The following is a 57185-nucleotide window of genomic DNA, read 5'->3' as shown; positions in this document are numbered from 1 at the left end:
GCCGGTGACGTCGATCCGGCCATGCTCGAATTCTACGTGCGCAAATGGTTCGGCGATTGGTCCGCATCGGGACCCAAGGCTCCCGTGCCCAGCTTCGGCGATCCCGTCGCGCCCAAGCACGCGGATCCCAAAAATCCCGTTGGCGAAACCCGTGTACTGGTGGAATCGGACCTGCCACCCTCGCTGATGTACGCCATCCTGCGGCCCTGGCGGCAGGTCAATGACACGATCGTCTACAACCAGGGCCTGATGACCGACTCGATCGCCCAGGCCATCATCAACCGCCGACTGGAAACAAAGGCGCGGGCCGGTGGCAGCTACTTGTCGGCGTCGGTCAACCAGGACGATGTCTCGCGCTCCGCCGATGCCACGTTCGTTTCCGTCACTCCGCTTGGCGAGGATTGGCAGGCGGCGCTGCGCGATGTGCGCGCGGTGATCGCCGATGCCCTGAGCCGGCCCCCCACGCAGCAGGAGATCGATCGCGAGGTGGCCGAACTCGATGTCGCTTTCCAGGTCCCGGTCGAACAGCAGCGCATCCTGCCCGGCGCCAAGCTGGCTGATGATCTCGTGAATGCACTGGACATTCGCGAAACGGTTGCCGCGCCCGACGACGTGCTGCGCATATTCCGTAGTTCCAAGTCGCTGTTCACGCCTAAAAAGGTGCTCGAACACACGCGCCAGCTGTTCACCGGCACGGTCACGCGCGCACTGTTCACCGTCCAGAAACCAGGCCAGGTGAGCGACAAGGCGCTGCACGAGGCACTGCTTGAACCGGTCAAGCCAGATCAGAGCATTCGCCTGGCCGCCGAAGCGGCGCCGGTCTCGTTCGAAAAGCTGCCCGCGATCGGCGCGCCGGAAAAGCCGGTCGCGGAATTGCCGACGGGCCTGCTCGATATCGAGCAGCTGGCTTTCGCGAACGGCGTCAAGGTCCTGCTCTGGCCGGTCACCGAGGAGCCTGGCCGGGTCATGGTCAAGGTCCGTTTCGGCGGCGGCTATCGTTCGATCAACCCGAAGGATGCGCCTTATATCACGCTGGGCCAGTACGCGCTGGTGGGCTCGGGCCTGGCGACGCTGGGCCAGGAGGAGCTGGACCGCATCGCGACCGGGCGCAAGATGGGCTTCGACTTCGACGTGCAGGACGCCAGTTTCGAGCTTTCCGCCGAAACGCGCCCGCAGGATCTTGCCGATCAGCTCTATCTCTTCGCCGCCAAGCTGGACTTGCCCATGTGGGATGTGAACCCGTTCCTGCGGGCCAAGGCGGCTGCGAAGATCCAGTACGATACTTACGCCACCTCGCCGCAGGGCGTACTTGAACGCGACTTGCAGTTCTACCAGCGCGGAGAAGATCCGCGCTTCGCGACCCCGACGCCGGCCGCGATCGAGACGACCACCGCGGAGGGATTCAAGCAGGTCTGGAGCAATGCGCTGTCGCAGGGGCCCGTGGAAGTGCAGATCTTCGGCGATTTCGACAAGGCCGCCGCGATCGCCGCACTGGAAAAGACCTTCGGCGCGCTCAAGTCACGCACGCCCGCGATTTCCCCGGCCCAGGAGGCGGCAACGCCGGTGCCGCATCCTTCGGATACGCCGATCGTGCTGGTCCATCATGGCGATCCGGACCAGGCGGCAGCCGTGATTTCCTGGCCGACAGGCGGCGGCTCCATGGGGATCCGCGAATCGCGCCAACTGGAGATACTCACGCAGCTGTTCACCAATCGGCTGCTGGACGCCGTGCGTGAGAAGCTGGGCGTCTCTTATGCGCCCTATGTCTTCTCGAGCTGGCCGGTGGACATGCAGGCGGGCGGTTCGATCACGGCGATGGCGCAGCTCGATCCCAAGTCGGTGCCGGTGTTCTTCCACACCGCCGACGAGATCGCGCAGGACCTGATCGCCAATCCGCCGACCGCCGACGAACTCGAACGCGTTACCGAGCCGCTGCGCCAGCAGGTGACCCGCGCGGCTTCGAGCACATCGTTCTTCATGAGCCAGCTCGAAGGGGCGACCAGCGATCCCTTGCGGATCGGCACGGTGCGCACGGTGCTCGATGACTACACCATCACGACGCCGCAGAAGATGCAGGAGCTCGCCGCGCGCTATCTGGGCAAGGACAGTTCCTGGCGGCTGGAAGTAATGCCGGAGGAGAGCAAGACCAGCGTCGCCACGCGGTGACCGCCCGGCCCCGGGGATCAGGCGCCTGATTCAGCGACAGAACTCCGCCCCGTCAGCCTCAAGGTGGAGGTGATTCGCGTGCGCCGCGTTGTAGTCCGGGCCAAGCGTGGTGCCGAAACGCTTGCAGGCGCTGGCGTGGACCACGCGCAGGAAGCGGCGTTCGGCGGGGGTGCCGCCGTTCCAGTCGTCAAGCACGGTCACGCGGTGGCCGTTTTCCAGCACGAAGGCGGAAACATCGATGGCGTTGGCGGTGGCATGGCCGGAGCGGCGGTTGCTGCCCGCGACGTTGCGGCAGCTGTAACTGCCGAACGTCTCGATTCGCACCACCCGGCTGCCCAGGATCTGTTCGGCGGCGCGGTCCGCCCCGAAGCGGGCCCAGGCGGCGAAAGTCGTCGCCATGTTGCAGGTCACCGGGCCAAGGTTGGTCAGGCCGAGCGAAGTCGAATCGCTTCGCAGGCCGGATAGCTTCACGGTCGCCACGTTCGAGCAGCCGGTGCCGAAATACTGGTCGGCCAGCGGCATGAAAGTCGCCTTTTGCGCGCCGAGTTCGGAGAGGCATTGCCGGTATTCGGGGCGAGGATTGAAAGTACCTGTCGACTGGCGCACGGTTTGCCGGCGGGGGGCCTGGGCCTGCGGGATGTCGATGCAGGCGCTCAAGGCTGATACCAGAGGCAGGACGAGCAGAAATCTGCGCATGACGGTCAGTTATGCCGTAAATGGTTAACAAGGCCTTTCGGCTATTCCTTAATCCGGTCCAATTCCGGTCAGTTGAGCGCGCGGGCCGGCAGGGCATGCCGGGATGCATCGGGCGCAAACGGATTGACAAACGCGCGCATGGTTCTAGACGCGGCGCCGGGCCACGCGGTCCCAACGCCGCGCGTGCTCTCTGCAAGGAGAGTCTTAAATGACTGACATCACGATACCGGCGCGCAAGCCTGCGCGTCCGCATTTCTCTTCCGGTCCCTGCGCCAAGCCGCCCGGATACTCCCCCGACAAGCTCGCCACCGAATCGCTGGGCCGCTCGCACCGTGCCAAGATCGGCAAGTCGCGCCTCCAGTACTGCATCGACCTGATGCGCGAAGTGCTCGGGCTGCCCGAGACGCACCGCATCGGCATCGTGCCCGGATCGGACACTGGCGCGTTCGAGATGGCGATGTGGACCATGCTGGGGCAGCGCGGCGTGACGACGCTGGCCTGGGAAAGCTTCGGAGAAGGTTGGGTCACCGATGCCGTCAAGCAGCTCAAGCTCGATCCCACGGTCCTGCGCGCCGACTACGGCCAGCTGCCGGACCTGAGCCGGGTCGACTGGTCGAACGACGTGCTCTTCACCTGGAACGGCACCACGTCGGGCGTGCGCGTCCCCGATGGCGACTGGATCGCCGACGACCGCGAGGGCCTGTCCTTCGCCGACGCCACCAGCGCCGTGTTCGCTTACGACATTCCGTGGGACAAGATCGATGTCGCCACGTTCTCCTGGCAGAAAGTGCTGGGCGGCGAAGGCGGCCACGGCGTGCTGATCCTCGGTCCCCGCGCGGTCGAGCGCCTGGAAGGCTACACTCCGTCCTGGCCGCTGCCCAAGGTCTTCCGCCTCGTTTCCAAGGGCAAGCTGGCCGAAGGCGTGTTCAAGGGCGAGACCATCAACACGCCTTCGATGCTCGCCGTCGAAGACGCGATCTTCGCGCTCGAATGGGCCAGGTCGCTCGGCGGCCTCGAAGGCTTGCGGGCGCGCTGCGACGCCAATGCCGCCGCGCTCGACAGGATCGTGAGCGAGCGTGACTGGCTCGGCCATCTCGCCACCGATCCGGCCAGCCGTTCGAAGACCTCGGTCTGCCTCACTGTCGAGGGCGCCGATGCCGACTTCATCAAGAAGTTCGCCGCCGTGCTCGAAAAGCAGGATGCGGCCTATGATATCGCCGGCTACCGCGACGCCCCGGCGGGTCTGCGCATCTGGTGCGGCGCCACTGTCGAGACGGCCGACATCGAGGCGCTCGGACCCTGGCTCGACTACGCCTGGGCCGTGACCAAGGCTTCCTGAGGCCCGCTCGCCCCGAGCTTGTCGAAGGGCACCGTGCTACCTCCGCCGAACGGACTTCGACAAGCCCAGGGCGCGCGGACGCGTTATGAGAGAATTGACATGACCACCAAACCCAAAGTCCTCATTTCCGACAAGATGGATCCCAACGCCGCCACGATCTTCCGCATCCGCGGCTGCGAAGTGGACGAGATCACCGGCCTCAAGCCGGAAGAACTCAAGGCGATCATCGGCAAGTACGATGGCCTCGCCATCCGTTCGTCGACCAAGGTGACAAAGGACATCCTTGACGCCGCGACCAATCTCAAGGTCGTCGGCCGCGCCGGCATCGGCGTCGACAACGTCGATATCCCGGCCGCTTCGGCCAAGGGCGTGGTCGTGATGAACACGCCGTTCGGCAATTCGATCACGACTGCCGAGCATGCGATCGCCCTGATGTTCGCGCTTGCCCGCCAGCTCCCCGAAGCCGACGCATCGACGCAGGCCGGCAAGTGGGAAAAGAACCGCTTCATGGGCGTCGAGGTGACCGGCAAGACGCTGGGCCTGATCGGCGCGGGCAATATCGGCTCGATCGTCGCCAGCCGCGCGCTGGGCCTTCGGATGAAAGTCGTCGCCTATGACCCGTTCCTCACGCCAGAGCGCGCGGTGGAGATGGGCGTGGAGAAGGCGGATCTCGACACTTTGCTGGAGAAGGCCGATTTCATCACGCTGCACACGCCGCTGACCGACCAGACCCGCAATATCCTGAGCCGGGAGAACCTGGCCAAGACCAAGCAGGGCGTGCGCATCGTCAACTGCGCGCGCGGCGGCCTGGTCGATGAGGCAGCGCTGAAGGACATGCTCGATTCCGGCCATGTCGCCGGCGCGGCGCTCGATGTGTTCCAGACCGAGCCGGCGAAGGAATCGCCGCTGTTCGGCACGCCGAACTTCATCTGCACCCCGCACCTGGGCGCTTCCACCACCGAGGCGCAAGTCAACGTGGCGCTACAGGTGGCCGAGCAGATGGCCGACTATCTCGTCACCGGCGGTGTCATCAACGCGCTCAACGTGCCGTCGCTCTCGGCCGAGGAAGCCCCCAAGCTCAAGCCCTACATGAAGCTGGCGGAGCAGCTTGGCTCGATGGTGGGCCAGCTCACGCGCGATTCGGTTCCACGCATCTCGATCCACACCGAGGGCGCGGCGGCCGAGCTCAACATGAAACCGATCGTCGCCGCGGTGCTGGCCGGATTCCTGCGCGTGCAGTCGGACACCGTGAACATGGTCAACGCCCCCTATCTGGCCAAGGAACGCGGCCTTGAAGTGCGCGAGGTCAAGACCGAGCGCGAGGGCGACTATCACACGCTGGTCCGCGTCTCGGTGAAGACCGAGGCGGGAGAGCGTTCGGTCGCCGGCACGCTGTTCAACAACGTGGAGCCACGCCTGGTCGAGATGTTCGGCATCAAGGTGGAAGCCGAGCTTGCCGGCTACATGATGTATATCGTCAACGAGGACGCCCCGGGCTTCATCGGCCGCATCGGCACCCTGCTGGGCGAGAACCAGATCAACATCGGCACTTTCAACCTCGGCCGCCGCAATGCCGGCGGTGAGGCGGTGCTGTTGCTCTCGGTCGACAGCCCGGTGCCCGATGCCGTGCTCAAGCAGGCCTGCGAACTGCCGGGCGTGAAGATGGTGAAGGCGCTGGCGTTCTGATGAGAGATCACCCGTCGTCCCGGTGTTCCCCGGGACGACGGGGCCATATCCTCACGTCCGCCGCGGTTTCTTCGCTCGCACCAGGACACCGCCCTTGAACAGCGCCAGCACGCGGCCCTGGACGGGTTGCTTGTCGAAAGGGGTATTGCCCGCGCTGGCGGCCATCTTGTCCGAATCGACGATCCATGGCCGCTCCGGGTCGATCACCGCGATGTCGGCCTCGGTGCCCACGGCCAGGCGGCCGGCATTGACACCGAGCAGCCTGGCGGGATTGGCGGCCAGCAGGTCGAAAGCGCGGCCTATCGGGATCACGCCGTCGCGCACCAGATTGAGGGTGAGCGGCAGCAGCGTTTCCGCGCCGGCCATGCCGGGCGCAGAATCGGCGAAGGGCAGGCGCTTGTCCTCCGGGCCGCGCGGATCGTGGCAAGAGGCGATGACGTCGATGGTGCCGTCGGCGATCGCGGCGATCACCGCCTTGCGATCCACCTCGCTCCGCAAGGGCGGGGAGAGGTGGGCGAATGTGCGAAACTCGGCCATGGCGAGGTCGGAAAGCATGAAATAGGCGGGCGAGACCCCCGCCGTCACCTTCAGCCCGCGATCCTTGGCCCGGCGCACCAGGTCGAGCCCGGCGGCGGTGGTGACCTTGCGGAAGTGGATCGCGGCGCCGGCCAGTTCGGCCAGGACGATGTCGCGGGCCAGGGCCAGCGCTTCCGCCTCTGCCGGGGCGTTCGGCAGGCCCAGGCGTGTCGCCATTTCGCCCGCAGTCGCCACCGCGTTGCCGACCAGCCCGGCATCCTCGGCATGGGCGATCACCACCAGGCCGAGCATGCCGGCATATTGCAGCAGCCGCAGCATCGTACCCGAATCGCCGATCCACCGTCGCCCGGTGGCGACGGCGCGGGCGCCGGCATCGCGCATGAGGGCGATCTCGGCCAGGGATCGGCCTTCCAGTTCCTTGGTCGCGGCGGCGAGCGGGTGGACCCAGAAGTCCGGCTTGCCCGACTGGGCGGCGAAGCGCACGCGTGCCGGCACGTCCAGCGGCGGGTTCTGATCGGGCATCAGCGCGGCGCGGGTCACGCCGCCGAAGTGGAACGCCGGCTTGTCGATCTCGAACACGCCGATGTCGACGAGGCCGGGGGTGACGAGCTTGCCGGCGGCGTCGTGTACCTCGTCGCCGGGCTGGGGGGAAACCCCGCCGCCCAGCGCGACGATGAACCCGCCCTCGCAGCGGATCGCGCCCGGAATGATGGTGCCGTCGGGCAGCAGCAGGCGTCCGCCGGTGACGGTGAGCGGTGCGTGCAGGCTCATGACCAGCCCTCCAGCTTGCGTGCCCTGCGCGTGAGCACGTCGAGGCAGGCCATGCGGATGGCGACGCCCATCTCCACTTGGGTGGTGATCTGCGAGCGGCCGACCAGATCGGCGACGTTGCTGTCGATCTCGACGCCGCGGTTCATCGGGCCCGGGTGCATGACGAGCGCGTCCGGCTCGGCCTTTTCCAGCCGATCGAGCGAGAGGCCGTAAAGGTGGCGGTATTCGCGCGGGGACGGAATGAACTGGCCCTGCATCCGCTCCATCTGCAGCCGCAGCATCATCACCACGTCCGCGCCTTTCAGCGCCGCGTCGAAATCGTGGAAGACCGCAACGTTCATCCGTTCGATATCGGCGGGCATCAGCGCCGGCGGCGCGCAGACGCGCACGTCGGCGCCCAGCGAGGTGAGGCACAGGATGTTGGAACGGGCGACGCGGCTGTGCAGGATGTCTCCGCAGATCGTCACCCGCAGGCCATTGAAGGCGCGCTTGGCGTGGCGGATCGTCAGCGCGTCGAGCAGAGCCTGGGTGGGATGCTCGTGCTGGCCGTCGCCGGCGTTGAGCACCGGGCAGTCCACCTTGCCGGCGATGAGCCGCACCGCGCCGGAACTGGCATGGCGGATGACGATGGCATCGGCGTGCATGGCGTTGAGCGTCATCGCCGTGTCGATCAGCGTTTCGCCCTTCTTCACGCTGGAGGTCGCCACCGCCATGTTGACGACGTCGGCGCCCAGGCGCTTGCCAGCGATCTCGAAGCTGAGCAGGGTTCGCGTCGAATTCTCGAAGAAGGCGTTGATGATGGTGAGGCCGGAAAGCACCTCGCGGTGCTTTTGCGCGTTCCGGTTGAGCTGGACCCACTGTTCCGCCTCGTCCAGCAGGAACCATATCTCGTGCGGGGCAAGTCCGGCGATGCTCACCAGGCCGCGGTGCGGGAAGGCCGCGGCGCCTTCCGGATAGGTATATTCTGGCGATGTCATTGAAGATGATGCCTTAGGCCCGCCGGCCCGCCGGCTCAAGCCAATTCGCCGGTCTTTCCCCGCTTCCCTTTCAAGCGCGCGCATGTGCGGGTAAGGACTTGCCGTGAAAGGCAGGTGAATCCATGAAATTCGCGAGCAAGGTCTGGAAGCTGCTGGTCGGTGTCAAGGATGCCCTGGCGCTCCTGTTCCTGGTCATGTTCTTCGGCCTCATCTATGCCGCGCTGTCGGCGCGGCCGGCGGCGGGCAGCGTGGAGAAGGGTGCTCTCCTGCTCGACCTGAACGGCGTGATCGTCGAGGAGAAGAGCAAGGTCGATCCCTTCGACCTGCTGCTTTCGGGCGAGGCGCCGACTCGCGAATTCCAGGCGCGCGATATCGAGCGCGCGCTGCGTCTGGCGGCGAAGGACGACCGCGTGAAAGTCGTGGTGCTCGATCTCTCGCGCTTCATGGGGGGCCGCTTCGTCCACTTGCGCGGGATCGGCGCGGCGATGGACGAGGTGCGCAAGGCCGGCAAGCCGGTGCTGACTTTCGCCAATGCCTATCTCGACGACGGGGTGCAGCTCGCGGCGCATTCCAGCGAGGCCTGGCTCGATCCCATGGGCGAGGCCCTGATTGCCGGACCAGGCGGAAACATGAACTATTACAAGGGGTTGATCGACCGTTTCAAGGTCAATGCCCATGTCTACCGCGTCGGCACGTACAAGAGCTACGTCGAGCCCTATCTGCGCTCGGACATGTCGCCGGAGGCGCGTCAGGCTTATGAGGACGTCTACGGCACGCTGTGGGAGGCCTGGAAGGCCGACGTCAGGAAAGCCCGGCCCAAGGCGCGGACCGACGAGCTGGCCGCGAACCCGGCAGGCATGATGAAGGCGGCCGGCGGCGATTTCGCCCAAGGCGCCAAGGCCGCCGGCATCGTCGACCGGCTTGGCGACAAGACCGAGTTCGAGCGACGGGTGGCCGAACTGGCGGGCAAGTCCGACGATGACGATCTGCCTTATGCGCATACGCGCCTCGCCACCTGGCTCGCCGCCAATCCCGAGAAGAAGCCGGGCGAGGCGATCGCGGTCGTCACCATTGCCGGCGATATCGTCGATGGCGATGCCGGCCCGGGACAGGCGGGCGGAGATCGCATCGCCGAACTGCTCGACGACAATATCGACGAGGATTTCAAGGCGCTCGTGGTCAGGATCGATTCGCCCGGTGGCTCGGCAACGGCGGCCGAACGCATCCGCCGCGCGATCCAGCGCTGGCGCGACGCCAAGATCCCCGTCGTCGTCTCGATGAGCAATCTTGCCGCCAGCGGTGGTTACTGGGTCTCCACCCCCGCGCAGAAGATCTACGCGGAGCCTGGCACCATCACCGGTTCGATCGGTGTCTTCGCGGTCATTCCCAGCTTCGAGAAGACCCTGGCCGATTTCGGCGTCACCAGCGACGGCGTGCGCACGACTCCGCTGTCCGGTCAACCGGACCTGCTCGGCGGGTTCACGCCCGAGCTGAACGAACTGCTGCAAGCCTCGGTCGAAAACGCCTACGGCAAGTTCCTGGCTATCGTGGCCAAGGCCCGGGGCCGCACGCCGCAGCAGATCGACGCCGTGGCGCAGGGCCGCGTCTGGCCGGGCGCCGAGGCGCGCCGGCTGGGCCTGGTGGACGAGATGGGCAATCTCGACGCCGCGCTCGGTCATGCCGCGAAACTGGGCGGCGTAGGCAACGGCAAGTGGCACGCCGAGTTCCTGGGCGAGAAGCCGGATGCCTTCACCAGCTTCATCGAACAGCTCGAGGCCAAGCCGCAAGACGATACCGCCGCCTACGACTTCGCCGGTCTCGTCGCCGCGCGCCAGCAGGCGCAGGCGGGCAGGGCGCTCGGCCAGCTTGAAGGGCTGCTCGGAATGCGGGGCGTACAGGCCTATTGCCTGGAATGCCCACCGCTGCCGGGTGCAGGCGTCAAGGCGAAGAACCTGCCGCTGGTACGGGGCCTCGCGAAAGTGGCCGGCTGGAACTGAATATCAGGCCGGCCGCATGCCGGTTAGCCCGGAGGCGGCAGTTCCACTGGAAGGGTGTCCGGCTGGTCGAAATCGGGACCGGACGGGGGCGCTTCCTGCGGCTGGTCCGGTTCGCCGGGTTCGCTGGGCGGAACGGGAACTTCGGCGGGCGTATCGCCGGGCCGGTCTGCGGGAATTTCGCCGGGCTGGGTGGCCATGGGGGTGCCTCTCTTCAAGCGGGTTTCGCCTTACGTGGGCACCGCCGGGTCGTCCCGCAAGGGCAAGCCGGCATGCCTCGCGAGTTGCGGCGCTTGCCCTTTTGCGCGGGCTCTTATAAGGGCCCGTCCCTTGAGTTTCAGGCTTCATCCGAGCGGGCGTGGCGGAACTGGTAGACGCGCTGGATTTAGGTTCCAGTATCGAAAGATGTGGGGGTTCGAGTCCCTTCGCCCGCACCAGTATCGCCGCCTGAGGGAGGGTGAGCCAAGAAAATCGGCCGCGAAGGCCCCGTGAACTGCACAGGAAGGCATCGAAATGCAGATTGTCGAAACCACCAACGAGGGACTGAAGCGCGCCTATACGGTGACCATCCCCGCCCAGACCATCACCGCCAAGATCGAGGGTGAGGTCAAGAAGATCGCCCCGCAGGTGCGCATGCCCGGCTTCCGCCCCGGCAAGGTGCCCGCCAATCTCGTGAAGAAGATGCACGGGGCCGCGATCCACCAGGAAGCGCTCAGCACCACCATCCGCGAGGCGATGGACAAGCTGGTCGCCGACAACGCGCTGCGCCCGGCGATGAACCCGGACGTCTCGCTTGGCGAGGGCTATGAGGAAGGCAAGGATGCCGAACTGACCGTCAGCCTTGAAGTGCTGCCGGTGATCGAGGCGCCGTCGCTTGACGGGCTCAAGCTTGACAAGCTGGTGGTGCCGGTCGCCGAGGAGCAGGTCGACGAGGCGGTTGCCCGCATCGCCGGCCAGCAGCAGCGTTTCGAGACCAAGGACGGCGCGGCCGAGGATGGCGACCAGGTGATCTGCGACTTCACCGGCAAGCTCGATGGTGTCGAGTTCGAGGGCGGCAAGGCCGAGAAGCAGCCGATCGTGATCGGCTCAGGCCGCCTGATCCCGGGCTTCGAGGAGCAGCTTATCGGCCTCAAGGCCGGCGAGGAGCGCGTCATCACCGTGACCTTCCCCGAGGACTACCCCGCCGAGGAGCTCAAGGGCAAGGAAGTGACCTTCGACATCGCCGCTCATGAGATCAAGGCTCCGGCCGAGGCCAGCATCGACGACGATTTCGCCAAGGAATTGGGACTTGAAAGCCTGGAACAGCTCAAGAACCTGCTTCGGGGGCAGCTTGAGCAGGAAACGGCGGGCCTAACCCGTACCGCGATGAAGCGTTCGCTGCTCGATCAGCTTGCCGCCGGCCACGACTTCGAGGTTCCGCCGACGATGGTCGAAGCCGAATTCGCGCAGATCTGGCAGCAGCTCACCCATGAGGCGAAGCACGAAGAGGATCCCGAGGCCGCGCTCAAGGAGATCGAGGACGAAAAGGACGATTACCGCAAGATCGCCGAGCGTCGCGTGCGTCTGGGCCTGCTGCTCTCGGAAATCGGCCAGGCCAATGGAGTCGAAGTCTCGGCGCAGGAAATGTCGATGCTGGTGACGCAGGCGGCGCAGCAGTACCGTCCGGAAGACCGTCAGCGCTTCATGGAATATGTGCGCAACGATCCGATGATGGCCGCCCAGCTGCGCGCGCCGCTCTATGAGGACAAGGTCGTCGACTTCCTGATCGAGAAGGCCGAAGTCACCACTCGCGAAGTGACCCGTGAGGAACTGCAGGCCGCCATCGAGGCCGACGCCGACGCTGACAGCGAGGCCAAGGCGGCTCCGGCGAAGAAGGCCACTGCAAAGAAGGCCGCTGCCAAGAAGACGGAAAGCGTGGAGGAAGCTCCCGCCGAAGAGGCCGCGGAGGACGAGAAGCCGAAGAAGGCGCCAGCCAAGAAAGTCGAGGCCGCGGATGATACCGTCGAGGCTCCGGCAAAGAAGGCACCTGCCAAGAAGGCTCCGGCGAAGAAGAAGGCCGCGGCCAAGGAAGGCTGAGACTCTCTTCGCAAGAATACCGAAGCCCGTCCGGAGCGATCCGGGCGGGCTTTTGCTTGGTCCCGTACCAAGTCTCTTGAAGCGAGACTCATCTCCCCCCCTCGTCGCCCGCGAGCCCGCGAAGCGGGTGAAGCAATCCAGGGCGGCGCGAACCGCCCCTGGATTGCCGCGCCGCCGTCGGCGGCTCGCAAGGACGAAAGCAAAGTTCGGATCAATGAGATTGGGTATCAACCGGTGACGAGCGGACGATCCGAGGCGACCCAGCCATCGCCGACGCGGGTCAGGTAGATGTGCTCGAGGTCGAAACCGGTCGCGCGCAGGCGCGCGAGAATCGTGGTTTCGTCGAAGCGGCGCCGGGTGTCGTGCTCGGCCCAGAACAGCGTCGGGCAGCTTCCACCGAGGCGATGCGAACCCTGGGGCTCGATGCGGAACCCGAATTCGGAAGCCACGTAGCGATAGGCCCAGGGGGTGACCGCGCGGTTGTCGTCCGGCGACATCGCCATGACGTCCGAGTTCCAGAAATCGTCGGTGTGGATCACCGTCCCCGGACACCGCGCGACCTGGCGGGCGATCAACTCGCCGGTGCCGAACCAGCTGTTGCGGGCGGTGACCAGCGCGACGTTCTGGCCGAGTGCGAATGTCGTGACGAGAAACGCGAGCGCCAGCGCCGCCGTGGCGGCCCGCCGGCCGAGCACCGCGACCAACCGGGCGCAGGCCAGCGCGAGGCCGAAGCTTACCGCCCCGACCATGGCGGTCAGGTATTTCTCGATCAGCATCGGGTGCAGGAGATGGAGACCGACCAGGATCGCGATGGCGAGCATCGCCCCCACCGTGAGCTGTGCCAGCACCGTGGCCTGGGGCGAAAACGCTTTGGCGTGCAGGATATCGCGCAGGAACAGCGCGCCGCCGACCAGTGCGCCGAGCGTGATCGCCGGGTTCGCCTCGAGCGTGCGCAGCAGCGCGTACTCGATCGACCAGCGTGCCTGTTCGAACCCAGCGGCTATCCAGAACACTTGCGTGTTGGCTCGCCAGTGCGGGTACTGGATGGCCGTAACCGCCAGGAAAAGCCCGCCCGAGGCCAGTGCGGGCGGCAGCAGCGCGCGCAGCCGCCGCCAGTCGCGGCGGGCCAGGGCGAGCAGCACGAAAGGGGCGTAGAACGCGCCGGCAATCACCGTTGTGATGATATGGGTGTTGAAAGCGAGCAGCGTGACCATTGCGGTAGCCGCTCTCCGCGCGGGCGATCCCGCCTCGCCGCTGATCCAGATCGCCGCCAGCGAAAGCGCCAGTACGGCGCCCGCGCAGAGCGACAGGAAATAGGAGCGCAGTTCGGCCGCGGACAGCATCGTCCAGCTGTTTGCCGCCAGAAGCAGCGCCAGCAGAGCGGCCGCCATGCGCAGGCCGGGCACCTCGCGCACCACGGCCATGCCCGCGACCAGCGCGGCGGCGGCAATTCCCAGGTTGAGCAGGCGATGCGTCTCGATCCCGCCCAGACCATCGGTCGCGCGGGCGAGCGCATAGTACAGGGGCGGGTGGTTGTCCGCCAGCCAGCTGCCGCGCAGTGCCTCGCCCCAGCCGATCGAGTTCCTGGTGACGTACTGGGTATAGAACTCATCGTACCAGGGGCCGTGGTGGAAACTGGCCCAGGTGATCGCCATGCCCGTCAACACTACGCAGAGCAGCGTGAGGAGGTCGGCCGCCAGCGTGGACGGCCCCGTGGAATTCCGGGCAGGATTTCGGAACGCCTGCGATCTCCGGGAAAATACCTGTATCGGCATGGGTGCTCCAGTTACCCGCGGCTGCAATCGGGTGTAGATCGTGCCCGAAATCGGCACATTGATGCGACAGGGTAATCACGCGTGGCCATTTTGTCTCAAACTGTCGAGCCGATCGATGGGTTAAAGCCCTTGAACATCCGGCCTCGGCACGCGACATAGGCCATCCAAATCAGATGAGGACTCCCATGCTCGACTTGTTCGGCGCTTCGAACGCAAGCGCTTTTGGAAATCAGGGAAAGTTCACCACCGATCCCTTGACCGGCGCCTTGGTGCCGATGGTTGTCGAGCAGACCAGCCGCGGCGAGCGCAGCTTCGACATCTATTCGCGGCTGCTGCGCGAACGCATCGTCTTCGTGACCGGCCAGGTGGAAGACCACATGGCGTCGCTGATCGTGGCGCAACTGCTGTTCCTCGAATCGGAAAATCCCTCGAAGGACATTTCGATGTACATCAATTCGCCGGGCGGTGTCGTCACGGCGGGCATGGCGATCCATGACACCATGCAGTACATCAAGCCGCGCGTATCGACCGTGTGCATCGGGCAGGCGGCTTCCATGGGCAGCTTCCTGCTTGCCGCCGGCGAACCGGGCATGCGCATCGCGCTGCCGAACGCGCGGATCATGGTCCACCAGCCATCGGGCGGGGCGCAGGGCATGGCCAGCGACATCGAGATCCAGGCGCGCGAAATCCTGCGCATGCGCAAGCGCCTGAACGACCTCTATGTGAAATATACCGGCAAAATGCTTGACGAAATCGAAAAGGCGATGGATCGCGATACTTTCCTCGAGGCCGAGGAAGCGCTGACCTTCGGCCTTGTCGACAAGGTTTTCGAAACGCGCCCTGAAGCCGACAAGTCGGCCGAGGGCTGAAGACGCGGCACGGATCAGTATTTTCAGTCCATGGCAAGGATATTGGCCTAGGATTGCTAAACTGTCCCCCGCCAGAGTAGACTGAGCGAGTCGCCTCAACGGGGGGCCTAAGACGGAAAATGACGAAATTGAGTGGATCTGACGCGAAGAGCACCCTCTACTGCAGCTTCTGTGGCAAGTCGCAGCATGAGGTGCGCAAGCTGATCGCGGGACCAACGGTCTTCATTTGCGACGAATGCGTCGAGCTTTGCAACGACATCATTCGCGAGGAAACCAAGGCCGGGATCGCGGGCAAGAAGGACGGCGGCGTGCCATCCCCCCGTGACATCTGCGAGACGCTGAACGATTACGTGATCGGCCAGCAGCGCGCCAAGCGCGTGCTCTCGGTGGCGGTGCACAACCACTACAAGCGGCTGAAGCACAGCGGCAAGCAGGGCGATGTCGAGCTTTCGAAATCGAACATCCTGCTCGTGGGCCCCACTGGCTGCGGCAAGACGCTGCTGGCGCAGACGCTGGCCAAGACCTTCGACGTGCCGTTCACCATGGCGGATGCGACCACGCTGACCGAGGCCGGCTATGTGGGCGAGGATGTGGAGAACATCATCCTCAAGCTGCTCCAGGCCAGCGACTACAACGTCGAGAAGGCACAGCACGGCATCGTCTACATCGATGAGATCGACAAGATCAGCCGCAAGGCGGAGAATCCGTCGATCACCCGCGATGTGAGCGGCGAGGGCGTGCAGCAGGCGCTGCTGAAGCTGATGGAAGGCACCACCGCCAGCGTGCCTCCGCAGGGCGGCCGCAAGCATCCGCAGCAGGAATTCCTGCAGGTGGACACGACCAACATCCTGTTCATCTGCGGCGGCGCGTTCGCCGGCCTGGAAAAGATCATCGCGGATCGCCTGCAGAAGCGCTCGATCGGCTTCGGCGCGCATGTCGCCGATCCCGACAAGCGCCGCGTGGGCGAACTGCTCCAGAAGGCGGAGCCGGAGGATCTCCTCAAGTTCGGCCTGATTCCCGAATTCGTCGGTCGCCTGCCGGTGATCGCGACGCTGGAGGATCTCGACATCGCCGCGCTCGTCAAGATCCTGCGCGAGCCCAAGAACGCGCTCATCAAGCAGTACGCCAGGCTCTTCGAGCTTGAGGACGTGGACCTGACTTTCACGGAAGATGCGCTTGAGGCGATCGCGCAGAAGGCGATCGAGCGCAAGACCGGCGCGCGCGGCCTCCGTTCGATCGTCGAAGGGCTGCTGCTTGATACCATGTTCGACCTGCCGACCGAAAGCGACATCGCGGAAGTGGTGGTCGACAAGGACGTGGTCGATGGCCGCAAGGAACCGGTTCGCGTTCACAAGGGCGACAAGACCGAAGCGGCGGCCTGACCGGCTTTCGCATCCAGGCACGCGGAAAGGCCGTCCATCGCAAGATGGGCGGCCTTTCCGCGTGTGCATCATGGGGCGGCGGATCACACCACCGCTTCGCTCTCCAGCGCGCAGGACGTGTCGGCGTCGGTCTCGATCTGGATGGTGGGATGGCCGATGCGGAACACGTGATCGAGATCATGCGCAAGGTCGTGCAGGAAGCCGTCGCCGGGCTGGCCGCCGGGCATCACGAGGTGCGCGGTCAGCGCCGTCTCGGTGGTGCTCATCGGCCAAATGTGCAGGTCGTGCACCCTGGCGACGCCGGGGAGGGCTTCCAGGTAGGCCCGCACCCTGGCGCCGTCGATGCCCGCGGGCACGCCGAGCATGCCCATGCGCAGCGAATCGCGCAGGAGGCCCCAGCTCGACCAGGCGATGACCCCGGTGATGACCAGCGAGACGATCGGATCGATCAAGGCCCGGCCGGTGACGAGGATGGCAAGCCCGGCGATGACGACGCCGGCCGAAACCGCCGCGTCGGCCATCAGGTGGACGAAAGCGGCGCGCAAGTTGAGATCCGATTTCGAGCCCCGCGCGAAAAGCAGCGCGGAAAGCGCGTTGATCGCGATGCCCATGCCGGCAACCACCATCATCGTCGCCCCCGCCACCGGGGCGGGATCGGCAACGCGGCGGATCGTCTCGACCAGGATCGCGCCCACCGCCACCAGCAGCAGCGCGGCATTGGCGATGGCCGCCAGAATCGATGAACTCTTCAGGCCGTAGGTGAACCGCTCGCAGGGCGGCCTGGCGGCCAGTACGCTGGCGGCCCAGGCGAGCAGCAGCGAGAGCACGTCGGACAGATTGTGCCCGGCATCGGCAAGCAGCGCCATCGATCCGCTGACGAACCCGGCGGCCACTTCGACCGCGACGAAGGTGATATTGAGCGTGACCGCCAATGCGAAGGCCTTGCCCGTGCCGCCGGGCGGGGCGTGATGGTGGTGCCCGTGCGGATGCCCGTGATGATGCTGGTGATCGGCGCTCATCCGCAAGCTTTCGCACGCGCCGCATGCCCCCATCAAGCTATGACGTAACATCACATGAACCGGCCGGTGTGACCGTGTGCGGACGCAGCGAAGGATTTATTTCCCCGTGATATTTTTGCCGCACTGCAATATCGTGTGTATTGCATAATATATTGAATTGCATGTATTATTTTTTCGCCTGTGGGGGTATGTGACGGTACTGTCACGAAATTTCGCATCTGCGCGGCCGATCTGAATCCCAAATGTCAGAAAGCTGTCATATGCCGCTGCTCATAGCAGCCGCAGCAATTTTGTGGCGAAGCATCTCGTCGCAAATGTCCGTCCACCCAGTCTGAAGAGCTCAGGGGGCTTAGATGAAATTCCAATCCATCCTCAAAACCGCGACCAGCACGCTGGCCGTCGGTGCCACTTTCCTTGCCGTTCCGGCCTTCGCCCAGTCGACCGGTTCGACCGAGTTTGATGATGCCATCATTGTTACGGGTGAGCGGGAAACCACCATTGCCGGCGTTAAGACACCCGATTCCCCCAAGGCCAAAGTCGAAATCACCAAGGAATTGATCCAGACACAGCGCGCCGGTCAGAGCATCAACGAGATCATCAACCTGGTGCCTGGCGTCAGCTTCACCAATAATGACCCTTGGGGTTCGAGCGGCGGATCGTTCACTATTCGTGGCTTCGACTCGTCTCGCATCTCGCAAACCTTTGATGGTATTCCACTCAACGATTCGGGCAACTATGCGATCTACACGAACCAGCAGGTCGACCCCGAACTGATCGAAACCGTCAACGTCAACCTCGGTTCGACCGATGTCGATAGCCCGACGGCAGCCGCCGTGGGCGGCACCGTCAACATCAACACCAAAGTACCGGACGACCAGTTTGGTGTGATGACGAGCTTGTCTTACGGCGACATCGTTGCGAAGGGGACAGGCGACGAAGACCGCTCATATCAGCGCTTCTTCGGCAAGATCGAAACCGGCGAGTTTACCTCGATGGGCACCAAGGCATGGGCTTCGGCCTCTTATGCCCGCAACGGCGCTACCTTCGCCAATTACGGCAAGGTCGAGAAGCAGCAGTACAATGCCAAGATCTACCAGCCGCTGGGTGGTGATGACTTCATTTCGATTGCTGCCCATTACAATGAGAACCGCAATAACTTCGGCGGATCGCCGCTGCGGGCAAGCGCTTTCACCGGCGACAAGGATGGCCGTTTCTACGACATTGCCGGCGGTTATCCCTGCACGCTCAGCACGACCAGCACGCCCAACAGTTGCGGCACCGACTTCGAGCGTCGTTATAATCCTTCGAACACGGGCAACGTCCGCTTGGCTTCGCTGTTTTCGCTGACCGACAAGCTGACGCTGTCGATTGACGCGGCTTACCAGTATGTGAAAGCAAACGGTGGCGGCACCACGTCCGCGAACGAGGGGTTCTTCACGAAGGCCGCCACTGCCACGACTCCGGCTTTCACCGGCACCGGCAACTACGGCGGTGCATTCTACTTCGGCCGTGATCTCAATGGAGACGGGGTCCTTGGCAAGGTCACGCTGCTCCAACCGAGCCAGACCAAGACCAACCGCTGGGTTGCGATCGCCAACTTGGCCTACGAAATAAATGATACTAACCGGGTACGTTTGTCGTATTCGTTCGATCGGGCTCGCCACCGCCAGACTGGTGCCGCCGGTTTCCTGTTCCCGAACGGTGAGCCGATTGATGTGTTCCCGGTCAACGATCCCCTGACTGATGCCGCTGGAAACGTCCTACAAAAGCGTGACCGCCTGTCTTACGCGACGCTGCACCAGATCGCCGGCGAGTACAGGGGCGATTTCTTCGATGACAAGCTTTCCGTCCTGATCGGTGTACGCGCACCGTTCTTCAGTCGCGATTTGAATCAGCATTGCTTCACCACCAGCACCGGTGGATCGTCCGGTGCTTTCGTGAACTGCGTTCCCGCGGATCAGGTTGCCGCTTACATGGCGGCCAATCCTTACTCGTTCAATGCAACCACTGGCCTGCCAACGGGTGCGGCGGTTCCGCAGTCGCGCAAGCTCAAGTATGACAAGCTGCTTCCCAACGTCGGCTTGGTCTACAAGTTGACGCCGGAATTGAGCCTAGCCGCCAGCTATACAAAAAATCTTTCGGTTCCGAGCACCGACACGCTTTACAATGCGTTTTACTTTCCGGCCAATGACCCCTCCTCGTATCGTAGACCTGAGACCTCGGACAGCTTCGACCTGAGCCTGCGATACAGTTCGCCGGTCGTCCAGGCCGCAGTCACCGGATGGTATTCGTCTTACAACAACCGCCTTGTCACCGCCTACGACATCGATGGCAATCCCACTGATACGAACCTTGGCAAGGTCAAGAAGTACGGCGTTGACGCGAGCGTCTCGGTGCGTCCCGTCCAGCCGCTGTCGCTTTATGCCTTTGCGTCCTACATCAATTCGGAGATCGAGGATGACGTGGTCACCTCGGCCAGCAATTGCACGGCGGCGAAGGTCACGGCGGGTGTCTGCTATAGCACTACCGCCAGTGGCACGACGACCTACTACCTCAACACTTCCGGTAACCGCGAGCGAGCGGCTCCGAAGTGGCTGGTCGGTGGCCGGGCCCAACTTACGCTGGGCGACTTCGGCTTCGGTGCGCAGGCCAAGTATACCGGTTCGCGTTACCTGAACGACTTGAACTACTCCGATCTTGTCTATGGGGCCAAGTTCAAGGGTTACACGGTCGTCGATCTTGATATGCGTTACTCGCTGGAAACGCTTGGCCTCGCCAAGAGCCAGATCCAACTCAATGTGACGAACCTGTTCGACAAGTTCTACGTTGGTTCGTTCAGCGGCGGTCTTGATACGTCACCGACTTCCACGTCGGCTTTCGTTAACTTCGGTTCGCCGCGTGCTGTCAGCGCCACCTTCATCATGGGCTTCTGATCCTCTGATCTGAACGAAACTGGAAAAGGTGAGGAACCGCGCGGTTCCTCACCTTTTCATTGCCCGTTATCCGGGGCGTGCCAATGTTGTGGCTGTTCCGTTCTCGGTATCACATCCCTGACATTTCAATCTGGAAGGGCCTCGGCGGACGTCCCGGTGGTGGCCTGTATCCTCGGGCCCAGCTGCGTCGTACCAAGTCTCTTGGAGCGACATCCATCTTCTCCCTTCGTCGGTGCGAGCCGGCGCAGCCGGCGAAGCAATTCAGGGCGGTTAGCGTCGCCATGGATTGCCGCACCGTCTTGGGCGGCTTGACATCAGCTCCCCAGGCCAAGCGGCGCCAGGGTGCTGGCTGCGCAGAGTTCCTCGAAGCTTTGCTCTACCAGGGTGACGTGTTGCAGCATGGCCGCGTGCGCGCCCTGGGCGTCGGCCTGGATGATCGCGCGGACCACGGTTCCGTGCTCGGCGTGCGACCTGGGCAGGCGGCCTTCGACGCGGAACTGGGCCCGGCGGAACGGAGAGAGCCGCCGCCGCATCGCCGCGGCCATGTCGGCAAGTACCGCGTTGTGGGCGCCGGCATAGATCATCGTGTGCAGGTAGTGGTTCGCATCGGTGAAGGCGGGCACGTCGCCGTCCTTCGCCATTTTCTCCATGCGCTCGTGCAGGTCCTGCAGGCGGCGGCGCTCGGTGGGCGCCATGGAAAGCGCCGCCAGCCGCGCGCAGGTCGCTTCCAGTTCGGCCATGGCGACGAACAGTTCCTCCAGCTGCGTCGGCGTCACTTGCGTGACCACCGCGCCGCGTCGCGGGCGGATTTCGATCAGGCCCGAGGTCGCGAGCTGGCGCAGCGCTTCGCGCACCGGGGTGCGCGAAACCGAATAGCGCTGCGCTAGCTGCTGTTCGTCAAGCCTTGACCCGGGGGCGAATTCGCCCGCGATGATTGCCTTGGTGAGATCGTCGGCAAGCTTGTCGACTGCCGTGCTGCTCAACTCGTAGTCTCCGTCGTCATGGCGCGTAGCTAGCCAAATTCCCATGCTGGCGCAAATCCTTGCATACAAAAATGACAGTATGTCCACAATTAGCATTGCCGAATCATAGATTGCATGCAATTCTTCAAATTCGCATACAAAATGCAGTATCGCGACACCGTGATCGCGGAAAATCGGGGGGATGTCTGGGCGCTGATCTTTTGAGGGAGCGACCAGATATGAGGAAGTCCATCTTCGGAATTGCAGCAATCGCGCTATGCGGCTGGAGCGGCACCGCCCTTGCCGACGAGGGCGGAGACTGGAGCCTGCACGGCTTCGGCGACGTCTCGGTGAAGAACGACTATATCACGCCGCGCGGGCTGGTCGTCACCTCGAAAGGGACGACGGTGCAAGTCCTTGACGGCCTGGTTTTCGTATCGCCGGGCGGCATCGCGATCACCGCCGGAACGTGGACCGATCTCAACCCCGGCTACGGCGACGGGAACATCACCGCGGTCAACGAATTCGACTTTTTCGTCGGCGTCAGCGGCAATGTCGCGCCCAGGCTGGAGGCGGGCGTGCAGTATGTGCAGTTCGTCAGCGGCCAGCCTTCGGTCGCCTTTCATGACGAGCGCAACATCGAGTTCAGCCTGAAGTATCATGACGGCGCGAAGGACTCGCCCGTCTCGATCAAGCCCTATGCCAAGTTCTTCTGGGCGGTAGACGGCGATTCCACCGTCGTCCTGGGCAAGAAGGGCGGCACGTTCGATATCGAACTGGGCGCGGAGCCGACTTACGCCGGCGAGGGTTTCAAGCTTTCCGCACCCACCTGGATCACGGTCGGGCCGAAGACCTATTGGGGGGCGAAGGACAACGGTCTGGCGGTCGAAGGCCAGAATTTCGGCGTCGTCTCCACCGGCCTCAAGGCCAGCACGCCGCTGAGCTTCATCAAGGGCGGGGCGGGGGCGTCGGTCTATGCCCAGGCGCAATACTACCACCTTATCAACGACAATCTGGTCATAGCGCAGGCGCTGCTCAACGGCGGCACCAGCAGCCGCGACAAGCTGGTCGTCGCCGTCGGGCTCAACTTCGGGTTCTGACCGGCCGGCCCGGCGGCGGCGCCAGCAGGCGGCCCGCCGATGGCATGGCTCACGAAACGCAGGGAGCAATCGTCATGGTCCAGATACCCGCACAGCCCTACGAATTCGCGCTCGATCCGGACAAGGCGGCGCTGCTCATCATCGACATGCAGCGCGATTTCGTCGAGCCGGGAGGGTTCGGCGCGGCGCTCGGCAACGACGTTTCGCTGCTGCGCTCGGCCATCGCGCCGCTCGAAGCCCTGCTTGCCGCGGCCCGGCAGGCGGGGCTTTTCATCATGCACACCCGCGAAGGGCACAAGCCGGACCTGTCCGACCTGCACGAGACCAAGCGCATACGCGGGCGCGGCGCGATGACGATCGGCGACAGGGGGCCGATGGGCCGGATTCTCGTCATCGGCGAACCGGGCCACGACATCATTCCCGAACTCTATCCGGTCGCGGGCGAGCCGGTGATCGACAAGCCCGGCAAGGGCGCGTTCTACAACACCGAACTTTCCGACATCATCGCCGAACGGGGGCTGACGCAGCTCATCGTTTGCGGCGTCACCACCGAAGTCTGCGTCCACACCACCGTGCGCGAAGCCAACGACCGGGGCATCGAGTGCCTGGTCCTGTCCGATTGCACGGCAAGCTACTTTCCCGATTTCCACGTCGCGGCGCTCAGGATGATCGCCGCGCAAGGCGGGATCTTCGGGTGGGTCAGCGATTCCCAGAGCGCCATCGCGGCGCTTGCCGAACCGGCGGAACCGGCGGATTCCTGAAGCCTAGGAGGGCCATGAGATGACTGCGACGACACAGAGCGCCGCCACGCCGGCGGTCACCGTTCCCAAGTGGACCCCGGGCGATTGGAACGCCTTCTTCGGGTTCGGCACCAACATCCTCGTCAACGTGCTGGTGCTCACCGGGCTCCTGCGCTTCGTGCTGAAGATGCCCGACGAGATCGTCTTCGGGCGCATCCTGCCCGCGCTTGGGCTGATGATGTTCCTCAGCACCGGCTACTACGCCTGGCTCGCGCGCAAGCTCGCGATCAAGGAGGGTCGCACCGATGTCTGCGCGCTGCCTTCGGGCATCAGCGTGCCGCACATGTTCGTGGTCACTTTCGTCGTGATGCTGCCCATCCTGATCGAGACCGGCAATCCGGTCGACGCCTGGAGCGCCGGCCTCACCTGGGTCTTCGTGCAGAGCTTCGTGCTGATGATCGGCGGCTTCATCGCCCCGGTGATCCGCAAGATCACGCCGCGCGCGGCGCTGCTCGGCTCGCTTGCGGGGATCTCGCTCACGTTCATTTCGCTCAGCCCTGCCGCGCAGCTCTATATGACGCCGGTGATCGGCGTCGTCTGCCTGGCGGTGATCCTGGCAAGCTGGCTGGGCGGCTATCGCTATCCGGGCGGCATACCGGGCGGATTGGCGGCGATGCTGGTGGGCTCGCTGATCGCCTGGGGCGGCCAGGCCGCGGGGTTCGATATCGGCGGCATCGGCCCCGAAAAAGTCGGCGGCGCGCTGGCCGACTTCGGGTTTCACGTGCCCCTGCCGGCCTTCGCCGAGGTATTCGGCGGCTTCAAGTACATCGGCGTGATCCTTGTCACCGCCATTCCCTTCGGCATCTATGACCTCGTCGAGGCGATGGACAATGTCGAGAGCGCCGAAGCGGCGGGCGATCACTTCCCGACCACCCGCGTGCTGACGGCGGACGGGGTGGTCAGCCTGATCGGCTGCATGATGGGCAACCCCTTCATCAACGCCGTCTACATCGGCCATCCCGGCTGGAAGGCGATGGGCGGGCGCATGGGCTATTCGGCGGCGACCGGGGTGATGATGCTGACCCTGACCTGGTGCGGCGTGGTCGCGCTGATGATGGCGGTGATCCCATCGGTCGCGCTGCTGCCGATCCTGCTCTACATCGGCATGCTGATCGGCGCGCAGGCCTTTCAGGAAAGCCCGCACCGGCACGCCCCGGCAGTCGTGCTCGCGCTGATCCCGAACATCGCCGCCTGGGGCACCACCCAGATCAACAACGCCCTGGGCGCCGCGGGAACCAACGCCGGCAAGGTCGGGATGGAAGCGCTCGCCAGCAACGGCGTGCTCTATGATGGCCTCGTCACGCTGGGCAGCGGCGCGACGCTGGCGGGCATCATCCTCGGTTCGATCGCGGTGATGATTATCGACAACAAGCTGATGCGGGCATCCGGCTTCGCGCTGGCCGGCGCGGTGCTGACGTTCTTCGGGTTGATCCATTCCGAAGCGATCGGCGTGATGAAGACGCCCGCCGTCGCCGCCGCTTACCTGATCGTCGCGGTGTTTCTGGCGGTGCTTTCGCGCAAGGACCAGATCCTGGCGGAGATCGACGAAGTGGTGCATCATCACGATCACGTGGCCACGCAACCGGCGGAATGAAGGCGCAGATGCGGATTACCGAGGATCTGGTGCGGCGGCTTGCCGAAGCGAATGGAATGGCGATCGCGCCCGAGCACCTGCCGGGCGTGATCCGCAACCTCGAAGTGCTGGAAGTGCAGATCGCGCTGCTGTTTGCCCGGCCGCTCGATCCGCTCGTCGAACCCGCGCCGGTCTACCGGCCGTGATCGCCACGGTTTCGCAGGCCGCAGCCGAAACGGCCGGGGCGGCCAGCATCGCCGCGCGGGTGCGGGAGGGCGGGCTTTCCGCGATCGCGCTTGTCGAGGGCCTGCTGGCGCGCATCGCCGAGCGCGACCGCGCGCTCAACTGCTTCACCCAGGTCATGGCGGACCGGGCGTTGGGAGAGGCGGCGGCGATCGATGCGATAGTGGCCGCCGGGCGCGATCCCGGGCCGCTGGCGGGCGTGCCGTTCGGGGTCAAGGACAACTACGACGTTGCCGGGCGAGTCACCACCGCCGGTTCGATCATCAACCGAAGTCTGGCGCCCGCCGCCGCCGACGCGGTGCTGATCCGCCGCCTCAACGCGGCCGGGGCGGTGCTGGTCGGCACCCAGAACATGGACGAGTTCGCCTATGGCTTCACGACCGAGAACGCGCACTACGGCGCCACCCGCAATCCGCTCGATCCGGCGCGCAGCGCGGGCGGCTCCTCGGGCGGTTCGGCGGCGGCGGTGGCGGCGGGGCTGGTCCAGTTCGCGCTGGGAACGGACACCAACGGGTCGATCCGGGTGCCGGCCTCGTTCTGTGGGCTGTTCGGATTGAAGCCCACGTTCGGGCGGCTGCCGCGCACCGGCACTTTCCCATTCGTCCATGACCTGGACCATCTTGGCCCCTTCGCCCGGAGCGCCGCCGACCTGGCGTTGATCTACGACGTGCTGCAAGGCCACGACGCGGGCGATCTCGCCTGCGCCGACTTGCCGCCGAGCCCGGTCTCGCCGTTTCTCGCGGAGCCGCTCGGCGGCAGCGTCGCAGTGCTGGACGGCTGGTTCGACGACCTGGCCGACGCCCAGGGGCGCGAGGCGGTGGCGCGCGTCGCCGGGGCCCTGGGCGCCCGTGCCCGCGTTACGCTGCCCGGCGCCGCCGAGGCGCGCGCGGCGGCTTTCGTGCTCACGTGCGCGTCGGGCGGGAATCTTCACTTCGAGAAGCTGAGGACCCATGCCGCCGATTTCGACCCGGCGACTCGCGACCGGCTGCTGGCGGGCACCCTGGTTCCGGCGAACGCGGTGCTGCAGGCGCAGCGCTGCCGCACGGTGTTCCGCGACCAGCTGCTGGAGGCGTTTCGCCACCACGCGCTGCTGATCGCGCCGGCCACGCCGTGCAGCGCGCCCCTGCTGGGGCAGGCGACCATCCAGGTGGCCGGAGCGGATATTCCCACGCGTGCCAATATCGGCCTGCTGACGCAGCCGCTCAGCTTCGTCGGCGTGCCGATCGTCGCCGTGCCGGTGCGGAGCGGGGCGCTGCCGATCGCGGTGCAACTGATCGCGCCGCCATGGCGTGAGGATCTGGCCATGCGGGCCGCCGCCGCGCTGGAACGCGCGGGGGTGGCGGGCACCTGCGCCGCGACGCCGGGGGAAGCGCTTTAGCATGGAATTGCCGGCAGTCCTGGACCTTGCCGGAGTGCGCGCTCTTTATGCCGATGGTGCATGGACTCCCCATGCCCTGGTCGCGGCGGTCGACAGGCGGATCGACATGGGCGATCCCGCCGCCTTCATCAGCCGGACCTCGCCCGCGCAATCGACCGCCGCGATCGAGGCCCTGTTGGCGCGCGCGCCGATGCCGAACAGCCTGCCGCTGTGGGGCGTGCCCTTCGCGGTCAAGGACAATATCGACGTGGCGGGGCTGCCGACCACTTGTGCCTGCCCGCAATTCGCCCATGTCGCGCGGCATGACGCGGCGGTGGTGGCGAGGCTGCTGGCCGCCGGCGCCATCGTCATGGGCAAGACCAACCTCGATCAGTTCGCCACCGGGCTGAACGGCACGCGTTCCCCCTATGGCGCGCCGCGCTCGGTATTCGACGCGGAGCACATCTCCGGCGGATCGAGTTCCGGCTCGGCGGTGGCGGTGGCCTCCGGCCTGGTCAGCTTCGCGCTGGGGACCGACACGGCGGGCTCGGGCCGGGTGCCCGCCGCGCTCAACAACATCGTCGGGATCAAGCCTACGCCGGGGCTGCTGAGCAACAGCGGCCTGGTGCCGGCCTGCGCCAGCCTGGATTGCATCAGCATCTTCGCGCTTTCGACCGCCGATGGCCTGGAACTGCGCCGGATCGCCGAAGGCTTCGATCCCGCCGATCCCTGGTCACGCCGGGCGCGGCTGCCGGGTCAAGGCCTGCCCGGTCAAGGCCTACCGGGTCAGGGCCTGCGCGTGGGCGTGCTGCGGCAGGACGATTGCGAGTTCTTTGGCCGCCCCGAAAACGAAAGCCTCTACGCCGCCGCCATCGCGCGCCTCGGCGAAGCGGTGGTCGAGATCGACTACGCTCCGTTCCGCGAAGTCGCGGCACTGCTTTACGAAGGGCCCTGGGTGGCCGAGCGCCAGATCGCATTCGAGGATCTGGGGCTGCCGGAACACGTGCTGGACCCCGCGGTGCGCAGGATCCTGGCGAGCGGCAGGCACTATACGGCCGTGGATGCGTTCCGGGGCCGATACCGGCTGGAGGCGCTGAGGCGCCGGTGCGAGGCCGAGTGGGCCCGGGCCGACGTGCTGCTGCTGCCGACCACGCCGCGCAGCTTCACGGTCGCCGAAATGCACGGCGATCCCATCGGCCGCAATGCCGCGCTCGGGCTCTACACCAATTTCTGCAACCTGCTGGGGCTTTCGGCGATCGCGGTGCCGGCGGGCTTCGGGCCGGACGGATTGCCGTTCGGCGTAACGCTGGTCGGCCCCGCCTTCGCCGACGAGGCGCTGGCCCCGCTGGCCGATCGCCTGCATCGCCTGGCCGGTTGCGGCGCCGGCATCGACCGGGAGAAACCGATCGCGCCTCTGCCCTCGCCTTGCGCGGAGAATGGGCTGGGCGCGGAGAGTGGACTGGAAAAGGCGCGGCCGGATCTTGTGCCGGCCGTCCCTTGGCACGACCCATCGTCCCGGCGAACGCAGGGGGCTTGACGAAGGGGGCACACGCGTTCGCGCAATCCGCCCCACGGCCTCGGGGGCGCGTACTTGCCAAGCGTGCCGTGCCGCACTATCGGCCGGGCACGTCATGGGTTGTCCGCGTGCCTTGCAAGGGCGCGGGCCGAAGAGGGAAGCCGGTTCGACTCCGGCGCTGCCCCCGCAACTGTGACCGGGGAGTGCGCCTCCGACATGCCACTGGCCCCGCAACGGGCTGGGAAGGCGGGGGCGGGCATCGATCCGGGAGTCAGGAGACCTGCCCAGGATGGTCGTTCCGCGCCGGGCGGGGTGCACCGGAAAGCAGCGAGACGCGCGCATGAGGCCTGCGCGCCCTCCGCCATGAACGGCATTTCGTTCAAGGTTCGGAGGAATGCATATGAAATATCCGTTTTTGCTGGGCACGGCGCTTGCCGTGAGCGTGCCCGCGATGGCCGACGAGGCTGACGATACCATCGTCGTCACCGCCACCCGCACCGAAACCCCGCGTAGCCAGATCGGCCAGTCGGTCAGCGTCGTCACCCGCGCGGATATCGAGCGCACCCAGGCGGCCGCCGCGACCGAAGTGCTGGCGCGCTTGCCCGGCATTTCGACCGTCCAGTCCGGCGGCTTCGGCCAGCCCTCCAGCGTCTTCATCCGCGGGGCCGAGAACGCGCAGTCGCTGGTCCTGATCGATGGCGTGCGCATCAACGATCCGGGCGATGTCGGCGGCGGGTTCGATTTCGGCGCGCTCACCATCGGCCAGTTCGACCGGGTCGAAGTGGTGCGCGGTTCCTCGGGCGTGCTGTGGGGCAGCCGCGCGATCGGCGGCGTCGTCAACTTCATCACCGCGCGCCCGACCGACCAGTGGACCGCGCGCGGGCAGGCCGAATACGGCTGGCGCGACCGCAGGCAGGTGGGCGCGTCGGCGGCCGGCAAGCTGGGTCCCGTCGGCCTGACGCTGGGCGGCCAGTGGCTGAAGGGCGACGGCTATTCGGCCTTCGACGAGCGCCGCGGCGCCGCCGAAAAGGACGGCTTCGAAAGCAGGAGCGCCAATGCCCGCGCCGAAGCGGAACTGACGCAGGGCCTTTCGGTCGATGCCGGCGGCTTTTGGACCAGGGCGAACTACGATTACGACGACACCGGCGCCGACGCGCTCAACCTGGGGCTCAAGCGCGATGTGCTGGGCTATGCCAACTTGCGCTATTCCGGCCTTGACGATCGCCTGTCGGCCCGCGTCGGCTATGGGCTGAACGACACCCGGCGCGTATCGGATCACGCGGTGTTCGGCCCCTACGAAACCAACGGACGCACCGAGCGGGTGGAGGGCCAGGTCTCGTTCGCGCCGGTGGAGATGGCATCGATCCTGCTCGGCGCCGAGACCGAGCGGCAGAAGTTCGACGACAACTTCGGATCGAAGGATTCGACCTCGATCGACAGCTACTTCGGCAACCTGACGCTGCACCCGCTGGAGGGGCTGACGCTCAACGGCGGCCTGCGCTACGACGATCACGAGGATTTCGGCCACAGGACCACTTTCGCCGCCAACGGCGCCTGGGTGATCGGATCGGGCGAAGACGCGCCGGTGCTGCGGGCCAGCTATGGCGAGGGTTTCAAGGCGCCTTCGCTGTACCAGCTCTATACCAACGGCGGTTTCCGCGCGCTCGATCCCGAGACGTCGAAGGGCTGGGACGCGGGCGTTGAACAGCCCTTCGCCGAAGGCACCGGGCGCTTCACGATCACCTACTTCGATCGCAGGACCAGGAACCTGATCGACTATGACCTGGCCAGCTACAACTACTACAACGTCGGCCGCGCGCGGGCGCAGGGCGTGGAGCTGGGCATGCAGGTGACGAACTGGAACGGGTTCGACGTGAACCTGGCCTATACTTACCTCGACGCCGTCAACCAGCGGACCGGCACCCGGCTGGCCCGGCGGCCGAAGAGCAACCTCCACGCCAGCCTCGACAAAGCTTGGGACATCGGCCTGAAGCTCGGCGCGGACTTGCGCGTGGGGGGTGGGCGCTATGACGACACGGCCAATGGCAACTACGTCGACGGCCACCTCGTCGTGGGCCTGCGCGGTGCTTTCGCGGTGACCGGCAACGTGGAAGTCTATGGCCGGGTCGAGAACCTGTTCGACGAGCACTACGAAGTGGTGCGCACTTACGGCACTCCCGGCCGTTCGGCCTATGCCGGGGTGCGGGTGAAGATGTGAGGCGAGGGGCTCCGCCATCGGCCCCTCCCCTGAAAGGGAGGGGAGGCCTTGTCGCCTGCCTGCTGCTGGCTTCGTGCTCGCCGGGGGCGGCGGCTGGGCCGGCCGCCGGACATGCCCAGCCCACGGTGGTCTCGCTCAACCCCTGCACCGACGCGATCCTCGCCGAAGTCGCGGTGCCGGGGCAGTTGCTGGCGATCTCGCACTACAGCCGCGATCCGGCCTCGAGTTCGATGGACCTTGGCCTGGCGCGGCGCTTTCCGGCGACTTCGGGCTCGGTCGAGGAAGTGGCGGCGCTCGCTCCGGACGTGGTGGTGGCGGGTTCCTTCCTGGCCCCGACGACCCGGCAGGCGCTGCGGGACCTTGGCATCCGGGTCGTGACCCTGCCCATCCCCGCCGACGTCGCCGCGTCCGAAGCGCAAGTGCGCGAGCTGAGCGCGCTGGCGGGGAACCCCGCTGCGGGAGAGGCGCTGGTCGGGCGCATCGAAGCCGCGGTCAAGGATGCCGCGCCGCCCGCCGGCGCCGCGCTGGTGCCGGCGCTGGTCTGGCAATCGGGCGGCATCGTCGCGGGTGACGGCACCCTGATCGCCGACTTGCTCCGCCGTGCCGGCTTCGTCAACGCCGCCGCCGCGCGCGGGCTTTCGCAGGCCGATTACCTTCCGCTCGAACGCATCCTGGCCGATCCGCCGGAAGTGATCTTCGCGGTGGGCAATCCGCGATCGGAGGAAGACCGGATGCTGCGCCACCCGGCGCTGCGAGCGATCCCGGGCACCACCCGCGCGCCGCTTGACAGCGCGCTGCTGTGGTGCGGCGGCCCCACCATCCCGCGCGCACTGGCGCGGCTGGGGCAAGTGAGGCGGGGGCTGGAGCAGCGAACATCGAATCCGGGGCAGCGTCGAATCGCTCGATCTCCGGCGGGTTTCCATCGCGATGCTGTCCTCCGCGGCACGGGGAGGGGGACCGCCGAAGGCGGTGGAGGGGATACTCGTCCGGGCACGGCGCCTCGATGGGAAATCCCCGCCGTCAGCGCTTCGCGCCGCCACCTCCCCGTGCCGGGGAGGACAGTGGGCCTCAAGGTGCGATCGTGAACCGCCGCCTCATCCTTCTCCTTCTCGCCGCCCTGGCGCTGGCGGTGCCGTTGTCGCTGCTCGCCGGGCGGGTGTGGATCGATCCCTTCGCGCCGGAAACGCGCAATGCCTCGGTGATCCTCATGCAATTGCGCCTGCCGCGCGCGGCTCTGGCGCTGGTGCTGGGCGCCGGGCTGGGCGCGGCGGGAGCGGCGATGCAGGGTTTCCTGCGCAATCCGCTGGCCGATCCGGGCCTGTTCGGCATGGCGCCGGGCGCGGCGCTGGGCGCGGTGCTCAGCTTCTGGACTGGCTATGCCGCCTCGGCCTGGCTGCTGCCGCTGTTCTCGCTGATCGGCGCCGGCGGAGCGATGGCGCTGCTGGCGCTGATCGCCGGACGGGAGGGCGGCGTGGCGCTGTTCACGCTGGCCGGGCTGATGATCTCCAGCCTGGCCGGCGCGCTGATGAGCCTTGCCATCAGCCTTGCCCCCACCCCTTTTGCGATGAGCGAGATCGTCACCTGGCTGATGGGTGCGCTGGCGGACCGGTCCTGGCGGGATGTCTGGATCGCGACGCCGCTGACGCTGGCCGGGATCGGCGTGCTGCTGGCCGCCGCGCGCGCGCTCGACGCGCTGACGCTGGGGGAGGCGGCGGCGCGTTCGCTGGGCTTCGATCCGCGCCGGCTGCAGGCGCTGATGATCGTGGGGATCGGCCTGACCGTGGGGGCGAGCGTGGCGGTGGCGGGAGTGATCGGCTTCGTCGGCCTGGTGGTGCCGCACCTGGTGCGCCCGCTGACCGACCGCCGCCCGTCCTCGCTGATCGTGCCGAGCGCGCTGGCCGGTGCGCTGCTGCTGCTGATCGCCGATTGCCTGTGCCGGATCCTGCCGCTGGCCGGGGGCGAGCTGCGCCTCGGCATCGCGCTCAGCCTGCTGGGTGCGCCGTTCTTCCTGCACTTGCTGCTGCGGATGCGGAAGGGCCTGGCATGAGCCTGCAGGCTTTCGACCTTGGCGTGAAAGGCCGGCTGAGCGGCTTGTCGCTCGCGCTGCATCCGGGCGAGGTCACCGCGATCTGCGGGCCGAACGGGGCCGGCAAATCGACGCTGCTGGCCTGCCTGGCCGGGCTGCTGCGGCCGGATGGCGGGCATGTCGCGCTGGACGGCACCCCGCTCGCGCGGATCGCCCACCAGGCGCGCGCGCGGGCGATCGGCTACCTGCCGCAATCGCCCGAGGTTGCGTGGGACCTGTCCGTCGAAGTGCTGGTGTCGCTGGGCCGCCTGCCCTGGCGCGGGGCGGGCGAGGCGCGGGCCGCGATCGACGAGGCCCTGGCGGCGATGGACCTCGAGGCGTTCCGCCACCGTCCGGTTTCGCGCCTGTCCGGCGGCGAGCGGGCGCGGGCGCTGATGGCGCGGGTGCTGGCGACGCGCCCCGGCTGGCTGCTGGCCGACGAGCCGCTCGCCAATCTCGACCTCGGCCATGCCGCCGCGCTGGTGGGGCGCTTTGGGGAACAGGCAAGGGCCGGACGCGGCGTGGTGCTGGTGCTGCATGACCTTGCCATGGCGATGAACCATGCCGACCGGGTGATCGTGCTGGACCAGGGCCGCCTCGCCGCCGACGGCCCGCCCGAAAGCGCGCTCGATCCGGGATTGATCGCGCGCGTCTGGAACTGCCCCGCGCGCTGGCTGGGAGAGCCCGGCGCCAGGGCGCTTTCGGTGGGATAGGGGGCTTTACTCGAAACGACGAAGCGATCCAGGGCGGCACTACACCGCCCTGGCCAATACCCTGATTCGCCACACTGCCTGCGTCGGCTCGCGATAGTCGAAGACAAGGAAACCCGCCGATCACGGGACTTTGCTATTAACGATGCAAAGAGCACGGCACCGGATGCCATATGCACCGTGTCATGGCCGGGCGATGTAGGACAGCGTTTTTTGCCGGGTACACTCCGGTCTCGCCGGGGGGGTCTCGCCGGGCATCGCGCTCGCGGCCGAATCATCCTGCTTCAGGGGGCCTCAGCCCTCTTCCTTCTCCCCGGTCGGGAAGAGGGCTGGGCGGAGGGGCGCGTGACGAGCCCCTCTTTGAACTTCGCGGCGAAGATCAGTCCTTGCCCTCAGGCCTTGCCCTCAGGCCTTGCCCTCAGGCCTTGCCCTCAGGCCTTGCCCTCAGGCCTTGCGGAACCGCCCGTTCGACCAGATGCGCATCTCTTCGTCGTCCGACACCCGACCCTCACGCAGGCGGTCCTCGCGCTGCCGGTCGAAGATCAGCGATCCCGTCGCGTTCCGGCCGCGCTGCGTGCGGCGGAAGGGTATTTCAGCTCCGATGCTCATGATGTTTCTCCTCTCCGCGAGTAAATGCAGGAAGTGGGTCCCGGGTTCCCGCCGCGGTGAAGGCGGCGGGCAGGCGCGATTGCGCCGCGGCTTCGGCCAGCGTCTGTCCATCAAGCTCGGCCAGGAAGGCGGCCATCGCCCGGCCCAGCATCGCGGTCAGGCCGCAACTCCGGCGCAGCACGCAGCTGCCGCAGTCGGCGGGTGAAAGACATGGCTCGGTCAGCCGCACGACATCGCCCAGGCGGATGTCCGCGACGTGCTGGGCGATGCCGCGACCGACGAGGTCCTGTCCGCCTGGGGCGAGGCCTACTGGTTCCTGGCGGATATCCTGATCGGCAAGGAAACCGAACTCTACGCCGAGGCGGTGGCCTGAACCCGCGCTTTCAGCGCGCGCCGACCCCGCGCGCGAACTGGGCCTGGAGGTCGGCCAGCGCGCGGGCCGATACCGGCGGCAGATCGCGCGCCGCATGGCCCTTGCGCAGCGCCGCGCGGTCGCGCGCGTCGGGTTCGACCACGCGCACCCGCACCGCCGCCTTGCCTTTCGCGCGCACGCCGAGCCGTTCGGCGGCGCCTTTCGACAGGTCGATGATCCGCGCGGCTTCGCCGAACGGCCCGCGATCGTTGATCCGCGCCAGGATGCGCCGCCCGGTGTCGAGCGAAGTAACCTCGACGTAGCAGGGCAGCGGCAGCGTCTTGTGCGCGGCGGTGATCCAGTCGGGCCGGAACCGCTCGCCATTGGCGACCTGGTTGCCGCTCTCGCTGCCGTACCACGTCGCGTAGCCCAGCATGTCGTAGCCCGGCTGGGCGGCGGGCGTGTAAGTCGTCCCGCGCACCGTGTAGGGCGGCCCGATCCGTACCGGGGTATCGCTGACCGGACGATAGCGCACGCCGCCGCCGCAGGCGGCAAGCGTGAGGCACAGGGCGGAAAGCAGGCAGGCGCCGAAACGGGTGGGGGAAAGGTTGCGGGCAGGCGCGGTCATGATCGCAAGGTCGCTCAAAACGGGCCTCATCAATAGGACGTATAGACCCGGTTCGCCACGGCGCCTTTCGGGACCTCGCCCTTTGAAAGCGCCGCCCAGTTCTTCATGTAGATCTCATAGTCGGCAAGCGCGAAAGTCATGGCATCGTCGCTGCACGTGATCCGGACCTGATGGTGGATATAAGTGAAGCGGATCGCTTCGGAGACCATGAACGCCAGCAGCGCCATCCCGACGATCAGATGAACGTCCTTGCCGCCCCGGAAATCCGCCAGCATGCCCAGCGCCTTGACGATGCTCTGGCGGTTATGCGGCGTTCGCGCATCCTTGGAAGGGCCTTGCATGAACAGGGCCATGCCGTCGCTGTCGGTATAGCTGCAGTTGAACCGCAGTTCCTGGGATCCGCCGTTCATGCCCTTGAAGAAGAACGGCCTTCCTTCCGCGTTGCGGAACCCGATGACGTAGAGATCCGATTCGCGGATCGTCGCCACGATCGAGCGGGTTCCGAAAAAGACCTGGATATCGGCGGTATCCGTAGAACCGGCGCGGCGCCGGCGCGGCGCGCTGGACAGGCCGGCGTTGTCGTCCGTCACCCCGTTGGCAAGGACGCGCATGTCGGCGGCATAGTTCCCGTCGAGTCTGAGAATGTACACTTCGCGCTCTCCCGGCGGCATCGCCCGGCCCGTGTTGTCGCCACGGGTCCCGGCGCAAGACAGGTCGCGACCTGACGGGTGAAATTCTAGGCCCTGCGCCGGCTCATGCAAGCCATGGTCGAGGATTCGCGCTTGGGTCCTGCCCGATACCAGGCCCCTTCGAGCGAGCTCGGCACAACCCGTCCCGGCTGAACCGGCGCCGGCCGTTCGCGCACAGCCCCTGGCGCCCTTCGCGCGGCGACGGCCGCCGTCCGGTCAGCGCCGCGCGCAGCGTGAATAATCGCCCTCCCGGCAGGCGCGCACGTCGGCGCGCCATTCGGCCATGGCGTCCTGGTATTCGCGCCGCGCGGCGTAGTCGGCATCGTCCCGCGATGCCGGGCGGGCGTTCCCGTCCTCGCCGTCGCGCCAGCCGTTGCGGGCGCGTGCGTAGCTGTCCCAGCCGTCGGCGTACCGGGCGTCGCGCTGCCGCACTTGGGCGAGCTGGTCCTGGTTGAGCTGGCGGATGATCGCCCGGTCGCGCGCCAGCTCGTCCGGCGTCAGCCGGTCGTTCGGATCGTCCGCCAAAGCCGGCGCGGACAGTGCGCAGGCACCCAGCGCCAAGATGGCCAGAACCCCACGTTCCCTCATATTTCCCAGTCCCTTCAAGTCGATGCGGCCAAATGTGCCGCATCGGACGCATCATTGCAAAGCCATTGCGACGAGCCGTTCGCTCCCCATCTTGGGGGCAACCGCGTGTGCAACGCCGCGCCCCCTTGCCTGGGGCGAACAAATATGGAACATACCTCCTTCATGAGTCTCTCCCACACCAGCGTCCCCGTGATTTCGATTCGCGGCGCGCGCGAGCATAATCTCAAGGGTTTCGATATCGCGCTGCCGCGCGAGAAGCTGATCGTCATCACCGGGCTTTCGGGTTCCGGCAAGTCGAGCCTGGCGTTCGACACGATCTATGCCGAGGGGCAGCGGCGCTATGTGGAAAGCCTTTCGGCCTATGCGCGCCAGTTCCTGGAGATGATGCAGAAGCCCGATGTCGAGCATATCGACGGGCTCAGCCCCGCGATCTCGATCGAGCAGAAGACCACCAGCCGCAACCCGCGTTCCACGGTCGCCACGGTGACCGAGATCTGGGACTACATGCGCCTGCTCTGGGCGCGGGTGGGGGTGCCTTATTCGCCCGCCACCGGCCTGCCGATCGAGGCGCAGACGGTGTCCAACATGGTCGACCGGGTCATGGCCCTGCCCGAGGGTACGCGGCTCTACCTGCTGGCCCCGGCGGTGCGCGGGCGCAAGGGGGAATACCGCAAGGAACTCGCCGAATGGCAGAAGGCGGGCTACACCCGCGTGCGCATCGACGGCGAGATGCACGCGATCGAGGACGCGCCGGCGCTCGACAAGAAGTACAAGCACGATATCGAGGTGGTGGTCGATCGCATCGCCGTGAAGCCGGGCATCGAGACGCGGCTGGCCGACAGCTTCGAGCAGGCGCTGGGCCTCGCCGAGGGGCTGGCCTATATCGACCTGGCGGATACGACCGTTGCCGCAATCAATGCTTCACCTCCCTTCGTGTCGAGCGAAGTCGGGACACGGGAATCCGGCGCCGGGAGTGCCTCGACTTCGCTCGACACGAAGGGAGAGGCGGGATCGAGCAAGGGAGCGCTCAAAGGTGCCGGCCTTCCCCCCAACCGCATCGTCTTCAGCGAGAAGTTCGCCTGCCCGGTCTCCGGCTTCACCATCGAGGAGATCGAGCCGCGGCTGTTCAGCTTCAACGCGCCGCAGGGCGCCTGCCCGGCCTGCGACGGGCTGGGCGAGAAGCTGCTGTTCGATCCCCAGCTGGTGGTGCCGAACGAGGCGCTGACGCTCAAGCAGGGGGCGGTGGTGCCCTGGGCCAAGTCCAACCCGCCGAGCCCTTACTACATGCAGGTGCTCTCCAGCCTGGCGGCGCACTTCGGGTTCGACCTGGCCACGCCCTGGCAGGACCTGCCGGGCGAGGTGCGGCTGGTGATCCTCCATGGCACCGCGGGCAAGCCGGTGCCGCTCACCTTCAAGGACGGGCGCAAGGAATATACCGTCAGCAAGCCGTTCGAGGGGGTGATCGGCAACCTCAACCGCCGCATGCTGCAGACCGACAGCGCCTGGATGCGCGAGGAACTGTCCCGGTTCCAGACCGCGCAGCCGTGCGAGGTGTGCCACGGCAAGCGCCTCAAGCCGGAGGCGCTGAGCGTGAAGGTGGGCGGCAGCGACATCGCCGACGCGGCGCGGTTCTCGGTGGCGGACGCGTTCAAGTGGTTCGGCGCCCTGGACGCCAGGCTCACCGACCAGCAGCGCCAGATCGCCAAGGCCATCCTCAAGGAGATCAACGAACGGCTGGGCTTCCTCAACAACGTCGGGCTGGACTACCTGAACCTCGATCGCACCAGCGGCACCTTGTCGGGCGGGGAGAGCCAGCGCATCCGGCTCGCCAGCCAGATCGGCTCGGGGCTGTCGGGGGTGCTCTACGTGCTCGACGAGCCGAGCATCGGCCTGCACCAGCGCGACAACGACCGGCTGCTGGAAACGCTCAAGCGCCTGCGCGACCTGGGCAATACCGTGATCGTGGTGGAGCATGACGAGGACGCGATCCGCGCCGCCGACCACGTGGTGGACCTTGGCCCCGGCGCCGGCGTCCACGGCGGCGAAGTGGTGGCCGAGGGCACGCTGGAGGAAGTGCTGCGGAACACCAACAGCCTCACCGCCCAATACCTGACCGGCGCCCGCCGGATCGAGGTGCCCCAGGTGCGCCGCAAGGGCAACGGCCACTTCGTCACGGTGGAGAACGCGCGGGCCAACAACCTTGCCGGAGTGACGGCGTGCTTCCCGCTCGGCACGTTCTGCTGCGTCACCGGGGTATCGGGCTCGGGCAAGTCCAGCCTCACGCTCGACACGCTCCACGCCGCCGCCGCGCGGCAGCTCAACGGCGCGCGGGTGATCGCCGGCCCGCATGACCGGATCACGGGGTTGGAACTGTGCGACAAGGTGATCGAGATCGACCAGTCCCCGATCGGCCGCACCCCGCGCTCCAACCCGGCGACCTATACCGGCGCCTTCACCCAGATTCGCGACTGGTTCGCCGGCCTGCCGGAAAGCGCCGCGCGCGGCTACAAGCCCGGGCGCTTCAGCTTCAACGTCAAGGGCGGCCGGTGCGAGGCCTGCCAGGGCGACGGGCTCATCAAGATCGAGATGCACTTCCTGCCCGACGTCTACGTCACGTGCGACGAATGCCACGGCAAGCGCTACAACCGCGAGACGCTGGAAGTGAAGTTCAAGGGCCACTCGATCGCCGACGTGCTCGACATGACGATCGAGGATGCGGAGGCGTTCTTCAAGGCCGTCCCGCCGATCCGCGACAAGATGCACATGCTCAACGAAGTGGGCCTGGGCTACGTCAAGGTCGGCCAGCAGGCGACCACGCTTTCGGGCGGCGAGGCGCAGCGCGTCAAGCTCGCCAAGGAACTGGCCCGCCGCTCCACCGGGCAGACGCTCTACATCCTCGACGAGCCGACCACCGGCCTCCATTTCGAGGATGTGCGCAAGCTCCTGGAAGTGCTCCACCGCCTGGTCGACCAGGGCAATTCAGTGGTGGTGATCGAACACAACCTGGACGTCATCAAGACCGCCGACTGGATCATCGACCTCGGCCCCGAAGGCGGCGTGCGCGGCGGCGAGATCATCGCCGAAGGCACGCCGGAGCAAGTGGCCGCGAACGCCCGGAGCTTCACCGGGGCCTATTTGCGGACACTGCTGGAGCGGTGATCCTTCCCGCGAAATGGGACGCCGGAGGCAAGTGGTGAGGGGGTGTCAGGGCCAGATGGTGTCGATCGCCGTCGGGCCGCGATAACCGTAGGGGGTCATGTCCTTCTGGTCGCTCGATCGGGAGATTTCGCCGAACAGGCCGCCGTTCACCGCATAGCCCACTTCGATCGTGTCGGTGCTGGCGATATAGGCGGACATGCAGTGGGCGGGATAGCCCACCTTTATCAGTTCGCCCACCAACGCATAGGCGTTGTAGCGCGTGGTCGCCAGCACCGCCGAGTAGCAGTGCTGCTGGTGGACCTTGCCGGTGAACTTCTTGAGCGTCGGCCAGGCCAGCTCGAAGTTCGATCCGCCGACGTGATCGAAATAGAGGCGGCCCCAATCGTGCCCGGCCCACTCCGCGACGATGAGCACCGAGCATTCCCCGACATGCGCGGTCTTGATCCCGTGGAGCGAGCCGGAGGAAACGTCGATGGGCTCGTCCTGCCCGACGGTGATGAACTCGCCATGGTTGACGGCAAGGTCGATCGGCCCGGTGGTGGGGGTGAACGGCAGCGCCAGGCCGGCGCGGCCGCGCATGCCGGTTTTCTGTGCCACATAGATGCCTGGCATGGCGGCTCCCCTCCCATCAAATATCGCCGCGCTCTCATGACGAAGCGATTCGCTGAAGCGGCGACTATATTCGCGCAATGGCCGCGTTTCGACTGTCGTATCGGCAACTACGGTGACGGGTTCATCATCCCTCAAAGATCCCGGTGCGGTGGGCAGATCCTGTTTCGCGCGGGAACGCGTGAAGAGGTCGGCGAGCCGCGAAGCGGTTCGATACCTGCGACGGTTGCGCGGGGCCTACGCGACAGCCCCATCCGGGACATTGCGGATGGCGCCTCGGTGTCTGGTCGCCGACAAAAACCTCATGAACTTGATCCAGCTCATTGACCGCGAATTCAACATGATCTGCCGTCTGTAAAGGCAACTTGAAAAGCAGCATGCCAAGACGCCTCAACGAGCGGCAAGCGAATGTATGGCCCCCCTTCGGAAGGATATCTGAACCATGGATGCATGCGCGCATTGTGCGGTTCGCGAAAGCGCGATCTGTCACTCGCTGTCCGACGACAAGCTTGAGGAACTCAGCAGGTTCGGGCGCCGCCAGAACGTCAGGCGCGGGCAGACGCTGATGTGGGAGGATGAGGAATCGCTGCTTGTCGGCAATGTCATCGACGGCGTCCTCAAGCTTTCCGCATCCTCCAGGAACGGCTGCGACCAGACGCTCGGCATCGCCTATCCCAGCGACTTCATCGGCAGGCCTTTCGGCCGCAGGAGCTATCAGTCGGTAACCGCCTTGACCGACGCGCAAGTGTGCACGTTCACGCGTGCGGATTTCGATGCCGTCGCCCAGCGCAATCCCGGTCTCGAACACAAGCTCCTGCAACGGACCCTGGCCGATCTCGATCATGCGCGGCAATGGATGGTCCTGCTCGGCCAGAAGAGCGCGGTCGAGCGCGTGGCCACGTTCCTGCTCGAAATGGGTTCCCGCCTGGGGCAGGCCGGCGATGACGACGGCGCACGCGGTCCGATCGAATTCGAACTGCCGTTCGGGCGGCAGGATATCGCCGAGGTGCTGGGCCTCACCATCGAGACGGTCAGCCGCCAGATCACCAAGCTGCGCGGCGAGGGCCTGATCGATACGCCCACCAAGCGCAAGGTGGTGATCCGCGACCGCGAGGCCCTGGAAGCTTGCGCGGATGGCAGCTAGCCGCCTGTACCTACCAGGTTACGTAACAATCCCAATTCCGGCGGCGGCCTTCGGCAAGCACATATTGCACATGAACAAGAGCGGTCCTTCGGGATTTACATGGAAGAGCATCCGCCTGGAACTGGCCGAAACCCGGGAGTTTCCACGGGGTTCCGCGAGCCGGGCCTATATGCTGTATCTGCCGCTGCGTCCGGACGGCACCATCGACGAAGCCGTGCTTCGGGCAAATCCGAATATCGCGGGTTTCAGGCGGTTCTGGCCGAACGAAGCCGACAGGGTGGGCCGTGTCGAGCGAACGGAAAGCGGCTGGGCCTTGTCCTTCCAGCCCGCGCCCGAGGCGGGAAGCGTGTCATTGCCTATCGAGATGAATCGCCTGCTGCCGGGAGATCAGGTCACGATCGAAAAGCAGGGGCAACGGGCCTGGCGGTTCCGCGTCGTCGACTTGTCGCTCGGTTTCGATACGCGGTCGTAGCGCCCCGGGATTCGTACCGAGTTTCTTCCTGTTCCGCTTCCTTCGGCGTTGCCAGCCGCCGCAGGCGGGCGCGGCAATCCAGGGCAGATTGCTGCGGCGGCTTTGCCGCCTAATCCGAGCCCAATCCGGCGGCGAAGGCGACGCGCAAGGCTTCGGAGAGGCTTGCGACCTCCAGCTTCTGCATGAGGTTCGCGCGATGGACCTCCACGGTGCGGGGGCTGATGCCGAGGTCATAGGCAATGGTCTTGTTGGGATGCCCGCGCACGAGCCCTTCCAGCACATCGGTCTCGCGCGGGGTCAGCACGCGCAGGCGCGCCTGCGCCTCCTCACGCCTTGCCATGCTGCTGCCGGCCTGGGCGATCCGCGTAAAACCGTCCTCGATGGCTTCCAGAAGCACGGCCTTGTCGAAGGGCTTCTCGATGAAGTCCACCGCCCCGGCCTTCATCGCCTGGACGGCCACGGTGACATCGCCGTGCCCCGTCATCACCACCACGGGATGGGCAATCCCCCGATCACGCAGCACCTGCTGGACTTCGAGTCCGCTGATTTCGGGCATGCGCACGTCAAGAAGGACGCAACCCGGCTCAAGCTCGTCCACGGCCTCCAGGAATTCGATGCCGGTCCCGAATGTCGTAACCGCATATCCGGAAGTGCGCAGCATGAACGAGGCAGAACGGCGGATCGCTTCGTCGTCATCGACAAGATAGACCCGCTGGCTTTCATTCATCGTCTCGAATCTCCGCTTCGGGCAGGGTGAAATGGAATGCGGTGCCGCCCAGGCGCGAGGGTTCGGCCCAGATCTTTCCGCCATGCGCCTCGACGATCGTCCGGCAGATCGAAAGGCCCAGGCCCATGCCCGCCGCCTTGGTGGTGGTGAAGGGCTGGAACAGCTGCTCCGCGACTTCGGGCGCCAGGCCGGGCCCGCTGTCCGCCACGATCACTTGGACGAAACCATCGCGTCCGGGCTGGCTGCTAAGCTCCAGGCGCTTGAGGTGCACCTTCTCCATGGCCTCGATCGCGTTCCTGATGAGATTGAGCAGGACCTGCTGAATCTGGATGCGATCCACCAGCAGCAGTTCCGCGGTCGGATCGATCTGCACGTTGAATTCCACCGATCGGCCGCCCACGCCCACGAAGGCCAGCGCGCTGGCTTCGCTGACCAGGCGCGGAAGCTCGACGATCTGCCGCTCGGTTTCGCCGCGCGAAATGAAGTCGCGCAGCCGTCGCACGATCTGGCCGGCACGGATGGTCTGGGTGGCGCATTCGTCCAGCGCTTCGCGGACGAGGGCGATCTTGTCGGGGTCCGGATCGGCGAGCATGTCGCTCGCGGTCTGGACGTAATTGGTGACGGCTGTGAGCGGCTGGTTGAGTTCGTGCGCGATGGAGGTCGCCAACGTTCCCATCGCCGTGACGCGCGAAACGTGGGTGAGCGCGTCCTGCAGGTCGTGCAGCCTCAACTCCGTCCGCTGCCGTTCGGTCAGGTCGCGAATGAAGCCGGTATAGACGCGGCGCGGACCGAACAGCGCTTCCCCCACCGACAGTTCGATCGGAAACGTGCTGCCGTCGCGGCGGCGCGCCGTGGTGACGCGGCCGATGCCGATGATGCGCCGCTCGCTGGTGACGAGATAGCGGTTGAGATACATGTCGTGCCGTTCCCGGTCGGGAGAAGGCATCAGCGTGCTGACATTCTCGCCGATCAGCTCGGCCTCGATGTAGCCGAACATGCGTTCGGCCGCGGAACTGAACGAGATGATCCTGCCGGCATCGTCGATGACGATCATGGCATCGGGCACGCTGTCCAGGATCGAACGCAGATAAGCTTCGTTCCCCAGATCCACTGGGATGTGCTGCTGACCCGGGTCATCGCTGTCTGACGATCGTTCGCCCATGGCGGCAGGGGTTAACGCAGCCGGACAATCGCTGCAACCTGCGATACGGCTTGCGGGCTCGTACGATTTGAAATGACTTCTACCAAGTCTCCTTGAACGAGACTCAATCTTCCCCCTTGCGTCTTCGCGAGGCGGCGAAGCAATCCCGGGTGTTGGCCAGGGCAACGCAAGATCGCCCTGGCCAACACCCGGATTGCCGCATCGTCTTCGGCCGCAATATTTTCCAGATCGATGAGGAGTTTGGCTCCGTTCGGCGCAAGCGGGGGCGGGCCGGGTTCCGGCGGCGGCGAAATAGGCTGGATTTCCGAAGCAAACAGGGCTAAGGGCGGCCCCGCTAAGGCGGAAAGGGCCGAATTCCCGGCTCCTCCGGCCATGGCAAATCCACATGGAAAGCGCACATACCGGTGCCGCAGCGGTCAAGATGCCTTCGGGCGATCCGCACGGTTCCAGCTTTCCAGAGGTCGAACCGGAAAGGAAACGATTATGGCGGCTCCCGTCGTCACCATGCAGCAGCTTATCGAAGTCGGCGCGCACTTCGGCCACCAGACCCACCGCTGGAACCCGCGGATGAAGCCGTATATCTTCGGCGCCCGCAACGGCATCCACATCATCGACCTGTCGCAGACGGTGCCGCTGATGGCCCGCGCGCTGGAATTCGTCTCGGCCACGGTCCAGGCCGGCGGCAAGGTGCTGTTCGTCGGCACCAAGCGCCAGGCGCAGGAACCGATCGCCCAGGCCGCCCGTGCCTGCGGCCAGCACTACGTCAACCACCGCTGGCTGGGCGGCATGCTCACCAACTGGAAGACCATCTCGGGCTCGATCAAGCGCTTCAAGGCGCTGGAAGAGCAGCTTGCGGGCGACACCACCGGTCTCACCAAGAAGGAAGTGCTCCAGCTCACGCGCGAGCGTGACAAGTTCGAGCTTTCGCTCGGCGGCATCCGCGACATGGGCGGCATTCCCGACGTGATGTTCGTGATCGACGCCAACAAGGAAGACCTGGCGATCAAGGAAGCCAACGTGCTGGGCATCCCGGTCGTGGCGATCCTCGATTCGAACGTCTCGCCCGATGGCATCGCCTTCCCGATCCCGGCCAACGACGATGCCAGCCGCGCCGTGCGCCTTTACTGCGACGCCGTGGCCCAGGCCGCGACCAAGGGCGGCCGCGAGGCGGTGATCGTCAGCGGTGCCGACATCGGTGCCATGGACGAGCCGGTCGAGGAAGCCGTCGAAGAGATCGCTGGGGCCTGATCGGCGCCGGCGCCGACGACACTTTCGTCATGGAATTGTCGCGCGCCGGGTCCAATGGGCCTGGCGCGCACCCATTTGAAGGCCACCAAGTGGCCCTCCCAACCAAGAGGATATGAGCGATGGCTTACACCGCCGCTGACGTGAAGAACCTGCGCGAGCGCACTGGCGCCGGCATGATGGACTGCAAGAAGGCTCTCGACGAGACCGGCGGCGACATCGAGGCCGCCGTCGACGCGCTGCGCGCCAGGGGCCTGGCCGCCGCCGCCAAGAAATCGAGCCGCACCGCCGCCGAAGGCCTTGTCGGCGTGGCCGTGACCGGCACCAGGGGCGTTGCCGTCGAAGTCAACTCGGAAACCGACTTCGTCGCCAAGAACGACCAGTTCCAGGACTTCGTGCGCAAGACCACCGAAGTGGCGCTGGGTATCGCGGGTGACGACGTCGAGACGCTCAAGGCCGCCGCTTACCCGGACGGCGGCACCGTGGGCGAAGCGCTGACCAACAACGTCGCCACCATCGGCGAGAACCAGCAGGTTCGCCGCATGAAGACGGTCGAAGTGAGCGAAGGCCTGATCGTGCCCTACATGCACAACGCCGCGGCGCCGAACCTCGGCAAGATCGGCGTGCTCGTCGCGCTTGAGTCTTCGGCTTCGGCTGACGCGCTCGAAGCGCTGGGCAAGCAGATCGCGATGCACATCGCCGCCGCCTTCCCGCTGGCGCTCAACGCCGAGGATCTCGATCCCGCGCTGATCGAGCGCGAGCGCAAGATCGCCGCCGAAAAGGCCGCCGAATCCGGCAAGCCCGAGAACGTCCAGGCCAAGATGGTCGATGGCGCGATCGCCAAGTACGCCAAGGAAAACGCGCTGCTCAGCCAGGTCTTCGTGATGGACAACAAGACCCCGATCCAGCAGGTCGTCGACGCGGCCGGCAAGGAAGCGGGCGCCAAGATCGTCCTCAAGGATTTCGTGCGCTTCCAGCTCGGCGAAGGCATCGAGAAGGAAGTCTCCGACTTCGCGGCGGAAGTGGCCGCGGCAGTGGCGGGCTGATCGTTCGGCCAACGCCTGCTTCGAAAAGAACAGAGCGGGCCGGGGAGCGATGGCTTCCCGGCCCGTTTTTTCGTCATGCGCGTGAAGTCGGAGGCGCAATCGGTCAGGCGCGGCGATCCGCATCATCCACAACCTCTCCCCTTGGCAATCCGCGCCGCTCCTCCTAAAGCCGCACCCACTCACGCCCCAGGAGACCGCGCGACCATGTCATCCTCCCCCTACAAACGCATCCTGCTCAAGCTGTCGGGCGAGGTGCTGATGGGGGGGCAGCAGTTCGGCATCGATCCGGAATTCGTCGCCGAAATGGCCCGGGAAGTGAAGGCGGCCAAGGAGACCGGGCTGGAAATCTGCCTCGTCATCGGGGGCGGCAATATCTTTCGCGGCATGGCCGGGGCGGCCAAGGGCATGGACCGCGCCCAGGCCGACTACATGGGCATGCTGGCGACGGTGATGAATGCGCTGGCGATGCAGAACGCGCTGGAGCAGCTCGGGGTTCACACCCGCGTCCAGTCGGCGGTGCAGATGGACCAGGTCTGCGAGCCGGTGATCCGCCGCCGGGCCGAGCGGCATCTTGAGAAGGGCCGCGTGGTGATCTTCGCCGCCGGTGTCGGCGCGCCCTATTTCACCACCGATTCGGGCGCCGCGCTGCGCGCCGCCGAAATGCAGTGCGATGCCCTGTTCAAGGGCACCAGCGTGGACGGCGTCTATGACAGCGATCCCAAGACGAATCCCGCCGCGAAGCGTTACGAAACAGTCGATTACGACACGGTCCTCGCCGATAATCTCAAGGTGATGGACGCTTCCGCCGTGGCCCTGTGCCGCGACAATGCCATTCCGATCGTCGTGTTCTCGATCCGCGAGAAAGGCAATCTTGCCAAAGTGCTCGCGGGCGAAGGCACGCAGACGGTCGTCCAGAAAGGAGCCTGAACCATGGCCAAGTATGACAAGGCCGACCTGGAGCGCCGCATGAAGGGCGCCGTCGATTCGCTCAAACACGACCTCTCCGGCCTGCGCACCGGGCGCGCCAACACCGCGCTGCTCGAACCGATCACCGTCGAGGTCTATGGCAGCCATATGCCGATCCTGCAGGTCGCGACGATCTCCGCGCCGGAGCCGCGCATGCTGTCGGTGCAGGTCTGGGACAAGTCCAACGTCGGCCCGGTGGAGAAGGCGATCCGTTCGGCCGGCCTGGGCCTGAACCCGATCAACGATGGCAATACCCTGCGCCTGCCGATCCCGGACCTGACCGAGGAGCGCCGCAAGGAACTGGCCAAGCTGGCGAGTTCCTATGCCGAAAAGGCGCGCGTCGCCATCCGCAACGTGCGGCGCGACGGCATGGAGAACCTCAAGGCCGACGAGAACAAGAAGGAAATCTCCGAGGACGAGAGAAAGCGCGCCGAGGCCGACGTCCAGAAGCTGACCGACGAGCAGATCAAGGCCGTGGACGACGAATTGGCCCGCAAGGAAAAGGAAATCCTCAACAAGTGAGGCTATGGCCCCTCGCCTTGAGGAGTTCCCGATGAGCCAGGACAAACCCGCGCGCGCGCGCCACGTCGCCATCATCATGGACGGCAACGGGCGCTGGGCGAAGAAGCGGCACCTGCCGCGCGCGCTCGGCCACCAGCGCGGGGTCGAGGCGGTGCGCCGGGTGGTACGCGGCGCGCGCGAGCTGGGGCTGGAGGCGCTGACGCTTTATGCCTTCTCTACCGAGAACTGGCGGCGGCCGGAGGAGGAAGTTTCCGACCTCATGAGCCTGATGAAGCGCTTTATCCTCTCCGACCTCGAGGAATTCGCCGAGGCGGGGGTGCGGCTCAGGATCATCGGCAACTACAAGGCCTTCAAGCCGGATGTCGTCGAACTGGTGGAAAAGGCGATCGCCCGCACGGCCGGCAATTCCGGCACCACGCTGGCGGTCGCGCTGAACTATGGCGCGCAGGACGAGATCGCCCGCGCCGCGACCAGGGCGGCCGCGAAAGGCCCGATCACGCCCGAGACGATCGCCGTCGAACTCGACACCGCCGACCTGCCGCCGCTCGATCTGCTGATCCGCACTTCGGGCGAGGTAAGGCTGTCCAATTTCCTGCTCTGGCAGTGCGCCTATGCCGAGATGCTGTTCACCGACGTGCTCTGGCCGGATTTCACCGTCGAGCACTTGCGCGAGGCGCTGGAGACTTTCGCGGCTCGCGAGAGGCGCTATGGCGGGCGTTAGGCTAATCTTTCCCGAAACGCGGAGGAACGGTTGACGGGGGCATCGGACTTGCGCGTGCGCACCGGCTCGGCGGCGGTGATGATCGCCGTTTCGGGTCTTGCGCTCTGGCTGGGCGGGGCAGTCTGGATCGCGTTCGTCTGCGCCGTGGCGGTGGGAACGCTGTGGGAATGGATCCGGATCGCGCGGATGGGCACGCGGAACCCGGCCGCGCGCGGTTTCTGGAATTTCGCGGGCATGCTCTATGTCGGCACCGGCGCGGCGATGCTGCTGTTCCTGCGTAATCCGGCCTTTACCCTGGCGCCGCTGCTGACGGTCCTGGTTGCGGTCATCGCCGTCGATGTCGGGGCCTATTTCACCGGCCGCGCGCTGGGCGGGCCGAAGATCGCGCCCTCGATCAGCCCTTCGAAGACCTGGTCGGGCCTGCTGGGCGGGGTGCTGGGCGCGACGCTGGCCCTGCTGTGCGCCGTGCGGCTGTGGCGGGATGGAGCGATCTGGCTGAGCCAGGCCGGGATCTCCGCGGACGTCGCGGCCTGCCTGGGGACGCAGCCGTGCTGGTATCTCCAGGCAAGGCCGGTTCCCCTGTTCGCCACTTGCGTGATGACGGGAATCTTCGTGGCCATCTGCGCGCAGGCCGGCGATTTCTTCGAAAGCTGGATGAAGCGCCGGGCCGGGGTCAAGGATTCGGGCAATCTCATTCCCGGGCACGGCGGTTTCCTCGATCGCGTGGACGGCCTGCTCGCGGTACTTTTTTTACTGGCCCTCATGCTATTGTTCCAGCCACGATGACAGGCATGCGCACGCTTTCCCTCCTTGGCGCCACGGGTTCGGTCGGCGCCTCCACGCTCGATCTCGTGCGGCGCCAGCCCGGCACCTGGGGCGTTCGCGCGCTGACGGCGCATTCCAACGCCGCCGAGCTGGCCCGCCTGGCGCGGGAGTTCTCGGCCGAGGTCGCGGTCATCGCCGACGAGACGCGGCTGCCCGAACTGCGCGCGGCGCTCTCCGGGTCCGGCATCGCGGCGGCCGGCGGCGCGGCGGCGCTGGTGGAGGCGGCGGCGCGCGGCGCGGACCTTACGGTGGCGGCGATCGTCGGCTGCGCGGGGCTGGCCCCGACCATGGCGGCGATCGAGCAGGGCGGGATCATCGCGCTTGCCAACAAGGAAGCGCTGGTTTCGGCCGGCGAGGTGATGATCGCCGCCGTGGCCACGCACGGCGCCACGCTGCTGCCGATCGATTCGGAGCACAACGCCATCTTCCAGTGCCTGGCCGGCAACGATCCGGCGCACGTGCGCTGGATCACCCTGACCGCGAGCGGCGGTCCGTTCCGCGACTGGCCGTGGGAACGCCTGTGCGCGGCGACCCCGGCGGAGGCGGTTCGCCATCCGAATTGGGACATGGGCGCCAAGATCAGCGTCGATTCCGCCACGATGTTCAACAAGGGCCTGGAACTGATCGAGGCGCATCACCTGTTCCCGGTGGGGCTGGACCGCCTGCGCATCATCGTCCACCCGCAATCGATCGTCCATTCGATGGTCGAGTACCGCGACGGTTCGACGCTGGCGCAGCTCGGCCCCTCGGACATGCGCGTGCCGATCGCCTCGGCGCTCGCCTGGCCGCGCCGCATGGATACCCCGTGCGAGCCGCTGGACCTGGCCGCGATCGGCGAGCTGACGTTCCGCAAGCCGGACGAGGAGCGTTTTCCGGCCACGCGCCTGGCCCGGGAGGCGGCGCAGGCCGGCGGCGCGGTTCCGGCGGTGCTCAACGCCGCGAACGAAGTGGCGGTCGCCGCGTTCCTGGATGGTCAGATTCCATTCACCAGGATTGCGGCACACGTGGAAAACGTGCTCAATGCCTATGCACCGCCGCCACCCGCCTGCCTGACCGACGTGCTCGCCGTCGACAGCGAGGCGCGGGCGAGGGCGCTGCAACTGACGCTGAGCGTGGGATAGGGGACAGCCTGACTTTGACCGCATCGCCCAACCTGCTGACGACGATCTTCGCCTTCCTGCTCGTGCTGGGCCCGCTGGTGCTGATCCACGAACTGGGCCACTATCTGGTCGGCCGCTGGTTCGGGGTGAAGGCCGATGCCTTCTCGATCGGCTTCGGCAAGGAGATCGCCGGCTGGACCGACCGGCGCGGCACCCGCTGGAAGCTTTCGGCGCTGCCGCTGGGCGGCTATGTCCAGTTCGCCGGCGACATGAACCCCGCGAGCGCGCCGTCGGCGGCCGAGGACGGGCTGACGCCGGAACAGCGATCGCATACCTTCCACGCCAAGCCGCTGTGGCAGCGCGCGCTGATCGTGCTGGCCGGGCCGATGACCAATTTCCTGCTCTGCGTGCTGATCGTGGCCGGCTTCGCCTATGCGAACGGTCGCCAGGTGGCCGATGCCGAGGTTGCCGCCTTCACGCAGGATTCGCCGGCGCGGGCCGCCGGAATGGAGATTGGCGATCGCATCGTCGCGATCGACGGCACGCGGATCGAAAGCCTTACCGACGTTCCCGAACATGTCGTCTACTATCCCGGCAAGGCGCTTAAGATCACCATCGCGCGCGACGGGCGCGAACTGGTGCTGCCGGTCACGGTCGCGCGCCGGAAGATGAGCGACGAGTTCGGCAACACGGCTGAAGGGGGCGATCTCGGCATCGATTTCGCCGTGCCGGTGGTGGGTGGGTTCTCGAGCGATTCCACGGCCGAGACGGCCGGCATGAAGGCTGGCGACCGGATCGTTGCGATCGACGATGCCGACGTGCGCAGCTTTTTCGACATTCCGCGCCTGGTCCAGCCGTTCCCGGGCAGGACGGTGACGATAACCGTGATGCGGGGCGGGGAGGCGCATGTCTTCCCGGTAACGATCGGCACCGGCACCGTCACCGAGGCGGATGGACATGCCAGGACAGTCGGTCAGCTCGGCATCCGCGCCGGCTTCGGCCATATCGAGCCGGTCGGACCCGTCGAAGCGCTTGGCCTGGGCGTTACCCGCAGCTTTTCCATGATGCGGATGATGGTGGCCGGGGTCGGCCAGATCTTCACCGGCGAGCGATCGGTGAAGGAGCTGGGCGGGCCGATCAAGATCGCCAAGTATTCGGGCGAGCAGTTCAGCCTGGGCTGGGATGCCTTCGCCGGCTTCGTCGCGCTGATTTCGATTAACTTGGCATTCATCAACCTCCTGCCAATTCCGGGCCTCGATGGCGGACACCTGGCGTTCTACGCGGCCGAGTTGGTCCGTCGCAGGCCTCTGGGTGTGCGCAGTCAGGAATGGGCGATCCGCACGGGCGTGGCACTGGTCCTCGCGCTCATGCTGTTCGTCACGGTCAACGATCTGGTGTCTCTCCCTGTTTTCGGGGGATAGCCGGAAGGTTTTATCCAGCGATCACAATCTCGCCGGGTTTGGCTGCTTGATTGGAGGCCCTCCATCGGGCAGATGGCTGCGATTGCCTGCCGGACGGGCAGCGTGCCTGCCGGGCCGGTCGAGTTCATCGCGAAAGCGTATACAGGATTTTGCGTAGAATGATGGGATGGGAAATGGCTCGCAGCACTGATGCCCGCCGTGCGTCGCAAGTTGCGGCAGTGCTCCTTGGGACTACGATCCTGGCGGGCGCCCCGGAAGTCGCCTTCGCGCAGCAGGGCGCGGCGCCGCCGAGCGCCCAGGCGCCCGGCGCGCCGGTCATGCAGACGATCCAGTCGATCCAGGTGACCGGGGCTGAGCGCCTCGAGCCGCAGACCGTGATGTCCTACATCAAGCTGCGGATCGGCCAGCCCTATAGCAAGGCCGTGGCGGACGAGGCGCTGAAGGATCTCTACTCGACCGAACTGTTCAAGGACGTCCAGATCACCAACGATGGCGGCACCGTCACCATCGCGGTGCAGGAAAACCCGGTGGTCAACCGCATCGTCCTTGAAGGCAACAAGCGCATCAAGGACGACAAGATCCTGCCCGAGATCAAGGTCGCCCCGCGCCAGATCTTCACCCGGTCCAAGATCCGCGCCGACGTTGCCCGCATCATCGAGCTTTACAAGCGCCAGGGCCGCTACGCCGCGACGGTCGAGCCCAAGATGGTCATGCTCGACCAGAACCGCGTCGATATCGTCTTCGAGATCACCGAGGGCGACAAGTCGAAGGTCCGCCAGATCAACATCATCGGCAACGAGCATTTTTCCGACGGCGAGCTGCGCGGCCAGATGGTGACCAAGCAGGCGCGCATCACGCGCATCTTCAGCTCCGGCACGAGCTACGACCCCGATCGCATGGCCTTCGACCAGCAGAAGCTGCGCCAGTTCTACCTGACGGAGGGCTATGCCGACTTCCGCGTCGTCTCGGCCGTGGCCGAGCTGACCCCGGACAAGAAGGACTTCATCATCACTTACGTGGTGGAGGAAGGGAAGCGCTACAAGTTCGGCGACGTGAAGGTCGAAAGCCAGCTGCGCGATTTCGACGGCGAAAAGCTGGCGAAGAACCTGCCCATGCACACGGGCGACTGGTACAATGCCAAGCAGGTCGAAGACACCATCGACAACCTGAACGAGACCGCCGGCGCCTTCGGCTATGCCTTCGCGGACGTGCGGCCGCAGTACGATCGCGACAAGGACAACCTCACCATGGGGCTGACCTTCGTGATCCAGGAAGCGCCGCGCGTCTATGTCGAGCGCATCGACATCAACGGCAATACGCTGACCCAGGACAAGGTGGTGCGCCGCGAGTTCCGCCTGGGCGAGGGCGACGCGTTCAACTCGCTGCAGGTCAAGCGCTCCACCAACCGCATCAAGTCGCTCGGCTACTTCCAGGAGAAGTTCGAGGTCGAACAGAAGCCGGGCAGCGCCGACGACCGCATCGTCCTGGAAGCCAACGTGGAGGAGAAGCCGACCGGCGAGCTCCAGCTTTCGGCTGGCTTCTCGAGCCTGGAGAGCTTCATCTTCCAGGCCTCGATCCAGCAGCGCAACTTCCGGGGGCGCGGCCAGACAGTGGGCCTTTCGGGCAGCTATTCGCGCTATTCCAAGAGCGTCCAGGCGAGCTTCGTCGAACCCTACCTGTTCGACAAGAACGTGTCGCTCGGTGTCGATATCTATCGGCGTGATTACAACAGTTTCAATTACTACAATTCCGACCGCAATACCACCTATGAGCAGTCCACGACCGGCTTCCAGGTCCGCGCCGGCGTGCCGCTGACCGAGTATCTGACGGCGGTCGGGCGTTACACGCTCAATTATGACGACGTGGCCCTGGATAAGAATACTTACTATTCCTACCGCCTCGATCCCGACGTTTTCCAGTGCGATCCGCTCTATGCCGGTCGGTATCTGTGCGATGCCATCGGCAAGCGCCTGAGTTCGATCGTCGGTCTTTCGGTGATCTACGACACGCTGGACAACCGGGTGCGGCCCTCGCGCGGCGAGACGATGTCGGTCAACGTCGACGTGGCGGGGCTGGGCGGCGATGTGAAGTACGCCCGGCTGCGCGCCAATGCCGCCAAGTACTGGCCGCTTGGCAGCGGTTTCATCTTCTCGCTTTCGGGCGAGGGCGGCGCGATCAAGGGCTACGGCGGCGACGATGTACGCCTGACCGACCGCTTCTACCTGGGCGAGCCGCAGATCCGCGGCTTCGGCATCCGCGGTGTCGGGCCGCGCGTCATCCGTCAGTACTACACGCAAGATACGGACGGCAATTATACCGAGGAATCGACCAAGACCGACGACGCCCTGGGCGGCAAGTACTATTACATGAGCCGCGCGGAACTCGAGATCCCGCTCGGGTCGGGCGCGCGTGAAATGGGGCTGCGGCCTTCGATCTTCGTCGATGCGGGCGCCGTCTGGGGCATTAAGAAGCCCGACCTGATCGAGGACTGCCTGCCGGCCGACGGCGGCTGCTTCATCGGCACGCGGGACAGCAGCGGCAATCAGCTCTATTACCCGAACAAGGGCGATGGCACCTACGACACGACGACTACCACCACCTCAGCCCAGACCAATGGACTAGACAACCAGGCGATCGGTTCGACCCAGGCGTTCATCGAGCGTTTCGTCGGCAACAGCTGGAAGCCGCGCGTAGCGATCGGTTTCGGCGTCAACTGGAACTCGCCCTTCGGCCCCTTCCGCATCGACATTTCCAAGGCCCTCCTCAAGCAGGACGGCGACGATACCAAGACTTTCACTTTCAACGTGGGAACCCAATTCTGATGAAGATCATGATGAAAACCGTCGCGCTGGGTTCGGCCCTGGCGTTCGCCCCGCTCGCCGCGCAGCCCGCCTTCGCCCAGGCCGTGCCTGCATCGAAGGTCGCGGTCGTCGATCTCGATCGGATCGGCCGCGAGTGCAATGCCTGCAAGACGGCCAACCAGACGCTCCAGCAGCAGGTCCAGGCTTTCGAAGCCCGTCGCAGCCAGCTTGCCGGGCAGCTCCAGCCGGAGGCGCAGGCGCTCGATGCGGCGGTCAAGGCGCTGAACGGCAAGGCTCCCGATGCCGCCTTGCAGACCCGCATCCAGGCCTACCAGCAGAAGGAGCAGCAGGCCGGCCAGGAACTTCAGGCGCAGCAGGTCCAGATCCAGCGCAACCAGGCCTATGTCGGCCAGCAGATCCAGGTGCAGCTGCAAAACCTCTACAAGCCGGCGATGCAGAAGCGCGGCGCGAACATGCTGGTGGAGATGGGCCAGACGCTCGCCTATGATCCCTCGCTCGATGTCACCGGCGACGTGCTGGCCGCGCTCAATGGCGTACTGACCGCCATCAACACCACGGCTCCGCCCCCGCAGCAGCAGCAGGCGCCGACGGCACCCTCGGGCCGCTAAGGGCAGGCAGCGCGATGAGCGAGGCGAGCGAGATCGTCTACGATACCGCGAAGATCCTGGCGGCGCTTCCGCACCGCTATCCGATGCTGCTGGTCGACCGCGTGGTCTCCTTCGACGAGGAGGAGATCCACGCGGTGAAGGCGGTCAGCTTCAACGAGGGATTCTTCCAGGGCCATTTCCCCGGGCGCCCGATCATGCCCGGCGTGCTCCAGATCGAGGCGCTGGCGCAGACCGCCGGCATTCTCGCGATCGAAAGCCTGGGGCTCGCCGGGACCGGCAAGCTGGTCTATTTCATGGCGATCGAGGATGCCAAGTTCCGCAGCCCCGTGACCCCCGGCCACCTGCTGACCTTGCGCGCCGGCTTCGTCCAGAAACGTTCGCGGGTCTGCAAGTTCTGGGGCAAGGCTTCGATCGAGGACAAGGTGACCTGTGAGGTGAACTTCACCGCGATGATCGCGGATTCGTGACCGCGGCAGGGGCGGGGCAGGCACTGGGGCGGGGGCGTGAACGCGCCCTTGCATTTTCAGCCTTACCCATGTAAGCGCGCCGCTTTCCAAGGCAGGCCGGTCGGAACCGGCCAAATGCGAAAGAGTTTGACCCATGAAGGCCGATACGCATCCCGACTATCACATGATTACGGTGCAGATGACCGATGGCACCACCTTCCAGACCCGCTCGACCTGGGGCAGCGAAGGGGACACGCTGGTTCTGGACATCGACCCGACCTCGCACCCGGCCTGGACCGGCGGCAAGCAGCAGCTTCAGGAAGGCGGCCGCGTTGCCCAGTTCAACAAGCGTTTCGGCGGTCTTACCCTCAAGAAGGGCTGAGCCGGGCCTTGATCGTCGGAATTGAAAGGGCGGCCCTTGGTGGGGCCGCCTTTTTGCGTTCAGCCATCCAGGCCGCAATCCATGAGTTCGAACCACTCGGCCCGTTCGGGCGGGACGGCGCGCAGGAATTCCATGCCGGCGGCCCGGCCGCGCACCCAGCGCACGATCGCCGGCAGCATCGGCCCCTCGCCAAGGCCGATCGAGACGAACGCGCCCTGACGCAGCAGCGCCGCGTCGGCCTGCACGCAGCATCCGTGCAGCGAGACGTCGGCCAGCAGCACCGGCAGCCGGCTGCCCTTCGACGTTTCCAGCAAGGCTTCGAAACGGATAGGACGGCGCTGGTCGCGGCGTCGCTCGTCCAAGGCATCCTGGGGCGCGGCGTAGAGCCGCCCGATCGGTGCGTTCATGGCTTGTGTTCCTGGCGTCCCTTCGTGTTATCGGGCGATCATCCGGCGCGAAAGTTAACCGAGCTTCACAAGACAGGCTTGCCGGCGCAGTAACCTTGCGGCTTTTTGCCCGCGTTCGTTTTCCCGCCATCGCGCGATTGCCTTTCGATCGGACGGGCCTAGTCTGGGGCCGTGCGCGGCAGCGGGGGCCCCGCACGAAAGCCGCCGGTGCGCGCATCGGACTTGCGGATATTTCCCGCCGGCGGCGTCCAGCAATCGGAAGGAGCCGCAAGAAGGGCTCCAACAGGAGAAGCGTAATGATCCGAACTGCCCATATCGCCGCCGCATGCGTCCTGGCCCTGTCCGCCTCCGCGGCGCTGGCCGAAGACGCGACGACACCCGGCGGCGCGATGGTCCACGCCGAAGTGATCGGCCTGAACGGCAAGTCGCTCGGCACCGTGATGCTGCAGGAGGCGCCCACCGGCGTGCTTGTCACCGCCGACATCAAGGGCCTGCCCGAAGGCGAGCACGGTTTCCATTTCCACGAAAAGGGCCTGTGCGATCCGGCGCAGAAGTTCACGACCTCGGGCGGCCATTTCGCCGCCGGCGAGCACCAGCACGGACTGATGGTCATGGGCGGCCCGCACGGGGGCGACATGCCGAACCAGTATGTCGGGCGGAACCGCGCGCTCAAGGCGCAGGTCCTCAACACCGGGGTGACGCTGTCGCCCGGGCCCAAATCGCTGCTCGATGCCGATGGTTCGGCCCTGGTGATCCACGCCGGGGTGGACGACTATACCAGCCAGCCGGCCGGCAACGCGGGCGGACGCATCGCCTGCGCGGTGATCGGCGCGGGGCAATAGTACCAGGCTCTCTGGGCGAGACTCATTTCCCCCCTTGCATATTGCGCTTCGCCCTGTCTGGTTGAAGGATTGGGCGATCACCGGGGGTGGCCACCCCCGGTGATCGGACGGGTGGGATCGTTGCCCCCTTGGCATGCACCGTGATGAAGCTTGATCCGCTCGTCCAGATCGCGAGGACCGAACCGGGTAAGCCTCAGCCCCAGGGCCGTTCGCGATACCACTGCGTAATCACGTACTTGCGGCCCTTGCGCACTTTCATCGCATGGTGGAGCGTGGCGGCGTTCAGGCTGCCGTCCGCCCGGCGGTTGTTCCAGGCGACCAGCTTGCCGCGTTCGGGCTGGACGATCTTGTCGATCACCTTGAACCGGGTGGCGCCGCCGGCTTCCACGGTGTTGAGATAGACCATGAAAGTCCAGGTGCGCTGCCCGGAAACCGTGCAATACTGTTCGTAGTCGGCATTGCCGGGTTCGAAATAGTCGGTATGCGCCTTGAACTCCTGGCCGATTTCGTAGCGCTGGCCTTGCAGCGGTTCGGCATGGGCAAGGGCAATGCCCGAGGCTTTGGAAAGTTTCATGGCCAGTCCGCCCACGGCGGCAATGTCGTGGGAGAGATCGCAGGTCGAACTCGTGCGGAAGGCATCGTCGCCATTGTGGTTGGCGATGGTGGACGGGCGATGTTCCCTTTCGATCAGGCGGACCAGTTCGTCGCACTCGGCGCCCGAAAGAAAATCGCGCATCAGGAACAGGTCGAGCCGCGACGAGGGAAAGCGCTGCATGCCGGGGAGGGACAGCAATCGGTCTGCCGGTGATTCGCCAGGTTCGGTCATGGCCGCGATCTTATACCAAGTTTCCCGGAGCGAGACTCATCTTCGCTCTCCGTCGCTACGAGGCGGCGAAGCGAAGGGGAACGCGAGTTCTGATCGAAGGACG

At 66.0% G+C, this 57185-nt stretch carries 51 protein-coding genes, 1 tRNA gene and 1 riboswitch (1 of these 53 only partly in view); of the genes, 35 read left to right on the top strand and 17 right to left on the bottom strand.

What is annotated here, in order from left to right; all coding sequences use genetic code 11:
- Window positions 1–2166, top strand: partial view of a M16 family metallopeptidase gene (locus BM052_RS12105; RefSeq protein WP_091147162.1) — the 3' portion only. Its footprint begins 753 nt before the window's first position; 2166 of the gene's 2919 nt are visible here — the last part of the coding sequence; its start codon lies beyond the left edge, outside the window; its stop codon occupies window positions 2164–2166.
- Window positions 2167–2196: 30 nt separating this feature from the next.
- Here BM052_RS12105 and BM052_RS12100 read toward each other — a convergent pair whose 3' ends face one another.
- Entirely contained in the window at window positions 2197–2862 is a 666-nt protein-coding gene (locus BM052_RS12100) for an extensin family protein (protein ID WP_091147160.1), read from the bottom strand.
- Between the two features lie 208 nt (window positions 2863–3070).
- Between BM052_RS12100 and BM052_RS12095 the strand changes: the two genes are divergently transcribed.
- Together BM052_RS12095 and serA are read left to right on the top strand one after the other, a co-directional pair.
- Complete coding sequence (locus BM052_RS12095; RefSeq protein WP_091147158.1) at window positions 3071–4201, top strand: phosphoserine transaminase; 1131 nt, start codon at window positions 3071–3073, stop codon at window positions 4199–4201.
- 99 nt (window positions 4202–4300) lie between these two features.
- Entirely contained in the window at window positions 4301–5887 is a 1587-nt protein-coding gene (gene serA / locus BM052_RS12090) for a phosphoglycerate dehydrogenase (RefSeq protein ID WP_091147156.1), read from the top strand.
- Between the two features lie 51 nt (window positions 5888–5938).
- Here the strand turns inward: serA and BM052_RS12085 are convergent, their stop codons facing one another.
- Both BM052_RS12085 and BM052_RS12080 read right to left on the bottom strand, forming a co-directional pair.
- Window positions 5939–7195, bottom strand: a complete 1257-nt coding sequence (locus tag BM052_RS12085; RefSeq protein WP_091147154.1) for a dihydroorotase — start codon at window positions 7193–7195, stop codon at window positions 5939–5941.
- On the bottom strand, window positions 7192–8172 hold the full coding sequence (locus tag BM052_RS12080) for an aspartate carbamoyltransferase catalytic subunit (protein ID WP_091147152.1): 981 nt from the start codon (window positions 8170–8172) through the stop codon (window positions 7192–7194). The genes BM052_RS12085 and BM052_RS12080 overlap by 4 nt, the downstream gene beginning before the upstream one ends.
- A gap of 122 nt (window positions 8173–8294) precedes the next feature.
- Here BM052_RS12080 and sppA point away from each other — a divergent pair, with 122 nt between their 5' ends.
- The gene (sppA, locus tag BM052_RS12075; RefSeq protein ID WP_091147149.1) at window positions 8295–10169 is read left to right on the top strand and encodes a signal peptide peptidase SppA; all 1875 of its coding nucleotides are present in this window, start codon (window positions 8295–8297) and stop codon (window positions 10167–10169) included.
- 23 nt (window positions 10170–10192) lie between these two features.
- Here sppA and BM052_RS19940 read toward each other — a convergent pair whose 3' ends face one another.
- Window positions 10193–10366: a hypothetical protein gene (locus BM052_RS19940; protein WP_177198447.1), complete on the bottom strand. Its 174-nt coding sequence runs from the start codon at window positions 10364–10366 to the stop codon at window positions 10193–10195.
- A gap of 152 nt (window positions 10367–10518) precedes the next feature.
- On the opposite strand from BM052_RS19940, the gene BM052_RS12070 reads away from it, so the two are divergent.
- Window positions 10519–10603: transfer RNA gene (locus BM052_RS12070), tRNA-Leu, on the top strand.
- Between the two features lie 76 nt (window positions 10604–10679).
- Window positions 10680–12242: a trigger factor gene (gene tig / locus BM052_RS12065; protein WP_091147147.1), complete on the top strand. Its 1563-nt coding sequence runs from the start codon at window positions 10680–10682 to the stop codon at window positions 12240–12242.
- Window positions 12243–12469: 227 nt separating this feature from the next.
- Here tig and BM052_RS12060 read toward each other — a convergent pair whose 3' ends face one another.
- A complete protein-coding gene (locus BM052_RS12060; RefSeq protein WP_091147144.1) occupies window positions 12470–13897 on the bottom strand; it encodes a hypothetical protein in 1428 nt (475 codons plus the stop codon).
- Between the two features lie 305 nt (window positions 13898–14202).
- Here BM052_RS12060 and clpP point away from each other — a divergent pair, with 305 nt between their 5' ends.
- Window positions 14203–14886, top strand: a complete 684-nt coding sequence (gene clpP, locus BM052_RS12055; RefSeq protein ID WP_091147141.1) for an ATP-dependent Clp endopeptidase proteolytic subunit ClpP — start codon at window positions 14203–14205, stop codon at window positions 14884–14886.
- 119 nt (window positions 14887–15005) lie between these two features.
- The gene (gene clpX / locus BM052_RS12050) at window positions 15006–16268 is read left to right on the top strand and encodes an ATP-dependent Clp protease ATP-binding subunit ClpX (RefSeq protein ID WP_091147138.1); all 1263 of its coding nucleotides are present in this window, start codon (window positions 15006–15008) and stop codon (window positions 16266–16268) included.
- 83 nt (window positions 16269–16351) lie between these two features.
- On the opposite strand, the gene BM052_RS12045 is transcribed toward clpX, so the two are convergent.
- A complete protein-coding gene (locus BM052_RS12045) occupies window positions 16352–17287 on the bottom strand; it encodes a cation diffusion facilitator family transporter (protein ID WP_091147136.1) in 936 nt (311 codons plus the stop codon).
- Window positions 17288–17640: 353 nt separating this feature from the next.
- Between BM052_RS12045 and BM052_RS12040 the strand changes: the two genes are divergently transcribed.
- Entirely contained in the window at window positions 17641–20220 is a 2580-nt protein-coding gene (locus BM052_RS12040; protein ID WP_091147134.1) for a TonB-dependent receptor, read from the top strand.
- 314 nt (window positions 20221–20534) lie between these two features.
- Here BM052_RS12040 and BM052_RS12035 read toward each other — a convergent pair whose 3' ends face one another.
- The gene (locus BM052_RS12035; protein ID WP_091147131.1) at window positions 20535–21248 is read right to left on the bottom strand and encodes a GntR family transcriptional regulator; all 714 of its coding nucleotides are present in this window, start codon (window positions 21246–21248) and stop codon (window positions 20535–20537) included.
- Window positions 21249–21421: 173 nt separating this feature from the next.
- On the opposite strand from BM052_RS12035, the gene BM052_RS12030 reads away from it, so the two are divergent.
- From BM052_RS12030 to BM052_RS11985, 10 genes are all read left to right on the top strand, one after another.
- A complete protein-coding gene (locus BM052_RS12030; protein ID WP_091147128.1) occupies window positions 21422–22282 on the top strand; it encodes a hypothetical protein in 861 nt (286 codons plus the stop codon).
- Window positions 22283–22356: 74 nt separating this feature from the next.
- Window positions 22357–23043, top strand: coding sequence for a cysteine hydrolase family protein (locus tag BM052_RS12025; RefSeq protein ID WP_091147127.1), 687 nt, complete (start codon window positions 22357–22359; stop codon window positions 23041–23043).
- 19 nt (window positions 23044–23062) lie between these two features.
- The gene (locus BM052_RS12020) at window positions 23063–24676 is read left to right on the top strand and encodes a regulator (RefSeq protein ID WP_091147124.1); all 1614 of its coding nucleotides are present in this window, start codon (window positions 23063–23065) and stop codon (window positions 24674–24676) included.
- 8 nt (window positions 24677–24684) lie between these two features.
- Window positions 24685–24861, top strand: coding sequence for a DUF4089 domain-containing protein (locus BM052_RS12015; protein ID WP_177198445.1), 177 nt, complete (start codon window positions 24685–24687; stop codon window positions 24859–24861).
- On the top strand, window positions 24858–26276 hold the full coding sequence (locus tag BM052_RS12010) for an AtzE family amidohydrolase (RefSeq protein WP_218151549.1): 1419 nt from the start codon (window positions 24858–24860) through the stop codon (window positions 26274–26276). Before BM052_RS12015 ends, BM052_RS12010 begins: the two co-directional genes overlap by 4 nt.
- A gap of 1 nt (window position 26277) precedes the next feature.
- A complete protein-coding gene (gene atzF, locus BM052_RS12005) occupies window positions 26278–27792 on the top strand; it encodes an allophanate hydrolase (protein ID WP_091147119.1) in 1515 nt (504 codons plus the stop codon).
- A gap of 88 nt (window positions 27793–27880) precedes the next feature.
- Window positions 27881–28074: riboswitch (cobalamin riboswitch) on the top strand.
- Between the two features lie 97 nt (window positions 28075–28171).
- On the top strand, window positions 28172–29989 hold the full coding sequence (locus tag BM052_RS12000) for a TonB-dependent receptor plug domain-containing protein (RefSeq protein ID WP_091147244.1): 1818 nt from the start codon (window positions 28172–28174) through the stop codon (window positions 29987–29989).
- Window positions 29986–31074 carry a helical backbone metal receptor gene (locus tag BM052_RS11995; protein WP_091147117.1) on the top strand — a complete coding sequence of 363 codons (1089 nt, stop codon included), beginning with the start codon at window positions 29986–29988 and terminating at the stop codon, window positions 31072–31074. Before BM052_RS12000 ends, BM052_RS11995 begins: the two co-directional genes overlap by 4 nt.
- A complete protein-coding gene (locus BM052_RS11990) occupies window positions 31071–32036 on the top strand; it encodes a FecCD family ABC transporter permease (protein WP_091147114.1) in 966 nt (321 codons plus the stop codon). The genes BM052_RS11995 and BM052_RS11990 overlap by 4 nt, the downstream gene beginning before the upstream one ends.
- Window positions 32033–32767: an ABC transporter ATP-binding protein gene (locus BM052_RS11985; protein WP_091147112.1), complete on the top strand. Its 735-nt coding sequence runs from the start codon at window positions 32033–32035 to the stop codon at window positions 32765–32767. Before BM052_RS11990 ends, BM052_RS11985 begins: the two co-directional genes overlap by 4 nt.
- Window positions 32768–33208: 441 nt before the next feature.
- Here BM052_RS11985 and BM052_RS19935 read toward each other — a convergent pair whose 3' ends face one another.
- From BM052_RS19935 to BM052_RS11960, 5 genes are all read right to left on the bottom strand, one after another.
- Complete coding sequence (locus BM052_RS19935; protein ID WP_177198444.1) at window positions 33209–33373, bottom strand: hypothetical protein; 165 nt, start codon at window positions 33371–33373, stop codon at window positions 33209–33211.
- Window positions 33357–33602, bottom strand: a complete 246-nt coding sequence (locus tag BM052_RS11980; protein WP_255406100.1) for a helix-turn-helix domain-containing protein — start codon at window positions 33600–33602, stop codon at window positions 33357–33359. The genes BM052_RS19935 and BM052_RS11980 overlap by 17 nt, the downstream gene beginning before the upstream one ends.
- A 154-nt stretch (window positions 33603–33756) precedes the next feature.
- Complete coding sequence (locus BM052_RS11970; protein WP_091147241.1) at window positions 33757–34353, bottom strand: septal ring lytic transglycosylase RlpA family protein; 597 nt, start codon at window positions 34351–34353, stop codon at window positions 33757–33759.
- Between the two features lie 29 nt (window positions 34354–34382).
- Complete coding sequence (locus tag BM052_RS11965; RefSeq protein WP_177198443.1) at window positions 34383–35003, bottom strand: ribosome-inactivating family protein; 621 nt, start codon at window positions 35001–35003, stop codon at window positions 34383–34385.
- 255 nt (window positions 35004–35258) lie between these two features.
- Window positions 35259–35630 carry a hypothetical protein gene (locus BM052_RS11960; RefSeq protein WP_091147107.1) on the bottom strand — a complete coding sequence of 124 codons (372 nt, stop codon included), beginning with the start codon at window positions 35628–35630 and terminating at the stop codon, window positions 35259–35261.
- Between the two features lie 162 nt (window positions 35631–35792).
- On the opposite strand from BM052_RS11960, the gene uvrA reads away from it, so the two are divergent.
- A complete protein-coding gene (gene uvrA, locus BM052_RS11955) occupies window positions 35793–38789 on the top strand; it encodes an excinuclease ABC subunit UvrA (RefSeq protein ID WP_091147239.1) in 2997 nt (998 codons plus the stop codon).
- A gap of 45 nt (window positions 38790–38834) precedes the next feature.
- On the opposite strand, the gene BM052_RS11950 is transcribed toward uvrA, so the two are convergent.
- Complete coding sequence (locus BM052_RS11950; protein WP_091147104.1) at window positions 38835–39401, bottom strand: hypothetical protein; 567 nt, start codon at window positions 39399–39401, stop codon at window positions 38835–38837.
- A 439-nt stretch (window positions 39402–39840) separates the two neighbouring features.
- Between BM052_RS11950 and BM052_RS11945 the strand changes: the two genes are divergently transcribed.
- Both BM052_RS11945 and BM052_RS11940 read left to right on the top strand, forming a co-directional pair.
- Window positions 39841–40542 carry a Crp/Fnr family transcriptional regulator gene (locus tag BM052_RS11945; protein ID WP_091147102.1) on the top strand — a complete coding sequence of 234 codons (702 nt, stop codon included), beginning with the start codon at window positions 39841–39843 and terminating at the stop codon, window positions 40540–40542.
- A gap of 70 nt (window positions 40543–40612) precedes the next feature.
- Window positions 40613–41014: a hypothetical protein gene (locus BM052_RS11940; protein ID WP_091147100.1), complete on the top strand. Its 402-nt coding sequence runs from the start codon at window positions 40613–40615 to the stop codon at window positions 41012–41014.
- A 109-nt stretch (window positions 41015–41123) separates the two neighbouring features.
- Here BM052_RS11940 and BM052_RS11935 read toward each other — a convergent pair whose 3' ends face one another.
- Together BM052_RS11935 and BM052_RS11930 are read right to left on the bottom strand one after the other, a co-directional pair.
- Entirely contained in the window at window positions 41124–41741 is a 618-nt protein-coding gene (locus tag BM052_RS11935; protein ID WP_091147098.1) for a response regulator transcription factor, read from the bottom strand.
- A complete protein-coding gene (locus tag BM052_RS11930; RefSeq protein WP_255406099.1) occupies window positions 41734–42852 on the bottom strand; it encodes a sensor histidine kinase in 1119 nt (372 codons plus the stop codon). Before BM052_RS11930 ends, BM052_RS11935 begins: the two co-directional genes overlap by 8 nt.
- Before the next feature lie 534 nt (window positions 42853–43386).
- On the opposite strand from BM052_RS11930, the gene rpsB reads away from it, so the two are divergent.
- The 12 genes from rpsB to rpmE all read left to right on the top strand — a co-directional run bounded on the left by rpsB (window position 43387) and on the right by rpmE (window position 55007).
- Complete coding sequence (rpsB, locus tag BM052_RS11925) at window positions 43387–44151, top strand: 30S ribosomal protein S2 (RefSeq protein ID WP_091147094.1); 765 nt, start codon at window positions 43387–43389, stop codon at window positions 44149–44151.
- 119 nt (window positions 44152–44270) lie between these two features.
- Complete coding sequence (gene tsf, locus BM052_RS11920; RefSeq protein ID WP_091147092.1) at window positions 44271–45194, top strand: translation elongation factor Ts; 924 nt, start codon at window positions 44271–44273, stop codon at window positions 45192–45194.
- A 204-nt stretch (window positions 45195–45398) separates the two neighbouring features.
- The gene (gene pyrH, locus BM052_RS11915; protein ID WP_091147089.1) at window positions 45399–46121 is read left to right on the top strand and encodes a UMP kinase; all 723 of its coding nucleotides are present in this window, start codon (window positions 45399–45401) and stop codon (window positions 46119–46121) included.
- A gap of 3 nt (window positions 46122–46124) precedes the next feature.
- Window positions 46125–46682, top strand: a complete 558-nt coding sequence (gene frr, locus BM052_RS11910) for a ribosome recycling factor (RefSeq protein WP_091147087.1) — start codon at window positions 46125–46127, stop codon at window positions 46680–46682.
- A gap of 31 nt (window positions 46683–46713) precedes the next feature.
- On the top strand, window positions 46714–47403 hold the full coding sequence (uppS, locus tag BM052_RS11905; RefSeq protein ID WP_091147084.1) for a polyprenyl diphosphate synthase: 690 nt from the start codon (window positions 46714–46716) through the stop codon (window positions 47401–47403).
- A 78-nt stretch (window positions 47404–47481) separates the two neighbouring features.
- A complete protein-coding gene (locus BM052_RS11900) occupies window positions 47482–48189 on the top strand; it encodes a phosphatidate cytidylyltransferase (protein WP_091147237.1) in 708 nt (235 codons plus the stop codon).
- 5 nt (window positions 48190–48194) lie between these two features.
- Complete coding sequence (gene dxr, locus BM052_RS11895) at window positions 48195–49349, top strand: 1-deoxy-D-xylulose-5-phosphate reductoisomerase (RefSeq protein ID WP_091147234.1); 1155 nt, start codon at window positions 48195–48197, stop codon at window positions 49347–49349.
- A gap of 14 nt (window positions 49350–49363) precedes the next feature.
- A complete protein-coding gene (locus tag BM052_RS11890; protein WP_091147081.1) occupies window positions 49364–50749 on the top strand; it encodes a site-2 protease family protein in 1386 nt (461 codons plus the stop codon).
- 173 nt (window positions 50750–50922) lie between these two features.
- Window positions 50923–53571, top strand: coding sequence for an outer membrane protein assembly factor BamA (bamA, locus tag BM052_RS11885; RefSeq protein ID WP_255406098.1), 2649 nt, complete (start codon window positions 50923–50925; stop codon window positions 53569–53571).
- Complete coding sequence (locus BM052_RS11880; protein WP_091147075.1) at window positions 53571–54179, top strand: OmpH/Skp family outer membrane protein; 609 nt, start codon at window positions 53571–53573, stop codon at window positions 54177–54179. Before bamA ends, BM052_RS11880 begins: the two co-directional genes overlap by 1 nt.
- 14 nt (window positions 54180–54193) lie before the next feature.
- The gene (gene fabZ / locus BM052_RS11875; protein WP_091147073.1) at window positions 54194–54646 is read left to right on the top strand and encodes a 3-hydroxyacyl-ACP dehydratase FabZ; all 453 of its coding nucleotides are present in this window, start codon (window positions 54194–54196) and stop codon (window positions 54644–54646) included.
- Between the two features lie 133 nt (window positions 54647–54779).
- On the top strand, window positions 54780–55007 hold the full coding sequence (gene rpmE, locus BM052_RS11870) for a 50S ribosomal protein L31 (protein WP_091147071.1): 228 nt from the start codon (window positions 54780–54782) through the stop codon (window positions 55005–55007).
- A 59-nt stretch (window positions 55008–55066) separates the two neighbouring features.
- Here rpmE and BM052_RS11865 read toward each other — a convergent pair whose 3' ends face one another.
- Window positions 55067–55414 carry a PilZ domain-containing protein gene (locus BM052_RS11865; RefSeq protein ID WP_091147068.1) on the bottom strand — a complete coding sequence of 116 codons (348 nt, stop codon included), beginning with the start codon at window positions 55412–55414 and terminating at the stop codon, window positions 55067–55069.
- Between the two features lie 296 nt (window positions 55415–55710).
- Between BM052_RS11865 and BM052_RS11860 the strand changes: the two genes are divergently transcribed.
- Window positions 55711–56256, top strand: coding sequence for a superoxide dismutase family protein (locus BM052_RS11860; protein WP_091147067.1), 546 nt, complete (start codon window positions 55711–55713; stop codon window positions 56254–56256).
- Window positions 56257–56449: 193 nt separating this feature from the next.
- On the opposite strand, the gene BM052_RS11855 is transcribed toward BM052_RS11860, so the two are convergent.
- Window positions 56450–57082 (bottom strand): prolyl hydroxylase family protein, encoded by a 633-nt coding sequence (locus BM052_RS11855; RefSeq protein ID WP_091147064.1) that lies wholly within the window; start codon window positions 57080–57082, stop codon window positions 56450–56452.
- Between the last annotated feature and the right edge of the window lie 103 nt (window positions 57083–57185).

This window comes from Novosphingobium sp. CF614 (genome assembly GCF_900113255.1).
In the GTDB taxonomy this organism is placed as follows: Bacteria; Pseudomonadota; Alphaproteobacteria; order Sphingomonadales; family Sphingomonadaceae; genus Novosphingobium.
The sequence above is the reverse complement of the archived record's forward strand: the minus strand, read 5'-3'. Positions and strand labels throughout refer to the sequence as shown.

What these genes read in the sequence shown, in the direction of transcription:
- serA (WP_091147156.1), top strand. Translation starts at nt 4,301, where the DNA reads ATGACCACCAAACCCAAAGTCCTCATTTCCGACAAGATGGATCCCAAC.
- rpsB (WP_091147094.1), top strand. Translation starts at nt 43,387, where the DNA reads ATGGCGGCTCCCGTCGTCACCATGCAGCAGCTTATCGAAGTCGGCGCG.
- BM052_RS12025 (WP_091147127.1), top strand. Translation starts at nt 22,357, where the DNA reads ATGGTCCAGATACCCGCACAGCCCTACGAATTCGCGCTCGATCCGGAC.
- BM052_RS11880 (WP_091147075.1), top strand. Translation starts at nt 53,571, where the DNA reads ATGAAGATCATGATGAAAACCGTCGCGCTGGGTTCGGCCCTGGCGTTC.
- BM052_RS12060 (WP_091147144.1), bottom strand. Translation starts at nt 13,897, where the DNA reads ATGGCGATCACCTGGGCCAGTTTCCACCACGGCCCCTGGTACGATGAG.
- BM052_RS12085 (WP_091147154.1), bottom strand. Translation starts at nt 7,195, where the DNA reads ATGAGCCTGCACGCACCGCTCACCGTCACCGGCGGACGCCTGCTGCTG.
- BM052_RS12040 (WP_091147134.1), top strand. Translation starts at nt 17,641, where the DNA reads ATGAAATTCCAATCCATCCTCAAAACCGCGACCAGCACGCTGGCCGTC.
- BM052_RS12000 (WP_091147244.1), top strand. Translation starts at nt 28,172, where the DNA reads ATGAAATATCCGTTTTTGCTGGGCACGGCGCTTGCCGTGAGCGTGCCC.
- BM052_RS12015 (WP_177198445.1), top strand. Translation starts at nt 24,685, where the DNA reads ATGCGGATTACCGAGGATCTGGTGCGGCGGCTTGCCGAAGCGAATGGA.
- BM052_RS19935 (WP_177198444.1), bottom strand. Translation starts at nt 33,373, where the DNA reads ATGAGCATCGGAGCTGAAATACCCTTCCGCCGCACGCAGCGCGGCCGG.
- sppA (WP_091147149.1), top strand. Translation starts at nt 8,295, where the DNA reads ATGAAATTCGCGAGCAAGGTCTGGAAGCTGCTGGTCGGTGTCAAGGAT.
- frr (WP_091147087.1), top strand. Translation starts at nt 46,125, where the DNA reads ATGGCCAAGTATGACAAGGCCGACCTGGAGCGCCGCATGAAGGGCGCC.
- BM052_RS12035 (WP_091147131.1), bottom strand. Translation starts at nt 21,248, where the DNA reads ATGGGAATTTGGCTAGCTACGCGCCATGACGACGGAGACTACGAGTTG.
- BM052_RS19940 (WP_177198447.1), bottom strand. Translation starts at nt 10,366, where the DNA reads ATGGCCACCCAGCCCGGCGAAATTCCCGCAGACCGGCCCGGCGATACG.
- BM052_RS11950 (WP_091147104.1), bottom strand. Translation starts at nt 39,401, where the DNA reads ATGCCAGGCATCTATGTGGCACAGAAAACCGGCATGCGCGGCCGCGCC.
- BM052_RS12080 (WP_091147152.1), bottom strand. Translation starts at nt 8,172, where the DNA reads ATGACATCGCCAGAATATACCTATCCGGAAGGCGCCGCGGCCTTCCCG.
- BM052_RS11900 (WP_091147237.1), top strand. Translation starts at nt 47,482, where the DNA reads ATGATCGCCGTTTCGGGTCTTGCGCTCTGGCTGGGCGGGGCAGTCTGG.
- bamA (WP_255406098.1), top strand. Translation starts at nt 50,923, where the DNA reads ATGGCTCGCAGCACTGATGCCCGCCGTGCGTCGCAAGTTGCGGCAGTG.
- BM052_RS12020 (WP_091147124.1), top strand. Translation starts at nt 23,063, where the DNA reads ATGACTGCGACGACACAGAGCGCCGCCACGCCGGCGGTCACCGTTCCC.
- clpX (WP_091147138.1), top strand. Translation starts at nt 15,006, where the DNA reads ATGACGAAATTGAGTGGATCTGACGCGAAGAGCACCCTCTACTGCAGC.
- uvrA (WP_091147239.1), top strand. Translation starts at nt 35,793, where the DNA reads ATGAGTCTCTCCCACACCAGCGTCCCCGTGATTTCGATTCGCGGCGCG.
- rpmE (WP_091147071.1), top strand. Translation starts at nt 54,780, where the DNA reads ATGAAGGCCGATACGCATCCCGACTATCACATGATTACGGTGCAGATG.
- BM052_RS11960 (WP_091147107.1), bottom strand. Translation starts at nt 35,630, where the DNA reads ATGAGGGAACGTGGGGTTCTGGCCATCTTGGCGCTGGGTGCCTGCGCA.
- BM052_RS11860 (WP_091147067.1), top strand. Translation starts at nt 55,711, where the DNA reads ATGATCCGAACTGCCCATATCGCCGCCGCATGCGTCCTGGCCCTGTCC.
- tig (WP_091147147.1), top strand. Translation starts at nt 10,680, where the DNA reads ATGCAGATTGTCGAAACCACCAACGAGGGACTGAAGCGCGCCTATACG.
- BM052_RS12045 (WP_091147136.1), bottom strand. Translation starts at nt 17,287, where the DNA reads ATGAGCGCCGATCACCAGCATCATCACGGGCATCCGCACGGGCACCAC.
- pyrH (WP_091147089.1), top strand. Translation starts at nt 45,399, where the DNA reads ATGTCATCCTCCCCCTACAAACGCATCCTGCTCAAGCTGTCGGGCGAG.
- BM052_RS12095 (WP_091147158.1), top strand. Translation starts at nt 3,071, where the DNA reads ATGACTGACATCACGATACCGGCGCGCAAGCCTGCGCGTCCGCATTTC.
- BM052_RS11855 (WP_091147064.1), bottom strand. Translation starts at nt 57,082, where the DNA reads ATGACCGAACCTGGCGAATCACCGGCAGACCGATTGCTGTCCCTCCCC.
- tsf (WP_091147092.1), top strand. Translation starts at nt 44,271, where the DNA reads ATGGCTTACACCGCCGCTGACGTGAAGAACCTGCGCGAGCGCACTGGC.
- clpP (WP_091147141.1), top strand. Translation starts at nt 14,203, where the DNA reads ATGCTCGACTTGTTCGGCGCTTCGAACGCAAGCGCTTTTGGAAATCAG.
- BM052_RS11935 (WP_091147098.1), bottom strand. Translation starts at nt 41,741, where the DNA reads ATGAATGAAAGCCAGCGGGTCTATCTTGTCGATGACGACGAAGCGATC.
- BM052_RS11940 (WP_091147100.1), top strand. Translation starts at nt 40,613, where the DNA reads ATGAACAAGAGCGGTCCTTCGGGATTTACATGGAAGAGCATCCGCCTG.
- BM052_RS11865 (WP_091147068.1), bottom strand. Translation starts at nt 55,414, where the DNA reads ATGAACGCACCGATCGGGCGGCTCTACGCCGCGCCCCAGGATGCCTTG.
- BM052_RS11970 (WP_091147241.1), bottom strand. Translation starts at nt 34,353, where the DNA reads ATGACCGCGCCTGCCCGCAACCTTTCCCCCACCCGTTTCGGCGCCTGC.
- fabZ (WP_091147073.1), top strand. Translation starts at nt 54,194, where the DNA reads ATGAGCGAGGCGAGCGAGATCGTCTACGATACCGCGAAGATCCTGGCG.
- BM052_RS12030 (WP_091147128.1), top strand. Translation starts at nt 21,422, where the DNA reads ATGAGGAAGTCCATCTTCGGAATTGCAGCAATCGCGCTATGCGGCTGG.
- dxr (WP_091147234.1), top strand. Translation starts at nt 48,195, where the DNA reads ATGCGCACGCTTTCCCTCCTTGGCGCCACGGGTTCGGTCGGCGCCTCC.
- BM052_RS11985 (WP_091147112.1), top strand. Translation starts at nt 32,033, where the DNA reads ATGAGCCTGCAGGCTTTCGACCTTGGCGTGAAAGGCCGGCTGAGCGGC.
- atzF (WP_091147119.1), top strand. Translation starts at nt 26,278, where the DNA reads ATGGAATTGCCGGCAGTCCTGGACCTTGCCGGAGTGCGCGCTCTTTAT.
- uppS (WP_091147084.1), top strand. Translation starts at nt 46,714, where the DNA reads ATGAGCCAGGACAAACCCGCGCGCGCGCGCCACGTCGCCATCATCATG.
- BM052_RS11945 (WP_091147102.1), top strand. Translation starts at nt 39,841, where the DNA reads ATGGATGCATGCGCGCATTGTGCGGTTCGCGAAAGCGCGATCTGTCAC.
- BM052_RS12100 (WP_091147160.1), bottom strand. Translation starts at nt 2,862, where the DNA reads ATGCGCAGATTTCTGCTCGTCCTGCCTCTGGTATCAGCCTTGAGCGCC.